The following is a 55,624-nucleotide window of genomic DNA, read 5'->3' on the forward strand; positions in this document are numbered from 1 at the left end:
GCGCCTGGGGAACCGAGGCGCCGCTGAGCGATGCCGACAAGCAGGCGCTGATCGCCTTCCTGACGACACTGTGAGGAGCGGGCGATGAACGACGGCTACGATTGCGACTATATCGTCGTCGGGTCCGGCGCGGGCGGCGGCACCGTCGCGGCGCGGCTCGCCGAGGAGGGTATGGACGTCATCCTGGTCGAGGCGGGGAGCGATCCGCGGACCGAAGGCGGCGCGGCGCGGTTTCCCGGCGACTACGACATTCCCGCCTTCCACGCCTTTGCCTCCGAAAACCCGGCGATGGCTTGGGATTTCTTCGTCGAACATTATGCCGACGTGAACCAGGCGGTGCGCGATCCCAAGCGCACCCCCCACAAGGGCGTTCTCTATCCGCGCGCGGGGACGCTCGGCGGGTGCACCGCGCACAATGCGATGATCTTTCTCACCGCGCAGCCGTGCGACTGGGACGGGCTAGCCAAGGCGACCGGCGACCACGGCTGGGGCGCCGCGAACATGGCGCGCTATCAGCAGCGGGTCGAGGCGTGCCGGCATCGTCCGGTGTGGCGCTGGCTCGGCAAGCTCGGGATCAAGTCGACCGGGCACGGCTGGGACGGGTGGCTGCCGATCGAGACGGGCACCCCCAAGCAGGCGCTCAGGGACAAGAAACTCCGCCGCCTGCTGGAAACCGCAGGCATTGCCGCGACCAGGCGGATCACCAATTTCCGCGCGTCGATCGAGCGGCTGGTCTACGGCGCGCTCGATCCCAACGACGATCGCAGCAACGGCGCGGAGGGGCTGTGCTACGCGCCGCTCGCCAACGACCGGCACGCGCGCCGGGGCACGCGCGAGCGGGTGCTGGCGGTCGCCGGCACGCACCGGCTGCGCATCGAGCTGGATGCGCTCGTCAGCCGGGTGCTGTTCGAGGGCGACACCGCGGTCGGGGTCGAGTTCCTCAAAGGACGCCACCTGTACCGCGCCGATCCGAACCCGAGCGAATGGACCGGCGAACGCCGCACGCTGCGGGCGCGGCGCGAGGTAATCCTGGCGGGGGGTGCGTTCAACACCCCGCAACTGCTGATGCTCTCCGGCGTCGGCCCACGCGCGGAGCTGGAGCGGCACGCGATCGACGTCCGCGTCGACCTGGCCGGGGTCGGCACCAACATGCAGGACCGCTACGAGGTGTGCGTCCAGTCGAAGCTGGCGCGCAACTGGGATTCGCTCAAGGACGCGCATTACGAGGCGGACGACCCGGTCGGGGCGATGTGGGCGGGCGAGCGGGAGGGCATCTACATCTCGAACGGCGCCGCGCTGGCGTTCAAGCGCAAGTCGGACCCTGCGCTTGCCGAGGCCGACCTGTTCATCTTCGCGCTGCTCGGCAGCTTCAAGGGCTATTACCCCGGCTATTCGAAGGATCTGGTCAAATCGCCCAACGTCGTCAGCTGGGCGATCCTGAAGGCGCGCACCGACAATCGCGGAGGCCATGTCACCCTGCGCAGCGCCGACCCGCGCGATCCGCCGGCGATCCAGTTCCATTATTTCGAGGAAGGGTCCGACCACGCCGGACGCGACCTCCGCGCGGTCGCCAAGGGCATCGAGTTCGTGCGCGATGCCACGGCGCCGCTGAAGCGAAAGGGGATGATCGAGGGCGAATTGGCGCCCGGCAACGGCGTAACCGGCAAGGCGCTGGACGATTGGGTCCGCGACAATGCGTGGGGCCATCACGCGTCGTGCACCTGCCCGATCGGCGGCGCTGGCGAAGGCGGCGTGCTCGACAGCCGGTTGCGCGTCCACGGCGTTCGCGGGCTCCGGGTGGTCGACGCGTCGATCTTTCCGCGCATCCCGGGCTATTTCATCGTCAGTGCGGTCTACATGGCCGCCGAGCGCGCCGCCGACATGATCCTGGAGGACGCCGCGGCCGAGCGGCGGGCAGCGGCATGAGCGACGCCACCGAAGCCGCGCCGCCGCTCGCCTCGACCGGCGATGCCGGGGTGGACGCCCTGATCGCACGGCGGCGCGCGGTGCGGCTGTGGTGGGGACGGGACGCGCGCACGCCGGACGGTGCGTGGTCGAAAGCCGAAGGACCGCCGCCGATCGGCCTGGCGTTGTCGGGCGGCGGCATCCGCAGCGCGACCTTCTCGCTGGGGCTGATCCAGGCGCTCGCCCGGTCCCCGCGCGATGCCCTGGCGAACATCGATGTGCTGTCGACCGTGTCGGGGGGCGGCTATGTCGGGTGTTTCCTGCGCAGCCTGTTCGTCCCCGGATCGCTGCGCGGCATCGCCGAGCGTGCCGACGACGACGACCTGCCCGCACAGATCGCCAACCAGCACGCCTTTGCGCGCACCGCGCTCGCCTCCGGATCCGAGCAGCGCAACCTGGCGTGGACCACGACGGGCGCGGATGCGCCGGTGCTGCTGCGCAACCCGGTCTGGTGGCTGCGCGAGCACAGCCGCTATCTCGCCCCGACCGGCGCGTCCGACTATGGCTTCGCGCTGGCCTATATCGCGCGCAACTGGCTGGCCATGATCTACCTGGTCGCGCTCGCCTGCGTCGCGCTCGGGGTGGCGCTGGTCGCCGCCGAGGCGGGTGCGCTCGCCGCGCTCGCGCACTGGTTCCCGCCCGGGCCGCCGGCGCAAGCGGCGTGCGCGCTGCGGTGGCCGTTCCAGTCCTCGGCAACGCCGGTCAGCCCGCTGTTCTGGCTGGCGCCGGTGCCGGTCGCCGCGGTGGGCACGCTGATGGTCGCCTATTGGTCGACGCAAGCGATGTCGACCAACGAGGCGGTGGCGGCAACGCAGCGCGACCATCTGCGCCGGGTCGTGACCTGGATCGTACTGGCCGGACTGTCGGCGGTGGTGGTGGCCGGCGCGCTGATCCTGCTGCAGCCGCGCGACGAATGTTCGGCGGTGGCACAGCTCGGGCCGTGGCTGCTGACCGTGATCGCCGGGGGAACCGCGGTGACCCTCATCGGGGCGCTGGTGGCGCTCGCCGCCGGTTCGGCGCTGCGAGGTCGCGGCGCGCTGCTCACCACCGAGCTGCGGCTGCGGCTGACCAAGTGGCTGGCGAGCGCCAATATGCTCTTCCTCGGCATCGTGGCGGTCGCGATGGTAGATACGCTGGGCGCCCGGCTGGACGGATTCTTGCGCGAGCTCGGGCACGACCTGACGCTCGGGTCCGCGGTCGCGCTGCCGGTGCTCGCCTTCATCATCAAGAAGCTGCCCGATTGGTTCGGCGGCGGACGCGGCGCGACCAAGCCGGGGGGCGGGATCGGCGGGCTGCTGCGGCGCTTCGCCACCGCGGTCGCCTTCGTGATCGGCGCGGTGCTGTACGCCGCCGTGGCCGTGGGTGCATTGGCGCTGGTGCATCACGTGATGTGGAGCAGGACCGCGTGGGTCGGCGATCCGCTGTGGTGGCGCGCGGCACTGCTTGCGGGGATCGCATGGTTGCTAAGCGTGCTGCTCGGGCAATCGACCGGTTTCATCAACCTGTCGTCGCTCCATGCGCTGTACGCATCGCGGCTGACGCGGGCGTATCTGGGTGCCAGCAACCTCGACCGGCTGGAGCGCGCCGCCCGTCGCGATCAGGAACTGAAGGACCTCGCGGACGGCAAGCCGCACGCGCGCGATGCTGCAGCGGATTCGCAGTGGGACCGCAAGGACCTCGCCCCCGTTACCGAGAACAACCCGCAGGATTATATCCAGCCGCGCGTCTATGGCGAGACCGACCTGCCCGCGCCGATCCACGTCATCAACGTGACGCTGAACGAGACGATCGATCCGACCTCGCAGATCGTCACCCGCGATCGCAAGGGCGACATCTTGTCGGTCGAGCCCGGCGGGGTACGGGTCGGCCGCGACCTGTTCGTCGGGTGGCACGATCTCAGGAGCAAGGCGGGGGCCGAGATCATCAGCCTGGGGCAATGGTGCGCCATATCGGGCGCGGCGGCGTCGTCGGCGATGGGGCGGATGACCAGCCTTGGCTTCGCGCTCGCCTTCACTTTCGCCAACGTGCGGCTGGGCTATTGGTGGTATGCGCCCAAACTCTGCCCGGCGGTGCCGCCGGTAGGCGGGGCGAACGGCTGGATCGCGCGGCATTTCGGCACGTTCGTCTATCTGCTGAACGAGATGACGTGCCGCTATTCGCGCGGCTATGCGCGCAAATACCTGACCGACGGGGGGCATTACGAGAACAGCGGCGCTTATATCCTCATCCGGCGTCACGTGCCGCTCATCCTCGTCACCGACAACGGCGCCGATCCCGAATATGCCTTCGCCGACCTGGAATCGCTGGTCCGGCAGGTGCGGATCGATCTCGGCGCGGAGACGACGATCCTCGGCGGCGCGGAACTGAGCGCAGTGCTGAGCGCGCTGGACGCCACCGACCCGTCGATCTTCGTCGATCCCGATCTGCATCCGAACTGGCGCAAGCGGATGCGGCGCGCCAAGGACCAGGCCTATGTCCTCGTGCTGCGGGTCGCGATCGCGGGGGAGACGCTGCACATGATCTGGCTGAAGCCCAAGCTGCTCCCCGGCCTGCCCACCGACGTATCGGGGTACGCGACGGCGATGAAGGCGTTTCCGCAGCAACCCACCGGCGACCAGTTCTTCGACGAGGCGCAGTGGGAATCGTACCGGCGGTTGGGCGAGTTCGCGATGACGCGGCTGCTGGAGACCTGCCCCAGGCTGCTGGCCTGACGCCTAGCGGCGTGCGACGAGGCGGCGGACCAGGTCGAGGTCGGCGGGCTTGTCGACGTCGACCGCGGCCAGCCCGAACGCGCTGGGCACCATCGCGGCGCGCACGCCCGCGAGCGCGCCGATGTGCGCGAGCGCCGAGGCGAGCGACAGGCGGCCGGCCAGGTAGCGGAACAGCAGCAGCGGCCCCAGGCGCCGGACGATTCGCCAAGGCCGCTTGCGATCGTCTTCGACCTGGCGCCACAGCGCTATGGCCCCGACAGCGCGCGGGGTCGCGAGCCAGAACAGGTTGCAGCCCGACCAGCCGCCGTCGGAGAAGCGCAGATAGGTCCGCCGCGTCTCCGGCACCGCCGCCTCCACCACGTCGCGCCGGGCCAGCAGCACCGCGACGTCGGCCTGCGGCGGCACGGCACCGAGGAAGGCCGCGATCCACTCGGGTTCGAGCAGTGCATGGTCGGCGGTCGTCACCAGCAGGGGAGCGCCCAGCCGTTCGAGGCCGAGCGCAGCGCTGGCGCTGGGACCGCCCGCCGCGGCGATCACTTCGACGTCCAGCGACAGCGCATGGTCGCGGACCGTCGGCGAGGACCAGGCGACCAGGATGCGCGCGGCCCCTGCCCTGCGCAGTGCATCGACGACGCGGGCCAGCATCGTGCGGCCGGCGATCTCGATCATCGCCTTGTCGGCCACGCCCGCATAGTCGGCGAGCGGATCGACGCCGCCACGCGACCCGGCCAGCACCAGCGCGTTGAAGGTCACCGTGGCCTTGCCCGCAGCACGCGCCAGAGGACCCCGGGCGCGGCGAGGATCGGGTGGCGCTCGCGCCAGGGCGTGAGGGGCAGATGTATACCGGTGTGGCGCGCGATCTTCCACAAGCCATAGCGGGCCGCGCCCTCGAAGGTGAAGGCTGCCTTCGCCAGGCGGGCGACATTCAGCGGCCGGCCGAGCCGGGCGCGGGTTCGCCATGTCTTGAGGATGGTATCGCGCTGGGTCGGAGCGAGTTGCGGCGCGATGGCGGTGCCGCGCGCCGCAAAGGCGATGCCGCCTGCTTCCCAGGCCAACGGCAGCAGGACGTCGTATCGTGCCGGATCGCCGCGCAGGATCTCGCGCTCGCGCCCAGGCGGCTCGACGCGCAGTTCGGCCTTGTAGGTCTGCCGGAACAGCGCGGCCCAATAGTCGCCGGGTGTGCCCTCCGCCGGTCCCAGCCCGGCCGCAAAGCGTGCCGCCGTGATCGCCGCAGCGGCGACCGCCGCCAGGACCTGCTGGCCGGTGCCCTGCCCCGTCTGCCACACCAGCGCGGCGGGCTGGACGAAGCGCGTCCAGATGGTCGTGTCGACCAGATCGCCCCGCGCGGCGCGGGCGAAGGTGTCGATCGGCATGGTCGCGACCTTGGCGCGCAGGACGTGCTTGCCCACCGCGATCTCGTGGAAGCTGACGTCGGGCCACAGCCAGCGCAGTCCCGCCCGCCGCAACGGCGAGCCCTTAGGCCCTGCGGTAAGGACATAGAAATCGAGGACGCCGTCGAGGTCACCGGTGCGGAGGACCGATCCGTAGAACAGGACGGCGACGCCGCCCAGGTCGCGCGCGAGCGTTGCTGCAGCGGTCTCGATCTCGGCAGGGATGGCGACCGCGAGTTCCCGTTCGAGGAACCCGGTCAGCCGATCGGTCACGGCCCCGTCACGGCACTGCGAACCGGATCGGCGCGCCGTGGCGCAGCGTCATCTCGCCGCCCGGAAAGGTCTCGCCGTCGAGGATGATGTCGCTGCCGACGGTCAGTGCCATCGACTCGCTGTCGTCGCGGCGATAGCCGCCGCCGGCGGGAAGATCGTAGCCCGCGAGCACCGCCGGCAAGGCCAGCGCGAGCCCCGCGGGTGGCGCATCGATGCACAACGTCTTCAAGCCGGAGCGAGGCTCCCCGAATGGCCGCAGGTCGAGCGGCAGGCGGGTCAGCGTCGAGCCGAAAAACAGGTATTTGGCGCCCTCGGTGGCCGGGGCGCCGGCCGGTGCGATCCGCATCGGCGTGCCGCGGCGCCAGACGTTGTCCGATCGCCCGAACAGCGTCTGCGCCACCGCGCCCGCGACCGACAGTCCGACGGCGAGCCCGTTGAACGCGCCGAGGCGATGGGTATCCTGCGCCAGCGCGGTCGCGCGGACGAAAGCGCCTGCGCCGAAGATGAATCCGCGATGCTCGGCGATCGCCATACCCGGACGCCAGATCTCCAGCGGGCCGCGCTCCTGGGTACGACCGGCGCGCAACGCATCGACCGCAGCCTGCTCGGTCCATCCCTGCGGCAGGCCGAGATCGGTCGCCAACGCGTTGGTCTTACCCGACGGCAGCACCGCCACCGTCGGAAAGATGCCGCGGTAATGAAAGGCGGCGGCCGTCAGCACGTCGCGCACGGTTCCGTCGCCACCGTCGATCACCAGCGCGTTGACACCAGTGCGCGCGAACATGGCCAGCGCGTCGTGGAGCTCGTCGTGGGAACGCGGCATCGCGCAATTGGCGGCCAAGCCGATGTCGATACCACGTCGCGCGATGTTCAGCCGCGCTTTGGCATTGCGGATGATGCCGATCCTGAGCGGCGCCGTGTCGAGGCGAAAGAGGCCCGACGGGCGGGCGTAGGCCGTCGCCGTCGCCTCGGATCGCCGCAGTGCGGCGCCGGCGATACCCTCCAGACGTAGGGACAGGTCAGGCGTCATGAACGATAGGTACCTCGAAACGTCATGTTTTGAGTAATGACCCTGTAGCAAACGTCAACTACACCGGCCTAGTTGCATTCCGTTCCCTATGACACCGCTATTGCGGCGGTTTCATGCCCTATCGGTGACAATTTGCTCGCCGCTTGCGCCGGCGGTTCGATTCAAACAGAGCGGTATACGATGTACGCTCCCGCTTCGCCTCCGGCCACACCCCCGCTTGCGGAACGCCGCTCGCTTTGGATCGTAGCCGGCGTGCTTGTGATCCTGCTTGCGCTGGGGCGGCTGTGGTGGCTGCCCGCGCATGCGCCGCTCAACGTCAACGAGGGCTGGAACGCCGGCCACGCGGTGCGCGCGTTCGGCTCAGCGCTGCTTTACCCCGCGCCCGACGCACTGGTCGCCAATAATTATCCACCCTTGTCTTTTTTCGTCGTCGGCGCGGTCGGACACGTCGTCGGCGACCACATCGTCGCCGGACGGATCGTGTCACTTCTCGCCGAGATGGCGACCGGCGGCGCGGTCTACGCGATCGTCGCGCGGCTGACGGGGGCTCGCATTTGGGCGGCGGCAGGAGCGCTGCTGTTCGCGGGGTTCGCGGTGACGCTGCTCCGCAGCTACCTGGCGATGAACGATCCGCAGTGGCTCGGGCAGGCGATGATGGCGTGGGCGCTCGTCCTGCTCGTGCCGCGACACAGCGGCGAACGCGCGTCAGCGGGGGCGGTCGTCGCCGCGGCGGCGCTGGTTGTCGCCGGCGGCCTGGTGAAGCACAACCTTGTCGCGATCCCGCTCGCCGCGACTCTGTGGCTCTGGTTTGCCGACCGGCGCGCATTGGCCGTCTGGGTCGCGGCGGGAGCGGCGTTCGCGGCGGCGGCGTGCGCGGGATTGTTCGCGATCTGGGGACCGAACGTCTTTCTCGACGTGCTCGCGCCCGCGCGCAGCTATTCGCTGGCACGAATGGCGGCGCAGGGTGCACCTTTGCTGCTCGCCTTGCTGCCCGGCTTCCTCGCAAGCCGCCCGCTGGTCGCTCAGCGGCGGGTCGATCCCCGCTATCTGCTGCCGCTCCTGCTGCTTGCGGTCGCGATTTCTACCGCGATCGTCCAGCGCTCGGGCGACGGGGTGGACATCAATGCGACGTTTGAATCCATCTTTGCCCTGACGATCGCGGTGCCGGCGGCGTGTGCGTTGCGGCCGGCCGCACCCTGGCGCTGGCTCGGTACCGCAGCGCTGCCGGTGCTGGTTCTGGCGCCGGTCGCCGTAGTGGCGGACGTGCGCGAACTTGCCGGGCGGGGGGCGGCCGTCAGGCACTGGCAGCCTTTCATCGATCGGGTCGCTGCGGCATCGGGGCCGGTGGCGTGCGACGATCAGGCGGTGTGCTATTGGGCCGGGAAGGAGAGCGCGCTCGACTTCTTCGCGATCAAGCAACGGCTGCTCAAGGGCGACGTTCCGGCGTTCCGGACCGCGCTCGACTCACACGCCTTCGAGCTGATCGCGATGCGCAGCAACAACCCCGGCTGGCACGAGAACCGGCTGATCCCCGCCGTCCGCGCACGCTATCGCCCCGTCTATGCCGACGGCGGGTTCGAACTCCTGGTTGCGAGATAGAGCGGGACAAGCGCTTCCAGCCGGGCGCGGATATCTTCGGGCAGCGCAAAGGTGTCGCGTGCATAGCGGAACGTGCCCGCAGCATTCTGCGTGACGAGCTCGTCGTGGAACTGCCCCATCAGTCCGTTGAGCGTCGCCAGCCACCGCGCCATCGCGCGATGCTCGACGGCTTGCTCGCCGTACGGGTTCAAAGTACGCATGTCGTCGTGGAACGAGACCTGACGGCTCACCACTTTGCGCGCGGCATGGAAGGCGTGCGCGCCCGTGACCGGCGTGGCCAGCAACGGCGCAAGCGATGCGATCTGCGACACCGTAAACCGGCGAAAGGCCGCAGCGTCGCTCGGCACCAGCCGGTCGACCTCGTGCGCGAGCAGCAGGCGCGCGGGACGGGAAAGAAGCAGTTGCAGCCTGGCCGCGTGGCGGGCGACGTCGCGCGCGTGTCTCACCCGAACCGCGTCCTGCAACTCGCCCATGACCAGCGTCACCAGTGACAGCATCGCGGGTGAGCGATGCCCGGCGGCGTACAGGAAGAAGGCGAAGCGCAGGTGCTTGAAGCGCGCACGGACCTGCTTGAACCAGCGGCCGGTATCCGCGTCCAGCTGCCCGCCGCCCTTGAGGCGGATCGCCAAAGCGGTCAGCGCCGGCGGGTCGAACCCTTCCCGCCACAACTGGCGCGACAGCGCGAAGCCCTCGACGAACCGCTCCGCAGGATAATGAAGGCGAACCGTCGTCGGCAGGGCTGCGTCCAGGTCGATCCGATCGTTGATGTCGATCGCCGCGACCAGCGCGTCGATCCGTTCGGCCGCGAAGCGGACCGCTGCCAATTCGGCCCGGCGCAGGATCGTCATGCGGGAACGGACCACCGCAGGGTCGCTCGGCGGCGGTAAGCACCCAGCGTCGGTACGAGCATGCACAACGCCACCGCCACGCTACCGGCAAGGTACGCAATGCCCGCGCCCTCAAGCCCGAACGTGTGGGTAAGTCCGGCGAGTAGCGCGAGATAGGCTATGACCGCGACCATCTGCGCCACCAACGCCGCGGTCTGGCGGTGCGCCATATACAGGAGCGATTCAAGCGGGAAGAAGGCCATCGCCACGACCAGCGACACCGCCATAAGCTTGAGCAGGTCGTAAGCCTCGAGATATTTGCGGCCGAATACGAGTGCGATCAGCGGCTTGCCGCCGACGAGCACCAGCAGCACGATGACCAGCCCCGCCCCGCCTGCCAACAGGCCGGTGCGCACCCCCAGCAGCCAGGGACGGCGCTCGCGCGGGTCGAGGCGCATGATCTCGGGATAATAGCCGCGCCGGAGCAGATCCGCGGGCTTGGCAGCGGAATCGAGCAAGGTGCTGGCGATCTTGTACAGCCCCGCTGCGACCGGACCGAGGATGCCCGCAACGACCAGATTGCTGAGCGGTCCCCAGGCGGCATAGACCGAATGCGCCGCGTTGGTGGTCCACACGAACCCCCACGCGCCCGGCAGCCTGCGCGCAGTGCCGAACAACCCGGGCTTCAGCGCGTTCAGCATGCCGCGTCGCCGCAACTCGCACACCGCATAGATCCAGAGCACGAGATCGCCGACCAGGTCCGAGACATACCAGGTCACCGCGAAGCCCACGAAGCCGAGATCGGCCAGGTACGACAGCAAGGCTCCGCCCGCACGGATGACCGGTGTCACGACCTGCTGTCCGGCGATGAGATCGAACCGGTCGAGCACGCGCAGCGTGCCGGTCGCGGTGGCGGACGACATCGTCGGTACCAATGTGCAGTAGATCAGCGCCAGCGGCAGCGTGGCACCGTCGATGCCGACGCGGCCGGCAAGCCAGGGCAGCACCGCCATCGCCCCGATCATGCCGATCAGGCCGCTGGCGATGTCGAGCCCGAAGGCGAAGCGGATGACATCGTTGGCGCGGGCGCCGTCACCATGGTGGAGCGCAGGCGTGGCCTCGCGGACGATGAACTGCCAGGTCTGGAATTTGGCAAGCCCGCCCGCGGTCTGCGCATAGCTGTTGACGACCATCAGTACGCCGAACACCGCAGGCGTCAGCGCGCGGCCCGCGCAGGCGAACGCAACAAGGCTGAATATCGCGCCCGCGAGCTTGCCCGAGACGAGATAGCCGGCGTTGCGCAGCACCGTGCGGAACACGCCATCGGCGAACCACGCCTTCACGAAAGCGGAGCCTTCACAACAGCGGCTCGATCGCGCGCTTGGCCTGCGCGATCACCTGGTCGAGCGGCCGGGTCGCGTCGAGATCGAGGATCGGCGCGCCCGCAAAGGTCAGCAGCGGCACGTCGTGGATCTTGCGCGCCAGCGTGGAGGGACGATGATCGGGCTTGCGCGCGAGCGCGGTCGCCAGATCGACGTTGAGGCGGATCACCAGGTCGGGGCGATGCGTCGCCATCCAGGCATAATGCGCGCGCTCGCACCGCGCCAGGCGCCCCCGCAGCCCCCCGGCATCGGCGACGGGCGCGAGCCCCAGGCCATCCATCGGCCCCGGCACGCCAAGCTGCGGGAACCGGTCGGCAAGCACCGCCAGCCCTCGCCCCCTGTCGGCCAGCATGTGCCGGAAGCGGCGCAGGCGGCGCATCGAGAACATGTAGATGATCAGCACCGGGACGATCCCCGGACGGCGCACGGCACCGGCGATGTCGGCGCGCCGGGCGATGCCGCTATCGAGGCGGCGACCGACCAGCGGCCAGCGCGCGATCGCGCGGCCGATGCCGCCGGTCTGCTTGCCGAGATGGTGGAGCACGGTCGGGCGGCGGTCCTGCATCCACGCCAGCAGCGCTTCCCCGACCGTCGACTTGCCCGAGCCGTCGGAGCCTATGATGGCGATCAGCGGCGCCCGGAACGGTTCGGTCATGCGTGGGTCCGTACAGGCGCGGGCGGCGCGCGTCCTTCGTCAGCCGACGTCGCGGACGACTGGCAGCAACGCTGCCCAGGCCTGACGCCGGACCTCGGCATAGGGGGCTCGCGCGTCGATATCAACGATCGCGGCGCCCGCGAAGCCGAGCAGCGGGGTCGCGGCGATCTTGCGGCGGAGCAGGTCGGAATCGTGATCGGGCTTGCGCGCATGCGCGGTGGCGAGGTCGACATCGAGGCGAATAACGAGATCGGGGCGAAAGCTTGCCATCCACGCGTACATGCGCGCCTCTCGCGCTGCCAATCGCGCAACGGCGCGGCTGCCCGAACTCGCCGCGGAAAGTCCGGGGCCGTCATAGAAACCGGGCACCTCGGTCTGCGGGTAGCGATCGGTAACGACGATCACGCCGGCGCGGCGGGCGGCCAGCACCGCGCGAAACCGCCTGCGCCGCAGCAGCGAAAAGCCGTACACGACGAGCGCGGTGGCGAGTCCGGGTATGCGATCGCCCTCGGTTCGGGTCCGCCGCGCCTTGTTCGACAGCACGCGTTCGGTGACGCTGCCGATCAGCGGCCATCGCTTGATGCGCTCGCCGATCGCGCCCGATCCGAGACCCAGATAGTGCATTTCGACCGAATGTGTACGTGCCAGGTCCAGGCACAGGTCGCGCGCCAGCGTCGACTTGCCCGATCCGTCGCAGCCGACGATCGCGATCAGCGGGGCGAGCGCGCCACCGGCTCCGTTCTCAGCCATGCGGGCGGGCACGGGCGATCAGCGCCATGGCTTGAACGCGCCGCCCTGGAGGTACATCAGCGTAACCGAGACCGTCGTCACGCCCGAGCCGACGCGGACCTGGACCCGTGCGGGATCGGGCTTGCGCCCGAGCAGCACGTCCAGCAGCCCCAGGCGCGGATTGCCCGATGCGCCGCCGCCGTCGGCGCGGTCGGTCTTGCCGTTGCCGTTGACGTCGTGACGGACGTCGATCGCATAGACACCGGGCCGCGGCACGGGCACGCAGATCGTGACGCGGCCCGACGCGGGGACCGCGATCTCGGTGCGGACCAGCGCATGCTTCTTGTCGAAATAGGTGCTGGTGGGCGGGCCGAACAGCCGCACGCGGACCGCGCCGACGCGAGCCTTGAAGCCGGTCACGTCGACCAGCACGGCCGCGCTGCCCGCCGGGGGACAGGCTCCGTGCGGGGCAGCGGGCGATTGTCCGGCCACAGCCAGGGATAGCAGCATCGCGAACGGCATCGCCGAGCCCTCTGGCGCAGGAGCGGATCGCGGGCAAGTGCGGATCGTGTATCGGGTGCGCTTGCCCAAGCCAGCGATGCCGCATACCAAGCGACGATGTCATCCAAGGATATCCGCTTGCTTTCCAAGGCTCTCCCGCTCGCGCTGCTGCTCCTGTCCGTCGCAAGCCCCGCACTCGCCCAGGCGCTGCCGCCGCCCGTCGCGCAGGCGGACGACAGCGCGGAGGACGCGCGGCTCAAGCGGCTGTTCTACGACAGCGACGAGGCGAGCCTGAAGCGCAATCCGGTGTCGGCGATTTTCCGCGGCGACCTGCGCTACGCCGACCGGCTCGGCGATCAGCTCTCCGACGCCTATATCGCCGCCGAGCGGGCGGCGGCCGAGGCCGACCTGCGCGGCCTCAAGGCGATCGACCGCGCCCGGCTGACCCCGGTCGACAGAATCGCCTACGACGTTTTCCAGAATCAGACCCAAATCGCGCTGCGCGGGCTCAGCCCGGAGATCGTGGCGCTGACGATCGTCCGACCGATCGACCATTTCTTCGGCTTCCAATCCTTCTATCCCGAATTCGCCTCCGGGATCGGCGGAGCGCCGTTCAAGACGCTGGCCGATTACGAGAACAACCTGAAGCGCAACGCGCAATATGCCGCACTGCTCGACGAGGCGATCGTGCGCTTTCGCCAGGGCATGAAGACCGGCGTGGTCCAGCCCAAGCTGGTCGTCCGCAACATGATCGGCCAGTTCGACAACCTCATCAAGGAAGGCGTCGAGACTTCAACCTTCTACGGCCCGGTCAAGACCTTTCCCGCCGGTATCGCCGCCGCCGACCAGGCGCGGCTGCGCAGCGCCTATGCGGCGCAGATCCGCGACGTGGTACTGCCTGCCGAGCAGCGGATGCGCGATTTTCTCGCGAACACCTATCTGGCGGCGGCACGCGACAGCGTCGGGCTATCGGGAATGCCCGGCGGCGACCGGCTCTACGCCTATCTGATCGAATCGAACACGACGCTGCCGCTGAAGGCCGAGGAGGTCCATCAACTGGGGCTATCCGAGGTCGCGCGTATCCTAAAGGGCATGGAGGCGCAGAAGGTCGCGGTAGGGTTCAAGGGCAGTCTGCCCGAGTTCTTCACCTTCCTGCGCACCGACAAGCAGTTCCAGCCGCAGTCGGCGGCGCAGTTGCGTGACGGCTATTTCGCGATCGGCAAGCGGATCGACGCGCGCATCCGCGAGCAATTCTCGCTGATCCCCAAGACCCCGCTCGAAATCCGCGCGGTGCCGCCGTTCAAGGAAAAGACCGACGCGGGCGGTTCGTATCAGGGCGGAACGCCCGACGGATCGCGGCCGGGGGTGTTCTACTACAACACCTACGACCTGCCCTCGCGCTACATGTGGGAGATGGAGACGCTGTTCCTCCATGAAGCGGTGCCGGGGCATCATTTCCAGATCAGCGTCGCCCAGGAGAACCAGGCGCTGCCCGCCTTCATGCGCTTCGGCGGCAACACCGCTTATGCCGAAGGTTGGGCGCTGTACGCCGAGACGCTCTGGCCCGAGCTCGGGATGGAGACCGATCCGTACCAGCGGATGGGCGGGCTGAACGACGAGATGCTGCGCGCGATGCGGCTGGTGGTCGACACCGGCATCCATGCCAAGGGTTGGACCCGCGACCAGGCGATCGACTACATGCTCGCCAACTCGCCGATGGCGCGCACCGACGCGACCGCCGAGGTCGAGCGCTATATCGCCATTCCGGGACAGGCGCTGGCGTACAAGATCGGCCAGCTGACGATCTCGCGGACCAAGGCCAAGGCCAAGGCGGCGCTCGGCGACCGCTTCGATCCGCGCGCCTTTCATGCCGCCGTTCTCGATACCGGCGCACTGCCGATGCCGGTGCTCGAAGCCAAGATCGACCGCTGGATCGCGGCTGGAGGCAAATAGCCGACCAGTTAATTCCGTTCGCCCTGAGCGAAGTCGAAGGGCATGGCTCTGGGCGATGTGCTTCGACTTCGCTCAGCACGAACGGCATTCTTGACGATTCGACGCGAGGATTTGCCGCAGTTCAAAAGAGCGTCGTCAACGCGTAGAAGGCGGCGCCGACCACCGCCGACGCGGGAATGGTGACGATCCACGCGATCACCACCGTCCGCGCGACGCCCCAGCGCACCGCGGACGCCCGCCTGGCGGTGCCCGCACCGATGATCGCGCCGGTGATGGTGTGGGTCGTCGATACCGGGATGCCGAGTGCCGATGCGCTGAACAGCACGATCGATCCCGCCAGCGACGCGCTGAACCCCTGGTGCTGCGACAGCTTGGTGATCCGCGAGCCCATCGTTTCGATGATCTTCCACCCGCCGGTCATGGTGCCGAGCGCGATGGCGATGTAGCAGCTGATCGCCACCCAATGCGGCACCTGGAACGGCCCCTGGAGCCGCCCGGTCGAATAGAGCAGGACGGTGATGATCCCCATCGTCTTCTGCGCGTCGTTGAGGCCGTGGCTCAGCGAATAGGCCGCCGACGAGACCAGGTGGAGCGCGCGAAAGCTGCGTTCCGCCTGGTGCGCGGTCGCGCGGTAGAACGCCCAGCTGCTCGCCAGCATGACCAGCATCGCCAGCATCATGCCGAGCATCGGCGACAGCACGATCGCCAGCAGCGTCTTGTTCAGCCCCGTCCACTGGATGCCGCCGATCCCCGCGTGCGCCACCCCTGCCCCGATCAGCCCGCCGACCAGCGCATGGCTCGACGACGACGGGATGCCGCGAATCCAGGTCACGACGTTCCAGAACATCGCGCCGCCCAGCGCGCCGAAGATCACCGCAGGAGTGATGACATCCTTGTCGACCAGCCCCTTGCCGATCGTCTCCGCCACTGCGTGCAAGCTGGGAAAGGCGATGGTCAGGAAATAGGCGGCGAAGTTGAACACCGCGGCGAACAGCACCGCCTTGACCGGCGACAGCAGCCGCGTGGCCACGACGGTGGCGATCGAATTGGCGGCGTCGTGCAAGCCGTTCAGGTAATCGAACGCGAGCGCGACGCCGATCAGCGCGACGAGCAGCGGGAAGGCGAGTTCATGCATGGGGAGCGGCGAGGGTCACGAGTGATCGATGACGATGCCGTCGACCTCGTTGGCGACATCCTCGAACGCGTCGACGATCCGTTCGAGATGCTTGTAGATCTCGCGCTCGACGACGAAGCGTAGCGTGTCGGTGGTGCCGTGATCGCGCAGCGAGCGCTTCAGCCCGGCGACGTGGATCTCGTCGGCCTGCCCCTCCATGCGCACCACGCGCTCGGTCAGTTCGTGCAGCCGGCCGCCGTTCGCCGCGACGTCGCGCAGCAGCGGCATCGCCTCGCAGGTCAGCCGCGCGGCGTCGACGATGATCGCCGCCATGTCCTTCATCTCCGGCGCGAAATCGACGACGTCGTAGAGGTCGACGGCCTGCGCCGCGGCCTGCATCTCGTCGATCGTATCGTCCATGGCGCCGATCAGGCTGGTGATCGCGCCGCGGTCGAACGGGGTCAGGAAGGTCTTGCGGACGGTCTGGAGCACCGCGCGGGTGATCTCGTCGGCGTCATGCTCGCGCTCGATCACCTCGCGGATATGTTCGGCGGTGGCGGGGCCGCCCTGAACCAGCCGCGCCATCGCCTCCGCGCCGGTCGTCACCGTGCGCGCATGCGCCTCGAACATCTCGAAGAAATTGCCCGTTTGCGGGAGCAGCCGCTGAAACCAGGAGAACATCGATCCCACCTTTGATCTGTCGGCGACGCGGCCGAGCATGCTGCGCGCCGCCGCCGCCTTGAATTCGGTTGCACTGAACGAGCGGATGAGGTCGCGAAGATCGGGCTCCTCGACCGCTCCCGCCGCCTCGGCGAGCGAGAACCAGCGCCGCTCGCGCTCGCCCTGCTCCTTCCACTTCGGCAGCTCGTCGGTGACGGCGAGCGGAAAGACGTCGACGTCGACCATCAGCGACGCGCCGCTGCCGCGCCGCTTGCGGTAGCGATAGCTGCCGAGCGGGGTCGGGCAGGCCGCACCACGAACCCCGGCTTCCTCCTCCGCCTCCTGCGCCGCGGCGGTGTGCGGCGCGACGCCGGCACCCATGTTGCCCTTCGGGATCACCCAACGTTTGGTGCTTCTCGAGGTGACCAGCAACACGCGCACGCCGCCGTCGACCGGCGATCCGTCGGTGCGATAGGGCAAGGCGGCGATCTGGCGGATGGCGGATACTCGGGGCGGATATCGTCCGCGGCGACTAGCGCATGAAGACCCGCACGGGAACAGCCAAGTCGTTAGCGCAATGCCGTACGCGCCGCGACCATTATGGCCAAAACGGCGTCCGCCCTTTCATTCGCCCGGCTTCTGCCCTATATGGCGGGGGCTTACGTCGCATGCGACGGATATGGGGCCGCCTCGGCTCCCCCTTGTCCCTTTCTAGCCTCAACGAAGCCGGGATGTGCCGCGGTTGGCCCATGCCCGTCACCTATGGGACAAAGGAATTCCCCATGACTATCGGAACCGTCAAGTTCTTCAATGCCGACAAGGGCTATGGCTTCATTGCGCCCGAGGGTGGCGGGGGCGACGCCTTTGTGCACATCTCGGCGGTGGAACGCGCCGGCATGGCGACCCTCGACAAGGACCAGCGCGTCTCGTTCGAGCTGGAAACCGATCGCCGGGGCAAGACCTCTGCGGTGAACCTCCAGGCCGCATGACCTGACAGGCGGCGGGGCACCTTATGGTGCTCCGCCGTCATTCTTTTCGGTGGCCCGGTGCCGCCAGCCATTCGGAGGCGCCCGTGTCCAGAGCGATCAACGTCAATGCCACCGAGGCGCATGTCATTGCCACCTGCGCCAAGCGCAAGATCACGATCAGCGCGATCGAGACGCTGCATTCCGGCGGCACCCGCGTGGTGATGAACAATGCCGACGATACCGCAGATATTGCCAAAGCGTATGGCTCCAAGGTAATCGCCGGCCCCGTGCAGCGGACGCCGACCCGGCTCAGCCGCTACCAATAAGACAGGACCACGACCCTACATGCCGTCGTTCAAGGAACCCGGATTTCAAGACCGCGTCGCCAGTGCCAATCGCGCGCGCGCCGAAGCCCTCGCCAAGTTGCGCGACAAGCCCAAGCCAACCGCGGAAGAGCTTGCCGAGCGCAACGCCGCGCGCCTCGCCCGCGAGGCGGTGGAAGCCGAGAAGCGCGCCGCCGCTGCGCGCAAGCGTGAGGCAGAGCGCCTGGCGCGCGAGGAGGAAGCCGCCGAGCGCAAGCGGATTGCCGAAGCGGAATTCGCCGCCAAGATCCAGGCCGAGGCAGAGGCCCGTGCGGCCGCTACCCCGACGCTGACCGAGGCCGAGCGCAAGGCGGCGCGCGACGCACGCTATGCCGCGCGGAAAAAGCGCACCAAATAGGGCTGCGGTCAGCGCACCCGGATCAGGAGGCATCATGGCCAAGAGTCAGAAGAAGTCGAGCCGCGAAGTGCGCAAGCCCAAGGCCGAAAAGCCACCCAAGGCGAATGCGTCCAATCCGACGACCAAGGGCAAACCGGTCGAGATGACGACGCTGAAGTAGGATTCCGCCACCGATCGGTGGCGGCGGATGGCATGATTGCACGCGAATTGATCGGAACCGCCGCTGTGCCTGGCGGCGAGACGCTGCGGCTGTTTCGCCGTGGCGGCGACTTCATGATCGTGCTCGACTGCAACGAGCTGATGAACAGCCGGATGAGCGGGTCGGAAGAGGCGCTGGCCACGATGACGGCGGCGCGGCTCGGGAAGCGTGCCGGGCTGCACCTGCTGATCGGTGGCTACGGTATGGGCTTCACGCTGCGTGCGGCGCTGGCCACACTGCGCGCCGACGCCCGCGTGACCGTGGCCGAGCTGGTTCCCGAAATCGTCGATTGGGCCAGGGGCCCGATGGCCGTGCTGACCGCCGGCTGCCTTGATGACCCGCGCGTCGCGCTGGTGCAGGACGATGTCGCGGCGGTGATCGAACGTGGTCGCGCCGCATACGATGCCATCCTGCTCGACGTCGATAACGGCCCCGACGCGCTTACCCATGAGGACAATGGCCGCCTCTATGCGGCGCGCGGCCTGGCGAGCGCGAGCGCTGCGCTGAAGCCGGGCGGCGTGCTGGCGGTCTGGTCGGCGGCGCCCGACACCGGCTTCGCACGCCGGCTCGAGCGCGCCGGGTTCGACGTCGACGAGGTCGCGGTGCGCGCGCGCAGCAACGGCAAGGGACCGCGGCACGTCATCTGGTTCGCCCGGGCGCCGGGCTGAACCAAAATCAGCGCGCGATAGTCGGCCGGGCGTCCGAGGTTATGCGGCAAGATCAGCGCCGGGTCGCGTCCACATCCGCTGGGGACCAGCCGCCGCCGAGTGCCTGGTAGAGCGAAACGTAGGCGTTCAGCCGATCCGCGCGCGCCTGGACCAGTGCGAGCTCGGCCTGGAGCAGCCCGCGCTGAGCGTCGAGCTGATCGAGATAGGCGGAATAGCCCGCGCGGTAGCGGTTCGAGGCGTTGCGCAAGGCGCCCGCCAGTGCGTCGCGCTGGCGGGCAAGCGCAATTGCCTGTTCGCCCGAGCGCAGCACGCCCGCCAGGCCGTCGTCGACCTCGCGAAAGGCGACCAGAGCGGCGCGCCGGTACGCGAACCCGGCCTGGTCTCGCCGCCCCACCGACGCATCCGCCTGCGCGCGCAACCGCCCGCCGTCGAACAGTGGCGACAGGACGCTCGCGCCGAGCGAGAACACCCCCACCGGGTTCGACAGCGCGGTCGAGAGCACCAAACCCGCCGACCCGGTCAGCGCCAGATTGGGCAGCAGCGCCGCGCGCGCGCTGTCGAGGCTGCGGTCGGCGGCGACCAGCGCCTGCTCGGCGGAGAACAGGTCGGGGCGCCGCCGCAGCAGGTCGGCGGGCAGACCGTCGGGGACGGGCGGAGTCGTCAACGCGTCGAGCGCCAGGCCGCGCGGGATCGCTCCGGGCGTGTCGCCGACCAGCAGGCTCAGCGCATTCTCCTGCCGGCTGATCGCCAGTTGCGCCTGCGGCACCAGCTGTTCGGTGGCGCGATATTCGGCCTCCGCCTGGCGCAGTTCGAGGTTTGAGGTGTAGCCGGTCTCCGCCCGCCGGCGCGCGATGCGCAAGCCCTCGGCGCGCGCCGCGAGCGTTTCGCGTGCCACCGTCAGCCGCAGGTCGAGCGCGCGCAGGGTAACGTACCCGCTCGCCACCCCCGCGACGATGCCGAGCCGTACCGCATCGCGCGAGGCGTCGCTCGCCAGCGCCTGCGCGCGCGCCGCTGCGCTGGCATCGCGCAAGCGGCCGAAGAGATCGAGGTCGTAGCTGACCTGCAGAGCCGGCTGCGCGCCGAAGTTGGTCGTCGGCACCCCGAACGGGTTCAGCGCGCGGCCGTCCGACAGCGGCGCTCCGGCGGTCGCCAGCGGCGACAATTGCGCGCGCGCCAGCCGGGCCAGCGCGCGCGCCTCCTCCACCCGTGCCGCCGCGCTGCCGAGATCGGGGCTGTTCGCGAGCGCGCGCTCGACCAGCCGCGCGAGCACCGGATCGCCGAACACCTGCCACCAATCGGCGCGGATCGGCGCGCCCGGCCCCAGCGCGGTCCGCCAGACAGGGGGTGCGACGATCGCCGCTTGGACCGGGATCGCGGGGCGCGGGCCGACGCAGCCCGTCAGGAGCAAAAATGCGGCGAGCAGACCGGCCGACCTCATCGGGCCGCGGGTCCGCCCGCGGTATCGATTCGCGCCTGCACCGACATGCCGGGCCGCAGCCGCGCGATCAGCGGCTGGCCGGAATCGATGCGGATGCGCACTGCGATCCGCTGCGGCACCTTGGTGAAATTGCCGGTGGCGTTGTCGGCCTTGAGCACCGCGAACTCCGATCCGGCCGCGGGCGAAATCTGCTCGACCCGCCCGGTGAAGCGGGCATTGCCGAGGCCATCGACGGTGAAGGTCGCGGGCTGGCCGATCGCGATTCGCGCGGTCTGCGCCTCCTTGTAATTGGCGATCACCCACGTTTCCGGCGGCACCAGGAACATCAGCTGCGACCCCGCGGTGACATATTGGCCCAGCCGCACCCCGACCTCGCTCAGCCGGCCGGCTTCGGGTGCACGGACCACGGTGTTGGCGACGTCGATCTGAGCCAATCGTTCGGTCGCAGCGGCGCCGCTGACCCCGGCCTCCTGCCCGCCGCGGCCGACCTCGACGGTGCGGATGTCCTGCTGTGCAATCTCGCGCGCAGCCTGTGCCTGACGCAATTGCGCTTCGGCCTGGCGCAGCGAGGCCAGCGTCTGGTCGCGCTCGCGCAGCGATACCGAACCGTCGGTGACCAGATCGTTCACCCGGTTCATGTCCGCACGCGCGCGCAACAGCTGCGCCTGCGCATTGTCGACCGCGGCATCCTGCGCGGCCAGGCTTGCAGCACGCGAGCGGGCGGCTTGGCGGCTGTTGGCGAGTGTCGCCTGCTGCGCCGCGACTTGCGCCGCGGCCTGTTCGACCCGCTGTCGATAGATGCGATCGTCGATCCGCACGAGCGGCTGGCCTGCCCGCACGTCGGCGAAGTCGCGAACGAGCACCGTCGCGACATAGCCGCTGACCTGCGGGCTGATGACGGTCGTGCGGCCGCGGACATAGGCGTTGTCGGTCGATTGGACGTCGCTGGCGAAGGGTGGCAGCCGCCAGGCGGCGAGGACCAGGCACACGCCCGCGATCGTCACCAGCACGATCGCGATCAGCGTCGTCCGTCCCGGACGCGGCGGCGCCCAGCCGGATCCCGCCGGCGACGCCAGCTCGGCTTCGCGCTCGGCGGTGACGGGTTCTGTGGCCACGGGGCTGGAGCGGCTATCGGTCATGCCGCTCCTACGGCCCTGCGCGCGCGGCGTTCCAGTTGCCCGCGTCGAAACAGCAATCCGCCGAGGAATGCGGTGGTCAGCGCAGCCAGGACCGCGATCAGCCGAAAGGTGTCGTCGTACGCGAGCACGTTGGCCTCGCGCACCGCCACCTGCGACAGCAGAGCGCCACCCTCCGCCGCGCGCAATGCGGGGTCGCCGACGACGCGGCCGACCGCCGCAGCGCCTGCCGCCAGCCGCTGTGCGACCAACGGGTCGGTGGGGTCGATCGCCTGGACGATGGCGCTGTCGTGCGCGCGCTCGCGCACCGTCTGATAGGTGCCGATCAGCGCCGCACCGCCCAAGCCGCCGATCGAATTGATAATGCCGAACAACGCCAGAAAGCTGATGACGTGCCCGGTCCCCTGTTGCAGCGCGCGGTTGAGCCCGAACAGCAGCGACGGACCGATGAAGAAGGTGGCGGCGAAGGCGATCACCGCCTGCGTCACATACAGCTGCGCTGGCCGGGTCAGGCTGGTCGCGTGCGAATCGACGAGCGCCGCGATCGCGACCAGGCCGATCGCCAGCATGACCGGATGCGCCAGCTTATCGACGTCGAGCGTCACTGCGCTGGCAACGACCCCGGCGACGGAGGCGGCCAGGATGACGACGAACAGCGACTGGAGCTGGTCGTTGGTCTGCCCCAGCACGGTTAACAAGCCGACCGCGCCGGTGGTCTGTTCGGACAGGACAATCCGCGCCATCACCGTGACGATCGTGAAGCGCACGATGTCGCGGCTGCCCAGCCAGCGGGTGTTGAGCAGCGGATTGGCGCGGTCGTGTTCCAGCAGCAGCGCCCCTGCGAACAGCGGGATCGCCGCCGCCAACGCCCAGCCGATCCAGGCGCTCTGCGTCCACCAGACGATCCGCCCTTCCGCCAACACCGCGCAGACGAGCGCCGCGGCGGTGGCGAACAGTGCGAAGGTGGCGAAATCGCGCGGCTCGAACGCGGGCTTGCGCTGGGTCGGCGGCAGGCGGAGCAGGCTCACCGCGGCGAGGCTGAGCAACGCGAGCCCGAGCTCGAACATGTACAGCGCGCGCCACTGCGATTCGACCAGCAGCTCGGGGGAGAACAGCCGTGCCAACGGGGTTGCGCATTGCGGCACGCCGATGCCGATCACCACCGCCTTCAGCCGCCATTTGGCGGGCAGCGCCTGCATCATGTAGTAAAGGCCGAGCGACGACAGCGCCGCCCCCGCCATCCCGCTCGCCGCGCGCACCGCGACCGCGGACCAGAAATCGCGCACGAACAGATGCGCGAAGGCGAGCAGCACGTAGAGGCCCAGAAAGATGAGCGTGAACGGCCGCAAGCCGTATTGCTGACGGAACTTGATAAGCAGCAGGTTGATCGACACGTTGGTCATCACATAGGCCGCCGGCAGCCACGCGATCTCGGCGGGATCGAGCCCGAGCCCGCCCGCCAGCACCGTCGTGTTCACCGCGATTAGCGCGTTACCGAGCCCGCCCGTCAGCCCCACCAGGATCGCGATGGCGCCGTAGGCAAGCCTGCGCGCGGGCGGATGCGCGGGCGATCCGGGCGAGCCCGGCATCGCCGGTTGCTCGTGCGGCGCGAACGTCCATTGCTCTTCGGACAGAAATCGGCGGATCCGCGACATCGCGGTTCTATGCACCAAGCCTGCGGACCGGTCACGCAGCCGCGCGCGGTTGTCGCGCGCGTCGCCGCCGGGTAGGTGGCGGGGTGTGAACGTTCCGCTCTGGGCCGGCTTCGAATGCGGCCATCTGGGCTGGTGCGACCAGGATTTGCTGGTCGAGACCCGCCATACCCCCACCACCGACATGACCCGCCACTATCGCGACGCGATGGCGCTGGGCGTGAGGATCGCGCGCGACGGGCTGCCGTGGCGGCACGACGCCGCGGCGCGGGTGGCGGCGGTGCCCGACGGGGTGCAGGTGATCTGGGACCTGTGCCACTTCGATCCGCCGCCGCACCGCGCGGCGCACGCGCTCGCCTGCGCCAAGGCGATCACCGGCCCGGCGCATGTCGTCGCGGTCAACGAGCCGTCGGTGTGGCCGCTGCTGTGCCGCCGCCCCAAGCGCGAGGCGATCGCCGCGGCCAAGGAGATGATGACCGCCTTCGGGCTGATGCGCGAGGCGCGGTTCTACACGTGCGACCCGTTCCACCACCTGCACGACGCGACCTTCGCCGCGACCGACGCGCTCGTCGCCACCGGGTGGATCAGCGTCGTCGGCGTGAACTACTATCCGCACGACGCCACCGTGCCGCTGGCCGAGGTGCTGCGCGCGGTGTGGGCGCGATATCACCTGCCGATCGCGATCATGGAGACGAGTTGGCATGTCGGCCACACTCGGGCGCGCAAGCGGTTTCCCTTCATCGGCGATTCGCAGGCCAATTGGCTGGCGCATGTCCGGGACGAGGTCGCCGCGTCGGGGGTGCCGATAGAGGGGATATGCTGGTATCCTTTCCTGGACCAGCCGGTGTGGGGCAAGCCGGGCACGCGGCGGCGATGGCCGTGCGGATATCTTCGCCATCATGCATAGAGGGTGCGATACGTTCCGGCACCGCGAGGTGGGTGCCGGCGCCAGGGAGCGACGATGACGATCATGTCGGGCATGTTGGAAGCCGGGTTCTGGGGACTGGTCGGCGGGTCTGCGCTGATCCTGGGGGCAGGCATCGCCTACTCCGTTACGTTACCGCAGCGGCTGATCGCGGCGATCATGGCGGTCGGATCGGGGGTGCTGATCTCGGCGGTCGCGTTCGACCTGATGGACGAGGCGTTCCGGCAGGGCGGGTTCGATTCGACCGCGGTCGGTTTCCTGGGCGGCGCGCTGGTCTACACGATCGCCAATATCGTGGTGTCGCGGCGAGGCGCGCGCCACCGCAAGCGATCGGGGTCGAACTCGGACGAGAAGCAGCCCGATGCGGAAAGCGGTTCGGGCGCCGCCATCGCCATCGGCGCGCTGCTAGACGGGATCCCCGAATCGGTGGTGATCGGGGTCAGCCTGCTCGACGGCAGCGGGGTGAGCGCGGTGACGGTCGCCGCGGTGTTCCTGTCGAACGTGCCCGAGGGGCTGTCGAGTGCTGCGGGAATGAAGAAGGCCGGGCGCGGCGCCGGTTACATCTTCGGGGTCTGGGGCGGCATTGCGATCGTATCGGGCATCGCGGCGATGATCGGCAACGTCGCGCTGGCGGGAAGCAGCCCGGAGATCATCGCTGCGGTCACCGCAGTCGCTGCGGGTGCGATCCTGGCGATGCTGGTCGACACGATGATCCCCGAGGCGACCGAGAGCACCCACGAATATTCCGGGCTGATCGCGGTGATCGGCTTCCTGCTCGCGTTTGTCCTCACCAAGCTCGGCGGCTGACCCTCAGCCCGCGTCGGCGAGATAGCGTTCGAGGTCGTCGCTGCCGCCGATGTGTTCGCCGCCGATCGTGATCTGCGGGGTCGTGTCGACGCCCTGTTCGGCCTTGTACGCTTCGACCTCCTCGCGCGAGCGCAGGATGCAGTCCTCGACGGTATAGCCGGCGCCTTCGAGCATCTGCTTGGCGCGCACGCCGAACGGGCAGGTGTGTTCGGGCAGGACCATGCGGACCAGGGTTGCGCTGCGATCGTCGGCCATCGTGGGTTCCTCGATTATCAGGATGTCGGGAGCAGAGTGCCGGGCGGCGCGGGTTGTTCCGTGGCGAGTATGCCGGCGATCATCGCGCGCACGTCGACCCGCGCCTTCAACCGTGCGGCGAGCAGCGCGGTGCCGCTGATCTTGCGCTGGACGAACAGGGTCTCGATCGGCGGCACGTGCCAGTTGGCGCGATCGGCGGCGATCCCCATCCCCTCGTCGCGCAGCACGCCGACAAAGGCGCGGTCGCCGAAATCGAACGGGCCTCCGCGGTTCAGTTCGCCCAGGACCACGTCGATCATGCGATCCACGGTCGCGCGGTGCTGCGTCACCGCAGCATCGCCCAGGAACCCCGCCACGATCGCCGCCTCGCGCATCGCGTCGCGGTCTCCCCGGAGCCCGGCGAGCAGCAGCGCGCGATAGCCCTGCGCCGCCTCGTCCGCCACTTCGCGCGCGGCGCCGAAATCGAGCAATACCAGGCGGCCGCTTTCGGCCTGCCAGCGGTAGTTGGCGAAATTCGGATCGGTCTGCATCAGCCCCCAAGCGAACAGCTCGCGCAGAACCAGCGCGATCAGCGCCGAGACCACGCGGTCGCGGGTGTCCTGCGGTGCGGCTTCCAGCGTCTCGATGGCAGTGCCCTCGACAAAGGTCATCGCCAGCACATGGTCGGTGGTAAAATCCGGCTCCGGCGCGGGCACGACGAAGCGGGGGTCGTCCGCCAACAGGGTGCGGTAGCGCTCCAGCATCGCGCCCTCGCGTCGGTAGTCGGCTTCCTCGTGCAGCTGCCGCTTGGCCTCGGCGAGCAGCGGCGCGATGTCGAGCGCCTTGGGGAGCAGCCCGGACACGCGCAACAGGGTGGCGACATTGTCGACATCGGCGTCGATGCTTTCGCGGACGCCGGGATATTGCACCTTGATCGCCAGATCGCGGCCGTCGCGCGTGCGGGCTCGGTGGACCTGGCCGATCGAGGCGGCGGCGACCGAATGGGCCTGGAAATGCGCGAATTTCCCCCGCCAACCCTGCCCCCATTCTCGCGCCAGCACCGCGTCGAGCTGCTTGGGTGGCATGTGGTGCGCGCCGTCGCGCAGCCGCGCCAGGATCGCGGTAAGCTCGGGCGGCAGCAGGTCGCCCGCGTCCATCGAGATCATCTGCCCCAGCTTCATCGCCGCCCCGCGCAGGTGCGAAAGCTGGTCGGCGACGCGCGCGGCGTTGGCCGGGGTGAGCAGCAGGTCCCCCATCCGCGGCCGTTCACCCGCGGCCAGCCGGCGCGCGCCCTCCGCGACCACGCCGCCCGCGACACCGCCGGCGAGCCGCCCGAAGGCGCCGAGCCGGGCCAGCCGCCCGCTCGGGACTGCCCTGCCCGGCGGAAGTGTCATCCGGTTATGGCCGCTTTCACCTTCTTGGCGGCGCGCGCGATGAAGCCTTCCTCAGCCGCTTCGGCGTCGGCCTTGGTCCGGTGCGCGACGCCCGCGGGCTCGGCGGGGGGTGCGTAGACCGAGAACAGTTTCAGCGCACCGTCGCCCCTGTTGACGATATTGTGCTCGGCACCCTTGGGGATGACGATCATGTGGTTGGGCGTCACCTTGGTGCGGTGCCCGTCGACGACCGCCTGACCTTCGCCGTCGACGAAGAAGGTCGTCTGGTCGGCGCGGTGACTTTCGGTGCCGATATCCTCGCCCGCCGGGATGCTCATCAGCACGATCTGGACGTTGGCGTCGCGGTAAACCTCCTTTTGGAAGAAGTCGTTGGCGTTCGCCAATTCCACCATGTCCTTGTTGAAGATCGCCATCGTCTTGCTCCTTGTCCGTGGGAATCGGGTTCGTCTCAGCGGCTCAGCGCCGCCATGCCCGCCGCCGGGTAGCGCGTTCCGCTCGCCGCACCGGGAGGCAGGACGCGGTCGATCCGCGCATGGTCCTCCGGGGTCAGCACCACGTCGAGCGCGCCGAGGTTCTCCTCCAGATACTTGCGCCGTTTGGTGCCCGGGATCGGCACGATGTCGTCGCCCTGCGCCAGCACCCAGGCAAGCGCCAGCTGGGCCGGCGTGCAGCCCTTGTCGGCCGCGATCCGCTCGATCTCCGTCACGAGATCGAGATTCTTCTGGAACGCCTCGCCTTGGAAGCGCGGATGGTTGCGGCGGGTATCGCCGGTCGCGAGATCGTCGGGCGACTTGAACTGCCCGGTCAGGAAGCCGCGGCCGAGCGGGCTGTACGGCACGAAACCGATGCCGAGCGCGCGTACCGTCGACAGCAATTCGTCCTCGGGATCGCGGCTCCACAGCGAATATTCGGTCTGCAGCGCGGTAATCGGGTGAACCGCATGCGCACGCCGGATCGTCTCGGGCGACGCTTCGGAGAGTCCCAGATACTTGACCTTCCCTTCCTGCACGAGCTCGGCCATCGCGCCTACGGTCTCTTCGATCGGCACCTCGGGGTCGACGCGGTGCTGATAATAGAGGTCGAACACGTCGAGCCCGGTGCGCTTGAGGCTCGCGTCGCAAGCGGCGCGGACGTATTCCGGGCGCCCGTTCACGCCGCGAAAGCTGCCGTCCTCGCCGCGGACGTTGCCGAACTTGGTGGCGACGACCACCCATTCGCGGCGCTGGCGGACGACGCGGCCGACCAGCTCCTCGTTGCGGCCGACGCCGTACATGTCGGCGGTGTCGAGGAAGGTAACGCCCAGGTCGATCGCACGGTGGATCGTGGCTTCGGATTCCACATCGTCCTGCCCGGCGTAGAAATCGGACATGCCCATGCAGCCCAGGCCGAGCGCCGACACTTCGAGGCCCTGAGAGCCGAGCTTGCGCACCTTCATGATCGTATCCGTCCCATGCTGGTCGCGGCAAAACACCGCGCGGAGCAGATGGTGCCAACCGCCGGAAAGCCCGCACGTTCCACGACGTCGCCGCTGCACTGCAACGAACGCGGTTCCCGGGAGTTGGCGCTATGAAATCGACAGGCAGGTCGCCGCGACAGGGAGATTCGACCGCCATGACCACCACGGGGACTCATGACATTACGCGCAGGGGCATATTGGCCGGCGGCGCCGCGAGCGTGGCGGTGACCGCGATTCCGGCGGTCGATGCCGCACCGTCGCCGGCGGCGGCGCCCAGCATGGCGACGGTCCGGCTGGACGTGAACGGAACACGGCGCACGCTGTCGCTCGACACGCGCACGACCCTGCTCGACGCGCTGCGCGAGCATCTGCAACTGACCGGCACCAAGAAGGGCTGCGACCACGGCCAGTGCGGCGCGTGCACGGTGCTGGTCGATGGGGTGCGGATCAATTCCTGCCTGACGCTGGCGGTGATGCACGACGGCGACAAGGTCACGACCATCGAGGGGCTGGGCACGCCCGGCAAGCTTCACCCGATGCAGGCGGCGTTCGTGGCACACGACGGCTATCAATGCGGCTATTGCACGCCCGGGCAGATATGCTCGGCGGTGGCGGTGCTAAACGAGATCAAGGCGGGCATCCCGAGCCACGCGAGCGTCAGCCTGACCGAACGGCCGACCGCCAGCAATGCCGAGATGCGCGAGCGGATGAGCGGCAACATCTGCCGCTGCGGCGCCTATTCCAACATTCTGGAGGCCATGACCGACGTGGCGGAGGCGCGCGCATGATCCCCTTCACCTACGAGCGCGCACGGACCCCGGCCGAGGCGGCTGCGGCTGCGGTGAAGCCGGGCGCCAAGTTCATCGCGGGCGGCACCAATTTGCTCGACCTGATGAAGCTCCAGATCGAGACGCCGCGCCACCTGATCGATGTCGGCGACCTGAAGCTCGACCGGATCGAGGCGACGCCCAAAGGCGGCCTGCGGATCGGTGCGCGGGTGACCAACACCAACCTGGCTGCCGACGCGCGCGTGCGCCGCGATTACGGCGTGCTGACCCGCGCGATCGTGGCGGGCGCCAGCGGGCAGCTGCGCAACAAGGCGACGACCGCGGGCAATCTGCTCCAGCGCACCCGCTGCCCGTATTTCTACGACACCAACATGGCGTGCAACAAACGCCGCCCGGGTTCGGGCTGTTCGGCGATCGGCGGGTACAGCCGCCAGCTGGCGATCGTCGGCGTCAGCGACGCGTGCATCGCCACCTATCCCGGCGACATGGCGGTCGCGATGCGGGTGCTGGACGCGGTGGTGGAAACGGTGAAGCCCGACGGCAGCACGCGGGCGATCCCGATCGCGGACTTCCACCGGCTGCCCGGCGACGCGCCGCATATCGACACCAATCTGGCGGCAGGCGAGCTCATCACCGCGGTGACGCTGCCCAAGCCGATCGGCGGCACCCACATCTACCGCAAGGTGCGCGACCGGGCGTCCTATGCCTATGCCTTGGTGTCGGTCGCTGGCGTGATCGGGCGCGACGGCAGCGGCCGGGTCGCGATCGGCGGGATCGCGCACAAGCCGTGGCGGGTCGAGGCGGCGGAGGCGCAATTGCCGCAGGGTGCGGCGGCGGTGACCGCGGGGCTGCTCGCGGGTGCCAAGCCGACGCACGACAATGCCTTCAAGGTGCCCCTGGTCGAGCGCACGCTGGCCGCAGTGATCGCAGAAGCGAGGACGGCATGAAGTTCGACACACCCGCCGGCGAAAACCCGATCGACCAGCTCAAGGTCATCGGCAAGCCGACCGACCGAATCGACGGCAAGTTCAAGACAACCGGCACGGCGCCTTACGCCTACGAGCGCCATGACGTCGTTGCCAAACAGGCCTACGGCTACATCGTCGGATCGGCGATCGCCAAGGGGCGGATCAACGCGGTCGACCTGGCCGAGGCGAAGGCTGCGCCGGGCGTGCTGGCGATCGTCACCGCGGACAATGCGGGCAAGTTGGTAAAAGGCGATTTCAACACCGCGCACCTGCTCGGCGGGCCCGATATCGAGCATTATCACCAGGCGGTGGCGCTCGTCGTCGCCGAGACCTTCGAGCAGGCACGTGCCGCCGCGGCGCTGGTCCGGGTCGATTACGCACGCGCCAAGGGCGGCCGCTTCGATCTGGCGACCGAGATCAAGACCGCGCCTTTGAAAGGCGACAGCAGCGGCGAAGGCAGCGCCGCGCCAGCGGTCGACCGGGTCGGCAAGTTCGAGGAGGCCTTTGCCGCCGCACCGGTGACGATCGACGCCAATTACACCACCCCCGATCACAGCCACGCGATGATGGAACCGCATGCGACGATCGCGGCGTGGTACGGCGACAGGCTGACGCTGTGGACGTCGAACCAGATGATCGCCTGGGGCAAGGGCGACGTCGCGAAAACGCTGGGCATCCCCAAGGAGAACGTCCGCCTGATCTCGCCCTATGTCGGCGGCGGCTTCGGCGGAAAGCTGTTCGTGCGTGCCGACGCGATCCTGGCGGCGCTGGGGGCGCGGGCGGCGGGGCGGCCGGTGAAGGTCGCGCTGCAACGGCCGCTGATCGCCAACAACACCACGCACCGCCCGGCAACCGTCCAGCGCATCCGCATCGGCGCGGACCGGCAGGGCAAGATCGTCGCGATCGCGCACGAGAGCGGCTCCGGCGACCTGCCCGGCGGCGGGCCCGAGACCGCGGTGTCGCAGACCCGGCTGATGTATGCGGGCGCCAACCGGCTCACCTCGATGCGGCTCGCCGTCCTCGACCTGCCCGAGGGCAATGCGATGCGCGCGCCTGGCGAAGCGCCCGGGCTCATGGCGCTCGAGATCGCGATGGACGAGATGGCGGAGAAGCTGGGGATGGACCCGGTCGCCTTCCGCATCGCCAACGACACCCAGGTCGATCCCGAGCACCCCGAACGACGCTATTCGCAGCGGCAGTTCATCGAATGCCTGAACCAGGGCGCGACCCGCTTCGGCTGGAACCGGCGCAATGCCAGGCCTGCGCAGGTGCGCGACGGCAAGTGGCTGGTGGGCATGGGCATGGCGGCGGGGTTCCGCAACAACCTGCTGACGAAGTCGGCCGCACGCGTCGGCATCGACGGCAAGGGCGTGGTGACGGTCGCGACCGACATGACCGATATCGGTACGGGCACGTACACGATCATCGCGCAGACCGCGGCCGAGACGATGGGCGTTTCGCTCGACAAGGTGGTCGTGCTGCTCGGCGATTCGGACTTTCCCGCATCGTGCGGCTCGGGGGGCCAATGGGGTGCCAACAACTCCACCGCGGGCGTGTACGCCGCGTGCATGAAGCTGCGTGAAGCCGTGGCGCAGAAGCTGGGGTTCAACTCGGCGGACGCGACCTTTGCCGACGGCAAGGTGCGCAGCGGCAATCGCACCGCCGATCTGAAGGACGCGGCCGGGCTCTTCGCGGAGGACCACATCGAATACGGCGATCTGGGCAAAAAGTATCAGCAGTCGACCTTCGCGGGGCATTTCGTCGAAGCCGCGGTGGATTCGTACACCGGCGAGACGCGCATCCGCCGCATGCTGGCGGTATGCGCGGCGGGACGTATCCTGAACCCCAAGTCGGCGCGCAGCCAGGTGATCGGCGCGATGACAATGGGCGCGGGCGCGGCGCTGATGGAGGAACTGGCGGTCGACACGCGGTTCGGCTTCTTCGTCAATCACGATCTCGCGGGCTACGAGGTGCCGGTCCATGCGGACATCCCGCACCAGGAGGTGGTCTTCCTCGACGAGGTCGATCCGATCTCTTCGCCGATGAAGGCCAAGGGCGTCGGCGAGCTCGGCATCTGCGGGGTCGGCGCGGCGATCGCCAACGCGGTCTACAACGGCACGGGCGTGCGGGTGCGCGACTATCCGATAACGCTCGACAAGCACCTGGACCGGCTGCCGCCGCTTATCTGAGCGCGTCGGTACCGATGGCGCCGATAAAGTTGCGGAGTTCGGTACGCCGCCGGTCCTCGATCGCGACGCTGTCGTCGACACCCAATCGCCAGCGGACGTCGCGGCTGTCGGGCTCGCGGTGAAGGCGGTCGAACAGCGCGGCCTGCGCCTCGACATGGTCGGGCGAGTCGACCAGCCCGGTCTCCGCCAGATCGGCGGCGTCCCGGCGCAACGCGGTCGCGATTTCGCCGGGTGCCAGCTCGGGATGATATTGCACGCCCCAGAACACGCCCTTGCCGCACCGGATTTCCGCGGCCTGCACCTGCGCCGCCCAATTGGTCGCCAGCAGCGTCGCGCCATCGGGCAAGGTCTCGACCTCGTCGCCGTGGATCGACAATGCGTCCCAAGCGGCAGGACGCCCGGCGAGCAGCGGATGATTTCTGCCCTCGGCCGTCGCGGTGATCCGCCGTACCAGACCCGCCTCGCGCCGGGTCGGCATCTTGCGCACCGTACCGCCCGCCGCCGCCGCCGCGACCTGCAGCCCGGCGCACGACCCGAAACTCGGCACGCCCGCTGCAAAGACCGCGCGCATGAACGCCAGCTGCCGCCGTGTCTCGGGCGTATCGCAATAGACGTGAAGCGGCGATCCGGAGACGAACACCGCGTCGTAGCGAAGGTCCGCACCGGTGATCTCGGGCTGGCCGGAGTCGGCCGGCGCCCTCACCTCGACGGTGCAGCCGGGTGCGATCTGCGCGAGCGTCGCGGCATAGCTCTCGCCCGCGCTTTTCCCCGCGCTGCGCCGCCGCTGCTCGCGCTCGGCCGCGGTTTCGCTGTCGGCGACCAGGAAATCGTATCTGCTGGTCATGCGGGTCCGGCCATGTGCACCGCCACGCTCTGGACCCAAGCGTGCGCCACCGCTGCCCAGTACCACCCTGCTCTCGCGCGCTCGCTCAACGCGCGGTGACCCGCCAGACCGTGTTGCCTACGTCGTCGGCGATAAGCAGCGCGCCGAAGCGGTCGACCGCCAGCCCGACCGGCCGCCCCCGGCTCTTGCCCTGCGCGCGGTCGAGAAAGCCAGTGACGACGTCCTCGACCATACCCGACGGACGACCGTTCCGGAACGGCACGAACGCCACCTTGTAGCCCGACGGCGTGTACCGGTCCCAACTGCCATGTTCGCCGATGAACGCGCCGCCGCGGTAGTGCGCAGGGAGCGTCGTGCCGGTGTAGAAGGTCAGGCCGAGCGCGGCGACATGGCTGCCGAGCGCGTAATCGGGTGGGATCGCGCGTGCGACCAGATCGGGGCGCTGCGGGCGGACACGCGGATCGAGGTGCTGCCCGTAGTAACTGTACGGCCAGCCATAGAAGCCGCCGTCCTTCACCGAGGTCAGGTAATCGGGCACCAGATGCGGGCCCAGCTCATCGCGCTCGTTGGCGACGACCCAGAGCGTGTTGGTGCGGGGGTAGAAATTGGGGCTGTTGGGGTTGCGCAAGCCCGTAGCGAACTCGCGCGACCGCCCGCTGGCGCGGTCGATCTCCCACACCGCCGCGCGGCCCTTTTCGGCCTCGAACCCGTTCTCGACGATGTTGCTGTTCGAGCCCACGGTCGCATACAGCCGTTGGCCGTCGGGGCTGACTGTCAGGCTCTTGGTCCAGTGATGGTTGATCGGCCCGCCGGGCAGCGGCGTCAGGATATGCGCCGGCCCGCTCAGCCGAGTCTGTCCGGGGGTAAACGGATAGCGGATCACCGCATCGGTGTTGGCGATGTATAGATAGCCATCGACCCACACCACGCCGAAAGGCGAGTTGAGCTTGTCGAGCAACGTCACCTGCAGCTCGGGCTTCCCGTCGCCGTCGGCATCGCGAATCAGCGTGATCCGGCTCGCCGCCTTCGGCCCGCCGGGGATCGCCGTCGCCTTGTTCTTGACCCATCCGGTGATCGGGTCCTTGGGCCGCTTCACCGGCTCGACCGGCGGCGATTTGGCCTGCACCGCCAGAATGTCGCCGTTGGGCAGGACATAGACCATGCGCGGATGGAGCAGCCCTGTCGCCAGCGCCTGGATGCGCAGGCCCGCCGCAACCGTTGGGGTCTGCCCGGCTTTCCAGCCGATCGCGGGCGAGACGTTGATGGGGGGCACGAGATACTGGTGCGGCTCGGGGAGCAGCGGGTTGGCGCCGATCTGCTTGCTCTCGTCGAATGGCGGATCGCTGCACGCGACGAGGGCGAGCGTCAGCGCAAGGGCGATGCGCGCGCGGGTCACCGGGCGAGTCAATGGGCCGGTCAATGGGCGGGTCACTGGGCCACCCCCACGCCGTGGCGATAGGTGAGCGATGCGCCCAGCCAGGCGCTGACCGCCAGGATCGCGACCACGATGCCCGACAGGACGATCCCCTGCGGCACCACAGCGGTCCAGCCGTCGCGGCTGTGGACGAAGGCGTTGAGCAAGGACAGCAGCATCGCCGCGATGTTGAGCAGCATGTGCGGCGTCGCCGGGCGCTTGGCCCGCACCCGCCGGTCGCCGAAATAGTCGATCAACCCCGCGACGGCCGCCAGCCCGCCCATCAGCAGCCCCGCCGAAATCAGCCAGATCGAGAAATACTGCCACATCAGATCGGCGGTTTGCGCATAGACGATGTCGGTGACGAAGGCGCCGACGAAGAAGGCGATCGGGAACGGCACCAGCATGGCATGGATGGGGTGGCCGAAGATGCTGGCGGTGGAACGCGGGTTGGATCGGTCGTGGTCGGCGCGCATCGGGCAGCTTTCGGGCGAGGGAGCAAGGCGCCTCTACGACCGGTTAAGGGCGATGTTCCGCATTCGGGCGTATTCAGGCCCCGCTAGAACTTCCCTTTCACGCTGAACGAGAAGATCGGGCCGATCAGCCGATTGCGGCGTTCGACGAAGGCAATGGGCGACGCGTCGCGGCGGCCTTCGTAGACGGTGCGGTCGCGCAGGCTGCGACCGTTGGTCAGATTGGTGACCTCGGCGCGCATGGTCAGGCCGAACACGTCCTTGTTCTCGACGAACAGCGAATCGAACAGTGGCCCTTCGTAGATGCGGTCGACCTGATCGAGTCGGTAGCTCGGCTGGATGTGGGTATATTCCAGGCCGCCGCCATAGGCCCAGTCGGAGCCCGGCACGTCGCGCCGAAATTCGGCGGTGACCAGCGTGTCGGTGAAGTCGCTGTACTGCCGCCGCTCGCCCGTCAGCGGATCGCGCAGCCGCGAGCGCTGGAGCAGGACGCGGGTATCGAGCTTGGCGCCCTTCCATCCCAACGGATCGAACTGGATCGTGCTCGTCCAATCGATCGCGCCTGCGCGCGCCTTTGCGACGTTGCCCACCGCCTCGCCCGCCTCGCCGATGGGAACGACGCCGACATAATCCTGGACGTCGCGGTAGATCAGGCGGACCTTGGTCGATCCCCACGCACCGAAGCGCCGGTTCGCCTCGACCTCCAGCGTCCAGTCCTGCTGCGGCACCAGCTCGGCATTGCCGCCGTTCTGGCTGCCGTTGTCGAGGAAGACGCGGCCGAGGAAGTCGTAGAACGACAGTTGCAGCACCCGCCGCCGGAGCTTGGCCGACACGTCGAACCGCGCCGACGGCTTCCACGCGAGCGACACCGAGCCCTTGGGCCGCACAAAGGTGCGCCTCGCGCCATCGACCCCGGTCTGGGCGATGGTCGACCGCTCCGCCCCGGCGACGATCTGGAGCGACAGCGTCTTGCCCAGCGGATGGCCGAAGCTGAGGAGCCCCTCGTACCGGTCCTCGTCGACCCCTCCGGTGCCGTCCGGGAACGGCAGTCCGACGAAGTCGCCCGCGCTGTCGAGGGTGAACAAGGCCGCGACATTGTCGAGCGTGTTGAACGCCGCCTCCCCCGACAGCTGCCAGTCGCCGCCGAACATCTTCCAGCTGTATTCGCCGCGTGCGATCCGCTCCTTCAGGTCGCCGGTCTGGGTGTAGCGATCGCCGACCGGGTCCGCGCCGTCGGCGAACGCCGTCGCGATGGTCTGCGCATAGGGTTCGTGGCTCCAGCGATCGAGCCCGATCAGCTTCAGCCGTCCGGGCCCGAGCGCGAATTCGACGTCGCCGCCGAACTCCCGATTCCAGCTGTCGGCCCGTTCGCGCACGGTGCGCCGCCGGTCCGGCGGTATCCGGCGCGATCCGCGTCCCCACCTCGTTATAGTGGCTGTAAATGCGCTGATATTGCGCGTTGAGCGTCGCGACAGACGATCCCGGCCCGTCGATCGTCGCGCGGCCCGACAGCTTGGGCTCGTCGTCGGTCGATCGGAACACGTCGTGGCGTCGCTCGATGACGTCGCCTGTGGGGCCATAGATCGTCGTCGGGCCCCCTGCCCCACCCGATCCGCCGCTGTTGGCGAGCCCCACCTCATATTGCACCGGTCCACGTGTGCCGCTGACCGAGACATCGCCCTGGGTCAGCACCGGATGCGTGTAATGCGCGCGCAATTCCGGGTTCCAGGCGAACTGGCCCGAAAAGGCATCCGCCTTGACGATCACGTTGGCGACCTGTCCCGACAGGCCGGGCAGGTCGAGCGTGGACCCATCGACGATTTCGATCCGCACGACATTGTCGACCGGGATGCGCGCCATCTGGGTGAAGATGTCGTCGGACTTGCTCGACAGCCGCTTGCCGTTGATCAGCACGTTGCCGCTCGCCTGCCCCAACCCGCGCAGCTGCTCGCTCTCGCGGATCGAAAAGCCCGGTATCTGGCGCAGCATGTCGAGCGCGTTCTTGGGTGCGAAGCGCGCGAAATCCGCGACGGTGTAGACCTGGCGATCCTTGACCGGAGCGGCACCGGGAGATGCGGGAACTTCGCTCGGAGCGGGTGGCGGTGCGCTGCCGGTCTTCGCCGCGTCCTGTGCAAAGGCGGGCGCGGCGAGCGTGAGCGCGACGGACAGGCAGACCCCCGCGATGGAGACGCCGCTCCAGCAGCACCTCGAGCAGCGCAGGCGCGCGGCCGGCCGCCATCCGTCGAAGAACACCCGCGCCACCCGTCGCCGTCGCCGCAGCCTATCTGCGGTCCACCCCCGGCTGATCGACCGGCACGATCGGCAGCAACACCGCGCTCGGCGTCGCGCCGCCGCGGCGCAGCGTCACCGTCGCCTTGCGATAGTCGCCCGGTTTGGCGAAAAAGATGTTGGGCACATAGGTCTGCGGGTTGCGGTCGTAGAGCGGGAACAGGCTGGACTGGACCTGCACCATGATCCGGTGGCCGGGCTGGAACACATGGTTCACCGTCGGCAACCGGAAGCGGTAGCGCTGGACCTTGCCCGCGGGGATCGCGCTCGGCCGCTCGAAGCTGTCGCGGTAGCGGCCGCGGAAGATGTCGAGGCTGATCGGCAGCTGATAGCCGCCCATCTTCGGATCGGTCGCGTTCTCGGGCGGCATTACGTCGATGACCTTGACGACGAAATCGCCGTCGGTGCCGGTGGTCGCGGCATAGATGTCCGCCATCGGCGCACCCGATACCCGCACTGCCTTGGTCAGCACGGGCGTCGAATAGGTCATCACGTCGGGACGGCCGTCGGCAGCGCGCTGGTCGCTGACCAGCCAGTCGCCCCAGCGCCCGTCCTCGAAATTCACCGGTCTCGGCAGGTGCGGCACCGGCTTCGCAGGGTCCGACACATAACTGTCGCCCCCGGCCGCACCCTTGTCATAGCCCAGCGCGCCGTCGGCTTCGAGATAGACCGGAGTCAACGGCGCCGCGCAGCCCGTCGCGCACGCCAGCGGCCAGTTCGCCAGCCGGTCCCAATGGTTCTCGCCGGTGTTGTAGATCGCCGCCGCGGGCAGGTTCGCGGGCGCACCGTCTTTCAGATACTGGTCGAAGAACGGCAGCACCATCTGCTCCCGGAATTGCGCCGCGGTGTCGCCGTTCCACTGGAAGGGCCCGAGACTGCGCCCCTCACGGTTGACCTGGCTGTGCCGCCACGGGCCCATGACGAGGTGGTTGTTGCCGAGCTTCCCCTTGGCCTTCAGCGTCTCCCACGAGGTGATCGCGCCGTACATGTCCTCCTGGTCCCACAGCCCCTGCTCCCAGAGCGTCGGCACGTTGGACGGATTGGCGGCGAGCAATTTGTCGAGCGCCTGCCCCTGCCAGAACGAATCGTACGCCGGATGCGCCGACATCCGTTTCCAATAGGGCAACTGGTCGTAGCCCGATTTCTTTGCCCAATCGCCCGCGGAGCCGATCTCGCGGAAATTGTCGTAATCGTCCCAGCCGCCGGTCGGCGGTGCTTTGCCCTCGCCTTTGTACCCGGTCTGGCTCCCCAGCCAGGCGATGTTGGCGAGGCGGAAGGCGCCGTAATGGAACCAGTCGTCGCCCATCCACCCGTCGATCATCGGACTCTCGGGCGCCGCGACCTTCAGCGCGGGATGCGGGTTCAGCAGCGCCATGACGACGGTGAAGCCTTCGTACGACGACCCGATCATGCCCACCCGCCCGTTCGATTCGGGCAGGTTCGCCTTGTTCACCAGCCAGTCGATCGTGTCGTAGGCGTCGGTGACATGGTCGACCTTGGTCGGGTTGAGCGCGCCGATCACCGGGCGAGTGACGACGTAATCGCCCTCAGATCCGTATTTTCCGCGGATGTCCTGGTAGACGCGGATGTAGCCGCCCTTCACGAAGATCTCGTCGGCCAGCGGCAGCGTGGCCAGCATCGACGAACTGTCGCTGCGATTGGCGCGGGCCTTGGCGTTGTAGGGGGTGCGGGTCAGCACGATCGGGGCATTGCGGGCGCCCTTGGGCACGACGATGACGGTATAGAGCCGCGTCCCGTCGCGCATCGGCACCATCGCCTCGCGCTTGTCGTAATCCTGGTCGGCCCTGGGCGGCGTGAACTTCGCCGGGATATCCCCCGCGCCCGCCTCGGCGCGCACGCCAGCATCCTTCGGCGCATTGGCGGGCTGTTGCTGGGCATGAACCACAGAAGACAGCAGCGCGGCGGACGACAGCAGGATAAGACAACGACGCATGGGAGTCTCCGGGAGGTGCGTGCACACGCTACCCGTCCTGCTCGCGCTCGCAAGCCCCATGATGATCGAGCGATGTGGCGGAGAGGGTGGGATTCGAACCCACGGTACCCGTGAGGGCACGCCGCATTTCGAGTGCGGTACATTCGACCACTCTGCCACCTCTCCGCGAGGTCGTACGCACAACGTCGTGGACGCCGGGCCGGTCAGGGGCGCGCCTCTAACCCAGCGTCGCGGCGACCGCAAGCATGCTTGTGCGCCGCCGCGAACGCACTAGATTGGGGCCATGCCACGCCACGACCTGCCCGACTCCCACATCGCCGACCCCAAGGCTCCGCCGATCGCGCACGCGCGCTTCTCGATCGGCGAAGTGGTGCGCCACCGGATGTTCGACTTCCGCGGCGTGATCTTCGACGTCGATCCCGTCTTCGCCAACAGCGAGGAATGGTATGCCGCGATCCCCGAAGGCATCCGCCCGCGCAAGGACCAGCCCTTCTACCACCTGCTCGCCGAGAACATGGAGTCGACATACGTCGCCTATGTCAGCCAGCAGAACCTGGTGCCCGACGACACCGACGAGCCGGTCGACCATCCCGCCATCTCCGGGCTGTTCAAGGCCTATGCCGACGGGCGATACGAACTGAAGCGCGAACATCGCCACTGACGTGCTTCCAGGTTGACACGCGGACGCGTGTTGCCTAGCTGGCACCTCTTTCCCGGCAGGCGTGCGCCTGGCGGGTCTTGAGCTTTTAGAAAAGAGACTTTTAGCCATGTTCGCTATCGTGCGCACAGGCGGCAAGCAGTACCGCGTCGCCGCCGGAGACAAGATCGTCATCGACAAGATCGATGGCGATGCAGGCGCGTCGGTGACGCTGGGCGACGTCCTGATGGCGGGCGAAGGCTCCGAACTACAGGACGTAGCAGGGTTCACCGTTGCCGCCGAGATCATCGCGCAGGCCAAGGCGGACAAGGTCATCGTCTTCAAGAAGCGCCGCCGTCACAATTATCGCCGCCGCAACGGCCACCGCCAGCAGCACACGATCCTCAAGATCGTGTCGGTCGGCGGTCATACCGCGAAGCAGTCTGAGGGCGAAACCGCCCCGGCCGTGCAGGCGTAAGGGAGCTATTCGATATGGCACATAAGAAAGCAGGCGGCTCGTCGCGTAACGGTCGCGATTCGGCCGGGCGTCGTTTGGGCGTGAAGAAGTTCGGTGGTCAGGAAGCGATCGCGGGCAACATCCTCGTGCGTCAGCGCGGCACCAAATTCTATCCCGGCGCGGGCGTCGGCATCGGCACCGACCATACGCTGTTCGCGCTGGTCGACGGTCGAGTCGCGTTCAAGCAGGGTAAGCTCGGCCGCAAATTCTGTTTCATCGAGCAGACCATGCCGATGGCGGACGCCGCCGAATAACGGGCAACCGGCCGGGTTGCCCACCAGGGTGACCCGGGTTCCGCATCGGAACCAGCTTCAAAGGGAGACGGGTCACCCCGGCTCCCTTTTTTCATGCTCCCTCACCTGCGTTGTCGCGAGCGCGTCATTCGGACGTGCAACTGCGCCGACGCGACGCGAGAGGAGAGACGCGGATGTTCGCGCGCACGAAGAGATTGACGCTCCGCCCTGCTTGGCCGGAGGACGCCCCCGCCATCGCCGCGGGAATCGCCCACGAGCCGGTCGTGCGAATGCTGGCGCGTGTGCCCCAGCCTTACACGCTGGCCGATGCGGAGGCGTTCGTCGCGCGGCCGCGCGGTGCCGAGGAGCCGGTGTTCGCGATCGAGACTCACGACGACGGCCTGCCCAGGTTGATCGGCGGGATCGGCATCCATCCCGAGGACGATGGCCTGCAACTCGGCTATTGGATCGCCCCCGAGGCCTGGGGCCGCGGCTATGCGACGGAAGCCGGCCATGCGGTAATCGCGATGGCGCGCCAAGCGCTGCCGGTCCGGCGACTGACCGCCTGGCATTTCGTCGACAATCCGGCGTCCGGGCGGGTGCTGACCAAGCTGGGATTCCGGCCGACCGGCGAAGTGACCGCAAGGCGCTCGGCCGGGCGCGGGCGCGAAGCGGCGGCGACGGGGTACGCGCTGGATCTCGGAGAAGACCGAACGGTGCCGCTCCCGATCGCGGCCTGATCGGCGAGCGTTGCATTCACCGCGAAACCCGCCAAACAGGCGCGGAACAACTCAGGTGTCGCTTACCCCCGTGTCGCTCCCCCGCCGCCGCCTGTCGCCCGAGCAATCGCGCGATGCCGCCCTCGATGCCGCTCGCGCGCTGCTGATCGAGGACGGCCCGCCCGCCGTCACGCTGAAGGCGGTGGCGGCGCGGGTCGGGCGGACTCACGCCAACCTGCTGCATCATTTCGGCTCGGCGGCGGGGCTGCACAAGGCGCTGATCGCCAGCATGACGCAGGCGGTGGTCGGCCACATCAAGCAGGCCGCGCTGCGCGCGCGCGCGGGCGACCAGGACCCGCGCGAGGTCGTCGAGATGACCTTCGACGCATTCGGCAGCGGCGGCGCGGGGGCACTGGCGAGCTGGATGATCCTCTCGGGCGACGAGGACGCGCTCGATCCGATCCTGACCGCGATCCACGATCTGGTCGACGACCTGGCAGGGGGGCACGCGGAAACCGCCCTTCCCTTGCACGAGGAGACGTTGCAGCTCGTGCTGATGGCATTGGGCGACGCGCTGCTCGGCGGACCGATGGCCAAGGCGCTGGGCTTGCCGCGCGAGAAGGCGCGCGAACTGGCGACACGGGCGTTGCTGGCGTCACGGGCGCCATCGGCGTAGGGCATTCCGATGCACTTCTTAGACCAGGCAAAGATCTTCGTGAGGTCCGGCGCAGGCGGCCCCGGCGCCGTCAGCTTCCGCCGCGAGAAATATATCGAATACGGCGGCCCCAATGGCGGCAACGGCGGCAAGGGCGGCGATATCGTCTTCGAAGCCGTCGCCGGGCTGAACACGCTGATCGACTTCCGCTACACCCAGCATTTCCGCGCGCCCCGCGGCCACGGCGGGTCGGGACAGAACCGCACCGGCGCGGGCGGCGACGACCTGATCATCAAGGTGCCGCTCGGCACCCAGGTGCTGAGCGAAGACCGCGAGGAGGTGCTGCTCGACTTCACGCAAGTCGGCCAGCGCGAGCTGTTCCTGCGTGGTGGCGACGGCGGCCGCGGCAACGCCAGCTACAAGACCTCGACCAACCGCACCCCACGCCAGCACGGCGACGGCTGGCCATTCCAGGAAGCATGGGTGTGGTTGCGGCTTAAGCTGCTCGCCGATGCCGGTCTCGTCGGGCTGCCCAACGCGGGCAAGTCGACCTTCATCAACGCGGTGACCAACGCGCAGGCCAAGGTCGGCGAATACGCCTTCACCACCACGCGCCCGCAATTGGGCGTGGTCCGCCACAAGCAACGCGAGTTCGTCGTCGCCGACATCCCCGGCCTGATCGAGGGCGCGGCCGAGGGTGCAGGGATAGGCGACCGCTTCCTAGGCCATATCGAACGCTGCCGGGTGCTGCTCCACCTCGTCGATGCGCAGGACGACGACGTCGCCGAATCGTACCGCATCGTCCGCGACGAGCTGGAGAATTACGGCGCGGGGCTGACCGACAAGCCTTTCGTCGTCGCGCTCAACAAGATCGATACGCTGGACGACGAACTGGTCGAGGCGCTGTCCGCCGAATTGGCCGAGATCAGCGGCGCCGACGTCATCCCGCTGTCGGGCGCGGCGGGCACCGGCGTCGACTGGGTGCTGGACAAGTTGATCGAGGCGATCGGGCCGGAGGCAGGCAAGGTCGGCGACGAAGACGAGGGCGAGGAAGCCGTGGAATGGTCGCCGGTGTAACGCTCGGTCGAAGAACGATGCTATGCTACCGCAAGGTCGTTCCGGGAGTCTGCCATGCGCCATGATCCTGCGTACAGAAAGATCACCGCCGACGAATTCTTGGAAATGGACTTCGGCACCGACCGGCGCTTCGAACTCGAGGACGGCGTCATCGTGATGATGGCGGGCGGCACCGAACCGCACGCATGGGTTCAAGGTAATGTGTTCGCCTGGTTGCGGCAGCGCCTGCGCGGGACCGGCTGCCGGCCCTATGGTCCCGACATGGCCGTCCGCGTCAGCGAAACCGACGTGCGCTATCCCGACGTCAGCATCTATTGCGATCAGCCGCCACGCGACGACTTGGCCGACGCCAAGACGCTGACCAACCCGACGGTGATCATCGAGGTCTTGTCCCCAAGTACCGCGACTCTCGACCAAGGCACCAAACTGGAGGAATACAAGCGGCTGCCCAGCGTTCGGACGATCGCGTTCGTCGATCCTGTCAACGACATGTGCCGGACGGTGGAGCGGATGAACAAGGGCTGGTTGGACCAGATGTTCTCAGGCGAGCGCGGGATCGCGATACCGAGCCTTGATCTCGTCATTCCCCACCCAGACATCTTTGCCCGCGATTGAGGCGGGCCGCTTCCGCGGCTAAGCGCCGCTCATGCTCTTTCCCCCCGCCTCCTGCCCGCGCCTGATCGTCAAGGTCGGCTCGGCGCTGCTCGTCGACGTCGGCGGTGCGGTCCGGCGGGACTGGCTCGCGGGGCTCGTCGCCGACATCGCGGAACGCGTTCGCGCCGGGCAGCAGGTGGCGGTCGTTTCCTCCGGCGCGATTGCGCTGGGGGCGCGGCGGCTCGGGCTCGCCAGGGGCGGACGCGCCAGCCTGGAGGACGCGCAGGCCGCCGCCGCCACCGGCCAGATCGCTTTGTGCCAGGTCTGGGCCGAACTGCTCGGCGCGCAGGGGCTGACCGCGGCGCAGATGCTGGTGACGCTCGACGACCTTGAGGACCGCCGCCGCTACCTCAACGCCGCCGCCACGCTGTCGCGACTGCTGGCGCTCGGCGTGGTGCCGGTCATCAACGAGAACGACAGCGTCGCGACCGCTGAAATCCGGTTCGGCGACAACGACCGGCTCGCAGCGCGGGTCGCGCAGGCGGCGGGGGCAAGCGCGGTGGTGCTGCTATCCGACGTCGACGGGCTTTATGATGCCAACCCGCACATCGCCTCCGGCGCACAGCACATTCCGCGCGTCGAGCGGATCGACGCGGTTGCTGGCATGGCGGACGCGGGCTCTGCTTCGGGGATGGGCTCGGGGGGCATGGTCTCCAAGATCGCCGCCGCGCGTATCGCCACCGCGGCGGGCGCGCACTTGGCGATCGCCAGCGGCCGGGTCGAGCGGCCGCTCTCGGGCGAGCATCGCCACACATTGTTCGTCGCGGAGAAGACGGCAAGCGCGCGCAAGGCGTGGCTCGCCGGCGGGCTGACCGCGCGGGGGTGCATCCACGTCGATGCGGGCGCAGCATCGGCGCTGGCCGCCGGCGCGAGTCTGCTCGCGGCTGGGGCGGTTCGCCTGGAGGGGGCTTTCGCTCGCGGCGATCTCGTCACGGTGGAGGGACCGGGCGGCACGCTCGCGCGCGGGCTCAGCGAATATGACGCAGCCGACGCGGCAAGGCTGCTCGGCCGCCGCTCGGACGAGCATGCCGCCATCCTCGGCTACGCGCCGCGCGCCGCGCTCGTGCACCGCAACCACCTGGCATTGCTGTGATCCTTGCGGTCACCGGCGGGACGGGCTTCGTCGGCGCGCGCCTGATCGATCGGGCGGTCGCCGCGGGACACAGTGTCCGCGCCCTCACCCGCCGCCCGCAACCGCCGCGCACGGGCGTGACCTGGATCGAGGGGACGCTCGCCGACCCCGGCGTGCTCGCCTCCGGCGCCGACGCGACCGTTCATGTCGCCGGCGTGGTCAACACCGACCGAGCCGGGTTCATCGCGGGGAATGTCGAGGGCACGCGCGCCGTCCTGACCGCCGCCAAGGCCGCTGGCGTGCACCGCTTCGTCCACGTCTCCTCGCTGTCGGCGCGCGAGCCGCAGCTGTCAAACTACGGCTGGTCGAAGCGCAAAGGCGAGCGGCTCGTCGAGGCGAGCGCGCTCGACTGGACGATCGTGCGACCCACCGGCGTCTATGGCCCCGGCGACACCGAGCTGCGCGACATGTTCCGGATGGCACGATACGGCCTGGCGCTGCTTCCGCCGCGCGGCCGAGTGTCGCTGATCGAAGTCGACGATCTCGCCGCGCTGCTGCTCGCCTTGGCCGAACGCGGCGGCGCCCGCGCGATCTACGAGGCTGACGATGGCGCGAGCCTCACCCATGCCGAACTCGCCCAGGCGATCGGCGCGGCGGTCGGCCGCAGAGTGCTGTCCCTCCACCTGCCCCGCGCGCTTCTGTCGCTCGCCGCCGCGCTCGACACGCGGTTCCGCGGAACGGATGCGAAGCTCACCCCCGACCGCGTCGGCTATCTGTGCCATCCTGACTGGACCGCCGACCCCGCGCTGCGCCCGCCCGCGGACCTGTGGCAGGCCCGTACGCCGCTCGCCAATGGCCTCGCCGCGACCGCATCATGGTATCGCGCCCACGGCTTGCTATAAAGCCGCCGCATTCGTGGTCCAGGGAGCGTGCATGACCGATCGCCAAGCCATCTTCGACACCATCGCCGCCCAGGTCGAACCCTTCAACAAGAAGGGCGTGGCGCTGAGCGATGCGACGACCTTTCAGGGCGATCTGGAGTGGGACAGCCTGACTGTCATGGACTTCGTCGCTGCGATCGAGGACGAGTTCGAGATCATCATCACCATGAACATGCAGGCCGAGATCGAGACCGTCGGCCAGCTGGTCGACGCCGTGGCGAAGCTGACGGCATGAGCGCTGTCCTACAGACTGCCGCTTGTGCCATGCTCGGCGGATGATCGATCCGCGCAGCCTCACTCAGTCTCGTCACCGCGGTGACGAAGGTAGAAGGCAGTTCATCAAGCGCATTCCACATGACAACCAGTGTCAACGTCCTGCCTCGATCGGCCGCGTTGTCGCTTGGTTCGCACGCGACAACCAGTGTCAACGTCCTGCCCCGATCGAACGCGTTGACACTGCGTTCGTACGTGACAACCCGTGTCAACGTCTTGCCGCCAAGCCGTTGACATCGCGCCGCAATCAGATGGACCTCCACCGATGACCGAAACCGGCTTCCAGTCCGAAACGCTCGACCTCGATCCGCCCGCGATCGCCCCCGAACGCGACCTGATGAGCAAGTTCGACGCGCTGATCGCCGAGCGTCAGGCGCTGATCGACACCGGCGTCACCGATCCCTTCGCGATCGTGATGGACGAGGTACGCAGCCCGACGCAGGCGGTGATCAAGGGGCGTGAGACGATCCTGCTCGGCACCTACAATTACATGGGCATGACCTTCGACCCCGACGTGATCGCTGCCGGCAAGACCGCGCTCGATCGGTTCGGGTCGGGCACCAACGGCAGCCGGATGCTGAACGGCACCTTCCACGACCATATCGAGGTCGAACAAGCGCTGCGCGATTTCTACGACGTCTCCGGCGCGATCGTCTTTTCGACCGGCTACATGGCCAATCTCGGGATGATCTCGACGCTGGCGGGCAAGGGCGAATACGTCATCCTCGACGCCGACAGCCACGCCTCGATCTACGACGGCTGCGCACAAGGCAATGCCGAGATCGTCCGCTTCCGCCACAACAGCGTCGAGGACCTCGACAAGCGGCTGGGGCGACTGCCCAAGGAGCCCGCCAAGCTGGTAGTGCTGGAGGGCGTCTATTCGATGCTCGGCGACGTCGCGCCCTTGAAGGAGATGGTCGCGGTCGCGAAGAAGCACGGCGCCATGGTGCTGAGCGACGAGGCGCATTCGATGGGCTTCTTCGGCCCCAACGGCCGCGGCGTCTACGAGGAGCAGGGCTTGGGCGACGATGTCGATTTCGTCGTCGGCACCTTCTCCAAATCGGTCGGCACCGTCGGCGGCTTCTGCGTGTCGAACCATCCGAAGTTCGAAGCGATCCGCCTCGCCTGCCGCGCGTACATCTTCACCGCCAGCCTGCCGCCGTCGGTCGTCGCCACCGCCGCCGCGTCGATCCGCAAGCTGATGACCGCCACCGCCAAGCGCGAGGCGTTGTGGCGCAACGCACGGGCGCTGCACGGCGGGCTGACGCGACAAGGCTTCAAGCTCGGCACCGCGACGCCTGAAAGCGCGATCGTCGCGGTGATCCTGGAGGACCAGACCCAGGCGGTCGCGATGTGGCAGGCGCTGCTCGAAGGCGGGCTCTACGTCAACATGGCGCGCCCGCCCGCCACCCCTGCCGGCACCTACCTGCTGCGCTGCTCGCTATGCGCCGAGCACACGCCCGAGCAGATCGAAACCGTGCTCGGCATGTTCGAGGCCGCCGGGCGCGCGACGGGCGTTCTCGGCTGAGCCGCGCCCGCCTTTTCGCGCAGACCGGATTGCGATAGGGACACGGTCGTGGAGTGGGATACCGACCCCGCCGTGCCCGATCGTCCCGCGATCTGGCGCACAGCCTCCTTCGTCGCGATGGCGATGTTGGGAGCGGCGACTCTTGTCGCGTTGATCGTCATCCTCGGCGGCGCCAATCGCCAGCGCGATCAGGCGCTGGAGCTCCAGTCACGCAGCTACGACGTCATGATTCTGGCGCGGTCGCTGTCGGCGACGATCGCGCGGTCCGAGGCCTCGCTCGGCCGCTACGTCATCTCGGGCGACCGCCAGGTGGGGCAGCTCTATTCGGAGGACTGGAGTCTCGCGGGCAACCAGATCGACCGGCTCGACCGGATCACCGAAAATCGCGAGCAGCAGCATCGGATCGACGCCCTGCGCGCCGCCTATCTGGAGCGCGGGCGCGACCTGTCGCAGACCGCGCTCAGCACCGCCTATCACAAGAACCGCCAAGCCTATGCGCTCTACAACCAGGCGGGCAAGGCGCCGGCGCTGGCCGAGATCAACCGGTTGCTGGACGCGATCATCGCGCGCGAACGCATATTGCTGGGTGGGCGCACCCAGGCGGTGATGGGCACCGTCGACCGGTCGAGCCGGATCGCGGGCGTGCTGTCGGTGTTCGGAACGCTGCTGGTGCTCGGCGCGATCGTGCTCGGCTGGCTGACGCTCAGCGCCGACACCGAGCGCAAGGTGGCCGAAGCCGAAGCCGATGCCGCCCGCCAGCGCGCCGCCGAACTCGCCGCTGCGGTGACGGCGGCGACCGATGAGTTGCGCGCGCAGGAAGCCAAGCTGCGACAAGTGCAGAAGATGGAGGCGGTCGGCCAGCTGACCGGCGGCATCGCGCACGATTTCAACAATATGCTGGCGGTCGTTCTCGGCGGCCTGGAACTCGCGCGGCGTTCGCTCGATGGCGACGGCGCCGCGGTGGCGCGCCATATCGACAGCGCCGCCGAGGGCGCCAACCGCGCCGCCGCGCTCACCCGGCGGCTGCTCGCTTTCTCGCGCGAGGATTCGCTGAAGGCCGAGAGCATGGTCGCGGGCGAGCTGATCGGCGGCATGTCGGACCTGCTCGACAGGACGCTGGGTGACGCCATCACCCTGGTCGCCAACGACGGCTCGGCAGGCTGGCGCATCCGCGTCGATCGGGTGCAAATCGAGAATGCGATCCTGAACCTGGCGGTCAACGCCCGCGACGCCATGAACGGGCGCGGGACCCTGACCATCGCGACCGGCCGCGCGACGCTGAGCGAGGGCGAAGTGGGCGAATGCGGCGCGGGCGACCACGTCACGATGTCGGTGACCGACACCGGCACCGGCATGGAGCCGGCGGTGGTCGAGCGGGTGTTCGAACCCTTCTTCACTACCAAGCCGGTCGGCAAGGGTACGGGACTTGGGCTGAGCCAGATCTTCGCGCTCGTCCGCCAGCTCGGCGGCGGCATCGCGATCGACACCGAGGTGGGCAGCGGCACGACGGTGACGCTGTACCTGCCCCGCGACACCGCGACGCCGATCGCGCTGGCGCCCGAGCCCACTGCCGCGGTGGCGATCGAAAGCGCGACGCTGGACATCCTGGTCGTCGAGGACGATCCGCGGGTGCTGGCCGCGACGATGGGGGCGCTCGACGAACTGGGGCACCGGGCGGTGTCGTGCGACGACCCGCTGGCGGCACCCGGCATGCTGGAACGTCATGCCGACATCGACTTGGTCATTTCAGACGTGCTGATGCCGCGCCAGACCGGACCCGAGATGATTGCGGAGCTGACCGCGCGCTTTCCGCATCTCGCCGTGCTGTTCGTCACGGGGTTCGCGGGAGAGGCCAAGCCGCAGGCGTTCGGCGACCATGTCCTGCTCCGCAAGCCGTTCACGCTCGCCGGGCTCGAACGCGCGATCGACGCAGCAATGGCGCGGCGGCAGCGCTTGGCGCCGGATACCATTGCTGCGGAATAGTCTTTGCCGATTAAGGCTGACGGAACCCTGACCCCGGCCTATACCCGCCGCTCCAACGTCCGAAGGCCCAAGCGCGTCCGAGCATGAAGTCCATCGACCGCTACATGGCCCGGCTGATCGCGGTGCCGCTGTTTTCGACGCTCGTCATCGCAGCGATGCTGCTGGTGCTCGATCGGATGCTGCGACTGTTCGATTTCGTCGCAACGGCCGGCGGACCGATCAGCGTCGTCTGGCGGATGCTCGCCAATCTGCTGCCCGAATATCTCGGGCTCGGCATTCCGATCGGCCTGATGCTGGGCGTCCTGCTCGCCTTTCGGAAGCTGGCGACCACGTCGGAGCTCGACGTCATGCGCGGCGTCGGCATGAGCTATTCGCGGCTGTTGCGCGTGCCGTACCTCTACGCGATCGTCCTTGCACTCGTGAACCTGGCGATCGTCGGCTATGTCCAGCCACGATCGCGCTATGCCTATGAGCAGCTCCGCTACGAACTGCGTACCGGGGCGCTGGGCGCGTCGATCAAGATCGGCGAGTTCACCCATCTGGGCGACCGGATGACGTTGCGCATCGAACGCAGCCGGGAGAGCGGGCGCGACCTGTCGGGCATCTTCGTCAACGTGCGCACCCCGAAGGGCGACTGGCTGGCGGTTACCGCCGAACGCGGCCGGTTTTTGGGTACTGACGACAAGAACGTCATCATCTTTCGCCTGACCAACGGCACGCTGATCCATAACCGGCCGGAGTTCAAGGCGCCGCGCGTGCTGACGTTCAGCAGCCACGACCTGCCGATCGACCTGCCGAAATTCGAGAATTTCCGACAACGCGGTGACGACACCAACGAATCGACGCTGATCGAACTCGCGCGCAGCGGCCATCGCGCGTCGACCCAAGAGGCGCGCGAGTCGAACCGCGCCGAGTTCCATTTCCGCCTCACCGAGGTCGCCTCGATGTTCTTCCTGCCGCTGCTCGCCTTGGCGCTCGGCGTGCCGCCCAAACGCTCGACCTCCGGGCTCGGGGTGGTCGTCGCGATCGTCATGATCGTCACCTACTTCAAGGTGAGCCAATATGCGCAAGGGATCGGCGAAGCCGGCAAGATCGATCCGCTGATCGCCTTGTGGGTGCCGCTCGGCATCTTCGCGGCGCTGTCCAGCTGGATGTATTACGTCATTGCCTATGTCCCCGGCGGGCAACCGATCGGGGCGTTGGAGCAGGGTTTCGCCAAGCTGACGAAGGCGATCGGACGCTGGCTGCCGGGTCGTCGCAAGGCGCTGGCGGCATGACGGTGGCCAATTTCTTCCCGTCGCGCACCGTCGCCATCTACATGGCGCGGCTGTTCTTGACGCGGACCTTCTCGATCGTCGCCGGGCTGGTGCTGGTGCTGCTGACGCTCAACCTGCTGAGCGAATCGAGCAAAATCCTGGCCTTTCCCGGCAACGGGCAGGACCAGATCTGGCGCTACGTGTCGTTGCGCGGGCCCGAGCTCATCGCCTTTGCAATACCCTATTCGGTGCTGCTCGGGACGATCCTGACGCTGATCACGATGAATCAGAACAGCGAAGTGATCGCGCTGAAGGCGTCCGGGCTCTCCGCACACCAGGTGCTGGCGCCACTGCTGATCGCCAGCCTGGGGGTGGCGATCCTGTCGTTCGCGTTCAACGACCGTATCGTCACGCGTGCGACCGCGACGCTGCAGCAATGGAGCAACGTCGATTACGGGCCGCTGCCGATCGACCGCGGCGACCGATCCAATGTCTGGGTGCGCGACGGCGACGATCTGATCCAGGTCGATCAGATCAGGGGCCGGGGCGATGCCGCCAGGCTGGGCGGCGTGACGGTGTACGACCGCACGGGCGGCAACCTCGTGGCCATCATCCGGTCGACCGCGGGCGTTCGGCGCGGTGACGCCTGGCGGATCGCCGATGCGCAACGCTTCGACGTGGCGAGCGGCCGGCTGACGGCGCTCGGCGCGATCGACATCGCACGCGGTGTCCGGCCCGACCAGTTCACGCTGGCGACCGTCGATGCCGACGGATTGCCGTTCAAATCGCTGAAGGCCGCGATCGACGATCTGTCCGAATCGGGGCGCCCGACCAAGGCACTGGAAGGCGCGTTATGGCACAAGCTCTCGGGACCGCTGTCGTCGGTGCTGATGCCGCTGCTCGGCGCGGTGGCGGCGTTCGGGCTGGCGCGATCGGGGCAGCTGTTCGTCCGCGCAGTCATCGGCATGGCGCTGGGATTTGCCTATTTCGTCGCCGACAATTTCGCATTGGCGATGGGCAATCTGGGCGCCTACCCGCCGTTTTTGGCCGCTTGGGCACCGTTCCTGCTGTTTCTGCTGATCGGCGAAGCAGTGCTGATCCGCACCGAGGAATGACGGAAGGTGAGGCTAAGGTGAGGCCAAAGACGCCTTTTGCGTGGTCGTGTTCCCCGACGAGCGACTCCAGCGATGTCAAAGACCGGCGAGGATGCTTGCAGGATCGGGCGTTGTAGGAAAGCCCTTTTTAGCGCGCGATCCGCATCGTGCTGCGCGCGATGCGTCCGACCAGCCCCGGCAAGCCGGCATAGCTCGCCTTGTGGTAGGGCGAATCGTGATCGAGCGCCGCGGTAATGCGACGGTGCGCTTCGCCTAAAGCGTGATACGGCAGGCTGGGCAGCAGGTGATGGAGCGCGTGGTAGCGCAGGCCGACCGGCGCCCAGAGCGCGGGCAGCAGCGTCGGCGGCGGCACGTTGACCGAATCGAGATATTGCGCGGTAACGGTCATCGCCTCGCCCTCATTCTCCCATAAATGCGCGACAAGGGTGCGCACCTGGTTGGTCACCGCAACCGCCGATGCGATTGCCAGAGCAACTACGAAGCCGTGGAACGGGACGACGCCGGTCGCAACCAGCGCCACGATCGTGATCGCCCAGAGGCTGGCCGCGACCTCGATACGGTTCCACTGCGCGCGCGCCTCGCCCTCGGGCGATCGGCGGCGGAACGAGGGATTGATCGCCAGTGCCGAATAGCGCTCGACGACCGTCCGGCGCAGCGCGGGAACCAGCACCGACAGCGGCGAAAGCACGGCATAGCGGACCAGCAGCGCGACCGGTGCCAGCGCGGAGATCAGGATGAATAGCGGCAGCGTCCACGGCTTCATGAGCGCGAGCGGCAGATATTCGGGATCCTCCGACGTGCCGTAGCGCGTGCGGGCATGGTGGAGGTTGTGGACGCCTTCGTACATGAACGATGGGGTCAGCATCGGCACCCCGACCAGCACGTTCCAGCCCAGCCGAAAGCCGGGCAGCGAACTGTGCTTCACGTGGCTGACTTCATGAATGAAGCTGAGCGCACGGTACAGCGCCAGCATCGCCACCACCCCAGCGGCGATCATACCCGTGGTCGACGCAGTCGTCACCGCCAGCGCGAGGGCGCCATAGCCGAGCGTCGCCGACGCCACGAGATCGGCCCAGTAGATCGCAGGACGCGGCGCCGCGAGATCGCGGGTGAGGTCCGCCGCGGTGCGCAGCATCGCGCGGTCGTCCGCGATCCGGTGCGTCGGCGCACGCGACGCCGTCGTTGAGGCAGCGCGGTGGAAGGAGAGCGTGGTCATGGCTTCGGGCATTGCCGAAAGATAGTGGCGGCAGCGTGGCATTTACAGGTGCCCTTCCGCCACTCCCCCCTCGCCTTCGCGATGGACGCTGGCTACACGCGACAGCGAATTTGGAGGCGAGCTTGGCCCAACTGACCATCCGACCCGTCGAGACGACGCGTGACCGCAAGACCTTCGTCGATCTGCCGTTCCGCCTCTATGCCGACGACCCGAACTGGGTGCCGCCGCTGAAGGGCGAGGCGCTGGGCCTCATCACGCCCGAGAAGAACGGCTGGTTCAGTCATGCCAAGGCGCAGCTTTTCCTGGCGGAAGAGGACGGGCGCGTCGTCGGGCGCATTTCCGCGCACATCGATACGCTGGCGCTGACGATGCCGGCCGAGCAGGGCTTCGGCCCGGGCGTCGGCCAATGGGGGCTGATGGACGCCGAGCGCGAGGACATCTTCCAGGCGCTGCTCGCCCGCGCCGAGGAATGGTTGCGCGCCCAAGGCATGACGCGCGCGCTGGGGCCGGTCAGCATGTCGATCTGGGAAGAGCCCGGGCTGCTGATCCAGGGGTTCGACCATCCGCCGACGATCATGATGGGGCATGCGAAGCCCGAATACCGCGCTTGGATCGAGGCGGCGGGCTATGCCTGCGTCAAGCGGCTGATGACCTACGACGTCGACATCACCAAGCCGTTTCCGCCGATCGTGCAGCGCATCATCCAGTCGGGCGAGAAGAACCCGCGCATCCGTGTCCGCGAAGTCGACAAGCGCAAGTTCGAGGAGGAGGCCGCGATCATCCTGGGCATCCTGAACGATGCCTGGTCGGACAATTGGGGCTTCGTGCCGCTGACCCCACCCGAGATCGAGGACGTCGGCGTCAAGCTGAAGCCGATCGTCTTCAACGACCTGATCCGCATCGCCGAAGTCGACGGCCGGCCGGTGGCGTTCATGATCACGCTGCCCGATTTGAACGAGGCGATCGCACCGCTGGGCGGCAGTCTGCTGCCGTTCGGCTGGGCCAAGCTGCTGTTGTGGTTGCGCCACCCGAAGGTGAAGACGGTGCGCGTACCGCTGATGGGGGTGGTCAAGGCGATGCAATCGTCGCGGCTGGCCAGCCAGCTCGCCTTCATGATGATCGAGTATATCCGCAAGGCATCGGCCGAGAATTACGGCGCGGTGCGCGGCGAGATCGGCTGGATCCTGGAGGACAACCAGGGAATGGTGTCGATCGCCGAGACGCTGGAGGGCGACATCAACAAGGTCTATCAGGTGTACGCGCGCGACCTGTAATGCGCGGGTGAACGATGCGGATCAGGGGTTGTAGGGCAGCATCGTCTCAGAAGCCGACCGCGCCGCCCGCAAGCATGCGGACGTCGTCGGCATCGCGGTTGAGCCCGGCGCCGACCAGCACGTCGAGCTGGAGCCCGTGGCGCGGCTGCCACGCGAGCGACCCGGCGGCCAGCGCACGGGTCTGGTGGTCGGCGGGATCGCGCTCGCGCTCGACCTGGAGTTCGGCGACTGCGGTGAGCTTTTCGGTGAGGTCGTAGCCGAGGCCGAGTACCTCGTTCAGCGCGAAATGGCGACCGCGACCATCTTGGTCGGGCGCGGCATCGACCTCGTTGGTCAACGCGATGTTGAGCGTGTCGGTCAGATCGTAGGTGACCGGCACGACCAGCGCCGCACCCCAGGTGCCCGCACCCACCGGCGAACGCCCGACCGGCAAGGTCACGCGTGGCTCGATACCGAACGACAACCCCGACCCGTCGGGACTCCGCAAATTCTGCCGGTAGCCGATCACGACATCGCCGACCCGCTCGTCGCCCTCGATCGCGCCGGTTGCCCGATCGCGGGTGCGGACATGGCCGTAGGGCGTCCAGCCGACCTGGAGCTCGGACGTGGGCGATACGCCCACCCGCACGAGGAAATCGCCCGCAAGAACGGTGTCCTCGCGCGCGTCGGCATCCTTGGCCAGCGTCCAGTCGACCGCCGAAACCTCGACCTGGACGTGGCCGGGTTCGGTGACGCAGGCCGATTCGCCCAGGCTGGGGCGCGTCGGGCAGAAGCGCGGTCCCCTGTCCTGCGCCTGAGCGGCGTCCTGCGCATGGGCGCCGACCGGCACGAGCACGGCCGCGGCGATTGCCAGTGCCCATCTCATCGCAGCCGCACCCAGGTCGGGGCGTGATCGCTCGCCCGCTCGCGGCCGCGGTGCGCCTTGTCGACGCCCGCATCCAGCAATCGGTCCGCAACCGCCGGGCTGAGCAGCAGATGGTCGATCCGAAAACCCGCATCGCGCGCCCACGCGCCTGCCTGATAGTCCCAGAACGTCCATATGCCCCCCTTCGGGTGTCGCATCCGCAACGCATCGGTCCACCCTTGCGCGACGAGCCGCCAGTATGCCTCGCGGCTTTCGGGCTGCATCAACGCATCCTCCGCCATCGCGCGCACCGAGAACGTATCG

55 protein-coding genes, 1 tRNA gene and 1 pseudogene (2 of these 57 only partly in view) are annotated in these 55,624 nt (G+C 68.5%); 30 read left to right on the forward strand and 27 right to left on the reverse strand.

The window, feature by feature from the left end; all coding sequences use genetic code 11:
- The 3 genes in view from ACE5C1_RS06510 to ACE5C1_RS06520 are tightly spaced (at most 10 nt apart) and all read left to right on the forward strand, a layout consistent with a single transcriptional unit that may run on beyond the window.
- Positions 1–74: the 3' end of a hypothetical protein gene (locus ACE5C1_RS06510; protein ID WP_374943245.1), read on the forward strand. 2,428 nt of this gene lie to the left of the window's left edge; 74 of the gene's 2,502 nt are visible here — the last part of the coding sequence; the start codon falls outside the window, past its left edge; its stop codon occupies positions 72–74.
- 10 nt (positions 75–84) lie between these two features.
- Entirely contained in the window at positions 85–1,926 is a 1,842-nt protein-coding gene (locus tag ACE5C1_RS06515; RefSeq protein WP_374943246.1) for a GMC family oxidoreductase, read from the forward strand.
- Complete coding sequence (locus ACE5C1_RS06520) at positions 1,923–4,676, forward strand: patatin-like phospholipase family protein (RefSeq protein WP_374943247.1); 2,754 nt, start codon at positions 1,923–1,925, stop codon at positions 4,674–4,676. The genes ACE5C1_RS06515 and ACE5C1_RS06520 overlap by 4 nt, the downstream gene beginning before the upstream one ends.
- Before the next feature lie 3 nt (positions 4,677–4,679).
- On the opposite strand, the gene ACE5C1_RS06525 is transcribed toward ACE5C1_RS06520, so the two are convergent.
- Genes ACE5C1_RS06525 through ACE5C1_RS06535 form a run of 3 tightly spaced genes read right to left on the reverse strand, consistent with a single transcriptional unit; the run spans position 4,680 to position 7,370 of the window.
- Positions 4,680–5,429 carry an NTP transferase domain-containing protein gene (locus ACE5C1_RS06525; protein ID WP_374943248.1) on the reverse strand — a complete coding sequence of 250 codons (750 nt, stop codon included), beginning with the start codon at positions 5,427–5,429 and terminating at the stop codon, positions 4,680–4,682.
- Positions 5,426–6,340, reverse strand: coding sequence for a hypothetical protein (locus ACE5C1_RS06530; protein ID WP_374943249.1), 915 nt, complete (start codon positions 6,338–6,340; stop codon positions 5,426–5,428). The genes ACE5C1_RS06525 and ACE5C1_RS06530 overlap by 4 nt, the downstream gene beginning before the upstream one ends.
- 7 nt (positions 6,341–6,347) lie before the next feature.
- Positions 6,348–7,370 (reverse strand): diacylglycerol kinase family protein, encoded by a 1,023-nt coding sequence (locus tag ACE5C1_RS06535; RefSeq protein WP_374943250.1) that lies wholly within the window; start codon positions 7,368–7,370, stop codon positions 6,348–6,350.
- Positions 7,371–7,622: 252 nt separating this feature from the next.
- On the opposite strand from ACE5C1_RS06535, the gene ACE5C1_RS06540 reads away from it, so the two are divergent.
- A complete protein-coding gene (locus tag ACE5C1_RS06540) occupies positions 7,623–8,969 on the forward strand; it encodes a glycosyltransferase family 39 protein (RefSeq protein WP_374943251.1) in 1,347 nt (448 codons plus the stop codon).
- On the opposite strand, the gene ACE5C1_RS06545 is transcribed toward ACE5C1_RS06540, so the two are convergent.
- From ACE5C1_RS06545 to ACE5C1_RS06565, 5 genes are read right to left on the reverse strand one after another with little or no spacing between them, the layout of a single operon-like run.
- A complete protein-coding gene (locus tag ACE5C1_RS06545; protein ID WP_374943252.1) occupies positions 8,930–9,832 on the reverse strand; it encodes a hypothetical protein in 903 nt (300 codons plus the stop codon). The genes ACE5C1_RS06540 and ACE5C1_RS06545 overlap by 40 nt on opposite strands.
- Positions 9,814–11,139, reverse strand: coding sequence for a lipopolysaccharide biosynthesis protein (locus ACE5C1_RS06550; RefSeq protein WP_374943253.1), 1,326 nt, complete (start codon positions 11,137–11,139; stop codon positions 9,814–9,816). The genes ACE5C1_RS06545 and ACE5C1_RS06550 overlap by 19 nt, the downstream gene beginning before the upstream one ends.
- 13 nt (positions 11,140–11,152) lie before the next feature.
- Entirely contained in the window at positions 11,153–11,833 is a 681-nt protein-coding gene (locus tag ACE5C1_RS06555) for a nucleoside triphosphate hydrolase (protein ID WP_374943254.1), read from the reverse strand.
- 39 nt (positions 11,834–11,872) lie between these two features.
- Complete coding sequence (locus tag ACE5C1_RS06560; RefSeq protein ID WP_374943255.1) at positions 11,873–12,583, reverse strand: hypothetical protein; 711 nt, start codon at positions 12,581–12,583, stop codon at positions 11,873–11,875.
- Between the two features lie 18 nt (positions 12,584–12,601).
- On the reverse strand, positions 12,602–13,072 hold the full coding sequence (locus ACE5C1_RS06565; protein WP_374943256.1) for a DUF2141 domain-containing protein: 471 nt from the start codon (positions 13,070–13,072) through the stop codon (positions 12,602–12,604).
- A 108-nt stretch (positions 13,073–13,180) separates the two neighbouring features.
- Here ACE5C1_RS06565 and ACE5C1_RS06570 point away from each other — a divergent pair, with 108 nt between their 5' ends.
- Complete coding sequence (locus ACE5C1_RS06570; protein WP_374943257.1) at positions 13,181–15,016, forward strand: DUF885 family protein; 1,836 nt, start codon at positions 13,181–13,183, stop codon at positions 15,014–15,016.
- 121 nt (positions 15,017–15,137) lie between these two features.
- On the opposite strand, the gene ACE5C1_RS06575 is transcribed toward ACE5C1_RS06570, so the two are convergent.
- Positions 15,138–16,151 carry an anion permease gene (locus tag ACE5C1_RS06575; protein ID WP_374943258.1) on the reverse strand — a complete coding sequence of 338 codons (1,014 nt, stop codon included), beginning with the start codon at positions 16,149–16,151 and terminating at the stop codon, positions 15,138–15,140.
- A 15-nt stretch (positions 16,152–16,166) separates the two neighbouring features.
- Positions 16,167–17,270 (reverse strand): DUF47 family protein, encoded by a 1,104-nt coding sequence (locus tag ACE5C1_RS06580; RefSeq protein ID WP_374943259.1) that lies wholly within the window; start codon positions 17,268–17,270, stop codon positions 16,167–16,169.
- A 302-nt stretch (positions 17,271–17,572) separates the two neighbouring features.
- On the opposite strand from ACE5C1_RS06580, the gene ACE5C1_RS06585 reads away from it, so the two are divergent.
- The 5 genes from ACE5C1_RS06585 to ACE5C1_RS06605 all read left to right on the forward strand — a co-directional run bounded on the left by ACE5C1_RS06585 (position 17,573) and on the right by ACE5C1_RS06605 (position 19,345).
- Positions 17,573–17,779, forward strand: coding sequence for a cold-shock protein (locus ACE5C1_RS06585; RefSeq protein ID WP_374943260.1), 207 nt, complete (start codon positions 17,573–17,575; stop codon positions 17,777–17,779).
- Positions 17,780–17,862: 83 nt separating this feature from the next.
- A complete protein-coding gene (locus ACE5C1_RS06590) occupies positions 17,863–18,084 on the forward strand; it encodes a hypothetical protein (protein WP_374943261.1) in 222 nt (73 codons plus the stop codon).
- Positions 18,085–18,103: 19 nt separating this feature from the next.
- Complete coding sequence (locus tag ACE5C1_RS06595; protein ID WP_374943262.1) at positions 18,104–18,478, forward strand: DUF6481 family protein; 375 nt, start codon at positions 18,104–18,106, stop codon at positions 18,476–18,478.
- 34 nt (positions 18,479–18,512) lie between these two features.
- Positions 18,513–18,638 carry a hypothetical protein gene (locus ACE5C1_RS06600; protein ID WP_374943263.1) on the forward strand — a complete coding sequence of 42 codons (126 nt, stop codon included), beginning with the start codon at positions 18,513–18,515 and terminating at the stop codon, positions 18,636–18,638.
- 32 nt (positions 18,639–18,670) lie between these two features.
- Positions 18,671–19,345, forward strand: a complete 675-nt coding sequence (locus ACE5C1_RS06605) for a spermidine synthase (protein WP_374943264.1) — start codon at positions 18,671–18,673, stop codon at positions 19,343–19,345.
- Positions 19,346–19,397: 52 nt separating this feature from the next.
- Here ACE5C1_RS06605 and ACE5C1_RS06610 read toward each other — a convergent pair whose 3' ends face one another.
- The 3 genes from ACE5C1_RS06610 to ACE5C1_RS06620 are packed head-to-tail and all read right to left on the reverse strand — an operon-like array spanning position 19,398 to position 23,574.
- A complete protein-coding gene (locus ACE5C1_RS06610; RefSeq protein ID WP_374943265.1) occupies positions 19,398–20,783 on the reverse strand; it encodes an efflux transporter outer membrane subunit in 1,386 nt (461 codons plus the stop codon).
- On the reverse strand, positions 20,780–21,922 hold the full coding sequence (locus tag ACE5C1_RS06615) for an HlyD family secretion protein (protein ID WP_374943266.1): 1,143 nt from the start codon (positions 21,920–21,922) through the stop codon (positions 20,780–20,782). The genes ACE5C1_RS06610 and ACE5C1_RS06615 overlap by 4 nt, the downstream gene beginning before the upstream one ends.
- The gene (locus tag ACE5C1_RS06620) at positions 21,919–23,574 is read right to left on the reverse strand and encodes an MFS transporter (protein ID WP_374943267.1); all 1,656 of its coding nucleotides are present in this window, start codon (positions 23,572–23,574) and stop codon (positions 21,919–21,921) included. The genes ACE5C1_RS06615 and ACE5C1_RS06620 overlap by 4 nt, the downstream gene beginning before the upstream one ends.
- A gap of 85 nt (positions 23,575–23,659) precedes the next feature.
- Between ACE5C1_RS06620 and ACE5C1_RS06625 the strand changes: the two genes are divergently transcribed.
- Together ACE5C1_RS06625 and ACE5C1_RS06630 are read left to right on the forward strand one after the other, a co-directional pair.
- Complete coding sequence (locus tag ACE5C1_RS06625) at positions 23,660–24,478, forward strand: hypothetical protein (protein WP_374943268.1); 819 nt, start codon at positions 23,660–23,662, stop codon at positions 24,476–24,478.
- 54 nt (positions 24,479–24,532) lie between these two features.
- The gene (locus tag ACE5C1_RS06630) at positions 24,533–25,303 is read left to right on the forward strand and encodes a ZIP family metal transporter (RefSeq protein ID WP_374943269.1); all 771 of its coding nucleotides are present in this window, start codon (positions 24,533–24,535) and stop codon (positions 25,301–25,303) included.
- Between the two features lie 3 nt (positions 25,304–25,306).
- Here the strand turns inward: ACE5C1_RS06630 and ACE5C1_RS06635 are convergent, their stop codons facing one another.
- Genes ACE5C1_RS06635 through ACE5C1_RS06650 form a run of 4 tightly spaced genes read right to left on the reverse strand, consistent with a single transcriptional unit; the run spans position 25,307 to position 28,366 of the window.
- Entirely contained in the window at positions 25,307–25,558 is a 252-nt protein-coding gene (locus ACE5C1_RS06635) for a glutaredoxin domain-containing protein (RefSeq protein WP_374943270.1), read from the reverse strand.
- A 17-nt stretch (positions 25,559–25,575) separates the two neighbouring features.
- Complete coding sequence (locus tag ACE5C1_RS06640; RefSeq protein ID WP_374943271.1) at positions 25,576–26,931, reverse strand: ABC1 kinase family protein; 1,356 nt, start codon at positions 26,929–26,931, stop codon at positions 25,576–25,578.
- Positions 26,928–27,344 carry a cupin domain-containing protein gene (locus tag ACE5C1_RS06645; protein ID WP_374943272.1) on the reverse strand — a complete coding sequence of 139 codons (417 nt, stop codon included), beginning with the start codon at positions 27,342–27,344 and terminating at the stop codon, positions 26,928–26,930. The genes ACE5C1_RS06640 and ACE5C1_RS06645 overlap by 4 nt, the downstream gene beginning before the upstream one ends.
- Before the next feature lie 35 nt (positions 27,345–27,379).
- On the reverse strand, positions 27,380–28,366 hold the full coding sequence (locus tag ACE5C1_RS06650; RefSeq protein ID WP_374943273.1) for an aldo/keto reductase: 987 nt from the start codon (positions 28,364–28,366) through the stop codon (positions 27,380–27,382).
- A gap of 176 nt (positions 28,367–28,542) precedes the next feature.
- Here ACE5C1_RS06650 and paoA point away from each other — a divergent pair, with 176 nt between their 5' ends.
- From paoA to paoC, 3 genes are read left to right on the forward strand one after another with little or no spacing between them, the layout of a single operon-like run.
- Entirely contained in the window at positions 28,543–29,175 is a 633-nt protein-coding gene (paoA, locus tag ACE5C1_RS06655) for an aldehyde dehydrogenase iron-sulfur subunit PaoA (RefSeq protein ID WP_374943274.1), read from the forward strand.
- Positions 29,172–30,122, forward strand: a complete 951-nt coding sequence (locus ACE5C1_RS06660) for an FAD binding domain-containing protein (RefSeq protein WP_374943275.1) — start codon at positions 29,172–29,174, stop codon at positions 30,120–30,122. Before paoA ends, ACE5C1_RS06660 begins: the two co-directional genes overlap by 4 nt.
- Entirely contained in the window at positions 30,119–32,332 is a 2,214-nt protein-coding gene (gene paoC / locus ACE5C1_RS06665; RefSeq protein ID WP_374943276.1) for an aldehyde oxidoreductase molybdenum-binding subunit PaoC, read from the forward strand. Before ACE5C1_RS06660 ends, paoC begins: the two co-directional genes overlap by 4 nt.
- Here the strand turns inward: paoC and ACE5C1_RS06670 are convergent.
- From ACE5C1_RS06670 to ACE5C1_RS06700, 7 genes and pseudogenes are all read right to left on the reverse strand, one after another.
- On the reverse strand, positions 32,325–33,176 hold the full coding sequence (locus tag ACE5C1_RS06670) for a type 1 glutamine amidotransferase (RefSeq protein ID WP_374943277.1): 852 nt from the start codon (positions 33,174–33,176) through the stop codon (positions 32,325–32,327). The genes paoC and ACE5C1_RS06670 overlap by 8 nt on opposite strands.
- Positions 33,177–33,261: 85 nt before the next feature.
- Positions 33,262–34,608 (reverse strand): PQQ-dependent sugar dehydrogenase, encoded by a 1,347-nt coding sequence (locus tag ACE5C1_RS06675; RefSeq protein WP_374943278.1) that lies wholly within the window; start codon positions 34,606–34,608, stop codon positions 33,262–33,264.
- On the reverse strand, positions 34,605–35,066 hold the full coding sequence (locus ACE5C1_RS06680) for a DUF2231 domain-containing protein (protein ID WP_374943279.1): 462 nt from the start codon (positions 35,064–35,066) through the stop codon (positions 34,605–34,607). The genes ACE5C1_RS06675 and ACE5C1_RS06680 overlap by 4 nt, the downstream gene beginning before the upstream one ends.
- 83 nt (positions 35,067–35,149) lie before the next feature.
- Positions 35,150–36,439 carry a hypothetical protein gene (locus tag ACE5C1_RS06685; protein WP_374943280.1) on the reverse strand — a complete coding sequence of 430 codons (1,290 nt, stop codon included), beginning with the start codon at positions 36,437–36,439 and terminating at the stop codon, positions 35,150–35,152.
- Positions 36,440–36,926: 487 nt separating this feature from the next.
- Positions 36,927–37,052 (reverse strand): annotated as a pseudogene (locus tag ACE5C1_RS06690) (hypothetical protein); the annotation flags it as partial.
- Positions 37,053–37,344: 292 nt separating this feature from the next.
- The gene (locus ACE5C1_RS06695; protein WP_374943281.1) at positions 37,345–39,306 is read right to left on the reverse strand and encodes a CocE/NonD family hydrolase; all 1,962 of its coding nucleotides are present in this window, start codon (positions 39,304–39,306) and stop codon (positions 37,345–37,347) included.
- Positions 39,307–39,381: 75 nt separating this feature from the next.
- Positions 39,382–39,471 (reverse strand) — tRNA-Ser (locus ACE5C1_RS06700).
- 118 nt (positions 39,472–39,589) lie between these two features.
- On the opposite strand from ACE5C1_RS06700, the gene hspQ reads away from it, so the two are divergent.
- The 14 genes from hspQ to lptG all read left to right on the forward strand — a co-directional run bounded on the left by hspQ (position 39,590) and on the right by lptG (position 51,966).
- Positions 39,590–39,967, forward strand: coding sequence for a heat shock protein HspQ (gene hspQ / locus ACE5C1_RS06705; RefSeq protein WP_374943282.1), 378 nt, complete (start codon positions 39,590–39,592; stop codon positions 39,965–39,967).
- A 106-nt stretch (positions 39,968–40,073) separates the two neighbouring features.
- On the forward strand, positions 40,074–40,421 hold the full coding sequence (rplU, locus tag ACE5C1_RS06710; RefSeq protein ID WP_374943355.1) for a 50S ribosomal protein L21: 348 nt from the start codon (positions 40,074–40,076) through the stop codon (positions 40,419–40,421).
- A gap of 14 nt (positions 40,422–40,435) precedes the next feature.
- Entirely contained in the window at positions 40,436–40,714 is a 279-nt protein-coding gene (gene rpmA, locus ACE5C1_RS06715; protein WP_374943283.1) for a 50S ribosomal protein L27, read from the forward strand.
- Between the two features lie 173 nt (positions 40,715–40,887).
- Positions 40,888–41,433, forward strand: coding sequence for a GNAT family N-acetyltransferase (locus ACE5C1_RS06720; protein ID WP_374943284.1), 546 nt, complete (start codon positions 40,888–40,890; stop codon positions 41,431–41,433).
- Between the two features lie 55 nt (positions 41,434–41,488).
- Positions 41,489–42,088 carry a TetR/AcrR family transcriptional regulator gene (locus ACE5C1_RS06725; protein WP_374943285.1) on the forward strand — a complete coding sequence of 200 codons (600 nt, stop codon included), beginning with the start codon at positions 41,489–41,491 and terminating at the stop codon, positions 42,086–42,088.
- A gap of 9 nt (positions 42,089–42,097) precedes the next feature.
- On the forward strand, positions 42,098–43,144 hold the full coding sequence (gene obgE / locus ACE5C1_RS06730) for a GTPase ObgE (protein ID WP_374943286.1): 1,047 nt from the start codon (positions 42,098–42,100) through the stop codon (positions 43,142–43,144).
- A gap of 54 nt (positions 43,145–43,198) precedes the next feature.
- Complete coding sequence (locus ACE5C1_RS06735) at positions 43,199–43,759, forward strand: Uma2 family endonuclease (protein WP_374943287.1); 561 nt, start codon at positions 43,199–43,201, stop codon at positions 43,757–43,759.
- Positions 43,760–43,790: 31 nt separating this feature from the next.
- A complete protein-coding gene (proB, locus tag ACE5C1_RS06740) occupies positions 43,791–44,891 on the forward strand; it encodes a glutamate 5-kinase (RefSeq protein WP_374943288.1) in 1,101 nt (366 codons plus the stop codon).
- Positions 44,888–45,772 (forward strand): NAD-dependent epimerase/dehydratase family protein, encoded by an 885-nt coding sequence (locus ACE5C1_RS06745; protein ID WP_374943289.1) that lies wholly within the window; start codon positions 44,888–44,890, stop codon positions 45,770–45,772. The genes proB and ACE5C1_RS06745 overlap by 4 nt, the downstream gene beginning before the upstream one ends.
- A gap of 31 nt (positions 45,773–45,803) precedes the next feature.
- Positions 45,804–46,046 carry an acyl carrier protein gene (locus ACE5C1_RS06750; protein ID WP_374943290.1) on the forward strand — a complete coding sequence of 81 codons (243 nt, stop codon included), beginning with the start codon at positions 45,804–45,806 and terminating at the stop codon, positions 46,044–46,046.
- A 303-nt stretch (positions 46,047–46,349) separates the two neighbouring features.
- Positions 46,350–47,612: an aminotransferase class I/II-fold pyridoxal phosphate-dependent enzyme gene (locus ACE5C1_RS06755; protein WP_374943291.1), complete on the forward strand. Its 1,263-nt coding sequence runs from the start codon at positions 46,350–46,352 to the stop codon at positions 47,610–47,612.
- 117 nt (positions 47,613–47,729) lie between these two features.
- Positions 47,730–49,595 (forward strand): ATP-binding protein, encoded by a 1,866-nt coding sequence (locus tag ACE5C1_RS06760; protein WP_374943356.1) that lies wholly within the window; start codon positions 47,730–47,732, stop codon positions 49,593–49,595.
- A gap of 83 nt (positions 49,596–49,678) precedes the next feature.
- Positions 49,679–50,872: an LPS export ABC transporter permease LptF gene (gene lptF, locus ACE5C1_RS06765; RefSeq protein WP_374943292.1), complete on the forward strand. Its 1,194-nt coding sequence runs from the start codon at positions 49,679–49,681 to the stop codon at positions 50,870–50,872.
- Complete coding sequence (gene lptG / locus ACE5C1_RS06770; RefSeq protein ID WP_374943293.1) at positions 50,869–51,966, forward strand: LPS export ABC transporter permease LptG; 1,098 nt, start codon at positions 50,869–50,871, stop codon at positions 51,964–51,966. Before lptF ends, lptG begins: the two co-directional genes overlap by 4 nt.
- 127 nt (positions 51,967–52,093) lie before the next feature.
- Here the strand turns inward: lptG and ACE5C1_RS06775 are convergent, their stop codons facing one another.
- Positions 52,094–53,194: a fatty acid desaturase family protein gene (locus ACE5C1_RS06775; RefSeq protein ID WP_374943294.1), complete on the reverse strand. Its 1,101-nt coding sequence runs from the start codon at positions 53,192–53,194 to the stop codon at positions 52,094–52,096.
- Positions 53,195–53,304: 110 nt separating this feature from the next.
- Between ACE5C1_RS06775 and ACE5C1_RS06780 the strand changes: the two genes are divergently transcribed.
- Positions 53,305–54,456 carry an N-acetyltransferase gene (locus ACE5C1_RS06780; protein WP_374943295.1) on the forward strand — a complete coding sequence of 384 codons (1,152 nt, stop codon included), beginning with the start codon at positions 53,305–53,307 and terminating at the stop codon, positions 54,454–54,456.
- A gap of 46 nt (positions 54,457–54,502) precedes the next feature.
- Here ACE5C1_RS06780 and ACE5C1_RS06785 read toward each other — a convergent pair whose 3' ends face one another.
- Positions 54,503–55,321 (reverse strand): transporter, encoded by an 819-nt coding sequence (locus ACE5C1_RS06785; RefSeq protein ID WP_374943296.1) that lies wholly within the window; start codon positions 55,319–55,321, stop codon positions 54,503–54,505.
- Positions 55,318–55,624, reverse strand: the end of a protein-coding gene (gene xth, locus ACE5C1_RS06790) for an exodeoxyribonuclease III (RefSeq protein WP_374943297.1). It continues 464 nt past the right edge of the window; the window shows 307 of its 771 coding nt (coding positions 465–771); its start codon lies off the right edge, out of view; the stop codon is at positions 55,318–55,320. The genes ACE5C1_RS06785 and xth overlap by 4 nt, the downstream gene beginning before the upstream one ends.

The organism is Sphingomonas sp. (genome assembly GCF_964263785.1).
GTDB lineage: Bacteria > Pseudomonadota > Alphaproteobacteria > Sphingomonadales > Sphingomonadaceae > Sphingomonas.

Coding starts and splice junctions, on each gene's coding strand:
- ACE5C1_RS06515 (WP_374943246.1), top strand. CDS start 85: ATGAACGACGGCTACGATTGCGACTATATCGTCGTCGGGTCCGGCGCG.
- ACE5C1_RS06520 (WP_374943247.1), top strand. CDS start 1,923: ATGAGCGACGCCACCGAAGCCGCGCCGCCGCTCGCCTCGACCGGCGAT.
- ACE5C1_RS06535 (WP_374943250.1), bottom strand. CDS start 7,370: ATGACGCCTGACCTGTCCCTACGTCTGGAGGGTATCGCCGGCGCCGCA.
- ACE5C1_RS06555 (WP_374943254.1), bottom strand. CDS start 11,833: ATGACCGAACCGTTCCGGGCGCCGCTGATCGCCATCATAGGCTCCGAC.
- ACE5C1_RS06560 (WP_374943255.1), bottom strand. CDS start 12,583: ATGGCTGAGAACGGAGCCGGTGGCGCGCTCGCCCCGCTGATCGCGATC.
- ACE5C1_RS06565 (WP_374943256.1), bottom strand. CDS start 13,072: ATGCTGCTATCCCTGGCTGTGGCCGGACAATCGCCCGCTGCCCCGCAC.
- ACE5C1_RS06570 (WP_374943257.1), top strand. CDS start 13,181: ATGTCATCCAAGGATATCCGCTTGCTTTCCAAGGCTCTCCCGCTCGCG.
- ACE5C1_RS06575 (WP_374943258.1), bottom strand. CDS start 16,151: ATGCATGAACTCGCCTTCCCGCTGCTCGTCGCGCTGATCGGCGTCGCG.
- ACE5C1_RS06585 (WP_374943260.1), top strand. CDS start 17,573: ATGACTATCGGAACCGTCAAGTTCTTCAATGCCGACAAGGGCTATGGC.
- ACE5C1_RS06595 (WP_374943262.1), top strand. CDS start 18,104: ATGCCGTCGTTCAAGGAACCCGGATTTCAAGACCGCGTCGCCAGTGCC.
- ACE5C1_RS06600 (WP_374943263.1), top strand. CDS start 18,513: ATGGCCAAGAGTCAGAAGAAGTCGAGCCGCGAAGTGCGCAAGCCCAAG.
- ACE5C1_RS06605 (WP_374943264.1), top strand. CDS start 18,671: ATGATTGCACGCGAATTGATCGGAACCGCCGCTGTGCCTGGCGGCGAG.
- ACE5C1_RS06610 (WP_374943265.1), bottom strand. CDS start 20,783: ATGAGGTCGGCCGGTCTGCTCGCCGCATTTTTGCTCCTGACGGGCTGC.
- ACE5C1_RS06615 (WP_374943266.1), bottom strand. CDS start 21,922: ATGACCGATAGCCGCTCCAGCCCCGTGGCCACAGAACCCGTCACCGCC.
- ACE5C1_RS06620 (WP_374943267.1), bottom strand. CDS start 23,574: ATGTCGCGGATCCGCCGATTTCTGTCCGAAGAGCAATGGACGTTCGCG.
- ACE5C1_RS06630 (WP_374943269.1), top strand. CDS start 24,533: ATGACGATCATGTCGGGCATGTTGGAAGCCGGGTTCTGGGGACTGGTC.
- ACE5C1_RS06635 (WP_374943270.1), bottom strand. CDS start 25,558: ATGGCCGACGATCGCAGCGCAACCCTGGTCCGCATGGTCCTGCCCGAA.
- ACE5C1_RS06640 (WP_374943271.1), bottom strand. CDS start 26,931: ATGACACTTCCGCCGGGCAGGGCAGTCCCGAGCGGGCGGCTGGCCCGG.
- ACE5C1_RS06645 (WP_374943272.1), bottom strand. CDS start 27,344: ATGGCGATCTTCAACAAGGACATGGTGGAATTGGCGAACGCCAACGAC.
- ACE5C1_RS06650 (WP_374943273.1), bottom strand. CDS start 28,366: ATGAAGGTGCGCAAGCTCGGCTCTCAGGGCCTCGAAGTGTCGGCGCTC.
- paoA (WP_374943274.1), top strand. CDS start 28,543: ATGACCACCACGGGGACTCATGACATTACGCGCAGGGGCATATTGGCC.
- ACE5C1_RS06660 (WP_374943275.1), top strand. CDS start 29,172: ATGATCCCCTTCACCTACGAGCGCGCACGGACCCCGGCCGAGGCGGCT.
- paoC (WP_374943276.1), top strand. CDS start 30,119: ATGAAGTTCGACACACCCGCCGGCGAAAACCCGATCGACCAGCTCAAG.
- ACE5C1_RS06670 (WP_374943277.1), bottom strand. CDS start 33,176: ATGACCAGCAGATACGATTTCCTGGTCGCCGACAGCGAAACCGCGGCC.
- ACE5C1_RS06680 (WP_374943279.1), bottom strand. CDS start 35,066: ATGCGCGCCGACCACGACCGATCCAACCCGCGTTCCACCGCCAGCATC.
- ACE5C1_RS06695 (WP_374943281.1), bottom strand. CDS start 39,306: ATGCGTCGTTGTCTTATCCTGCTGTCGTCCGCCGCGCTGCTGTCTTCT.
- hspQ (WP_374943282.1), top strand. CDS start 39,590: ATGCCACGCCACGACCTGCCCGACTCCCACATCGCCGACCCCAAGGCT.
- rplU (WP_374943355.1), top strand. CDS start 40,074: ATGTTCGCTATCGTGCGCACAGGCGGCAAGCAGTACCGCGTCGCCGCC.
- rpmA (WP_374943283.1), top strand. CDS start 40,436: ATGGCACATAAGAAAGCAGGCGGCTCGTCGCGTAACGGTCGCGATTCG.
- ACE5C1_RS06720 (WP_374943284.1), top strand. CDS start 40,888: ATGTTCGCGCGCACGAAGAGATTGACGCTCCGCCCTGCTTGGCCGGAG.
- obgE (WP_374943286.1), top strand. CDS start 42,098: ATGCACTTCTTAGACCAGGCAAAGATCTTCGTGAGGTCCGGCGCAGGC.
- ACE5C1_RS06735 (WP_374943287.1), top strand. CDS start 43,199: ATGCGCCATGATCCTGCGTACAGAAAGATCACCGCCGACGAATTCTTG.
- proB (WP_374943288.1), top strand. CDS start 43,791: ATGCTCTTTCCCCCCGCCTCCTGCCCGCGCCTGATCGTCAAGGTCGGC.
- ACE5C1_RS06750 (WP_374943290.1), top strand. CDS start 45,804: ATGACCGATCGCCAAGCCATCTTCGACACCATCGCCGCCCAGGTCGAA.
- ACE5C1_RS06755 (WP_374943291.1), top strand. CDS start 46,350: ATGACCGAAACCGGCTTCCAGTCCGAAACGCTCGACCTCGATCCGCCC.
- ACE5C1_RS06760 (WP_374943356.1), top strand. CDS start 47,730: ATGGCGATGTTGGGAGCGGCGACTCTTGTCGCGTTGATCGTCATCCTC.
- lptF (WP_374943292.1), top strand. CDS start 49,679: ATGAAGTCCATCGACCGCTACATGGCCCGGCTGATCGCGGTGCCGCTG.
- lptG (WP_374943293.1), top strand. CDS start 50,869: ATGACGGTGGCCAATTTCTTCCCGTCGCGCACCGTCGCCATCTACATG.
- ACE5C1_RS06775 (WP_374943294.1), bottom strand. CDS start 53,194: ATGCCCGAAGCCATGACCACGCTCTCCTTCCACCGCGCTGCCTCAACG.
- ACE5C1_RS06785 (WP_374943296.1), bottom strand. CDS start 55,321: ATGAGATGGGCACTGGCAATCGCCGCGGCCGTGCTCGTGCCGGTCGGC.